At 67.7% G+C, this 42,978-nt stretch carries 48 protein-coding genes and 4 tRNA genes; 29 read left to right on the top strand and 23 right to left on the bottom strand.

Annotation, left to right across the window (positions count from 1 at the left end; all coding sequences use genetic code 11):
• Positions 1–162: 162 nt before the first annotated feature.
• Genes C468_RS07800 through C468_RS07775 form a run of 6 tightly spaced genes read right to left on the bottom strand, consistent with a single transcriptional unit; the run spans position 163 to position 6,611 of the window.
• A complete protein-coding gene (locus C468_RS07800) occupies positions 163–1,017 on the bottom strand; it encodes an SDR family NAD(P)-dependent oxidoreductase (protein WP_008848341.1) in 855 nt (284 codons plus the stop codon).
• Between the two features lie 40 nt (positions 1,018–1,057).
• Positions 1,058–2,206 carry a galactonate dehydratase gene (dgoD, locus tag C468_RS07795; protein ID WP_008848340.1) on the bottom strand — a complete coding sequence of 383 codons (1,149 nt, stop codon included), beginning with the start codon at positions 2,204–2,206 and terminating at the stop codon, positions 1,058–1,060.
• 5 nt (positions 2,207–2,211) lie between these two features.
• The gene (locus C468_RS07790; RefSeq protein WP_008848339.1) at positions 2,212–3,333 is read right to left on the bottom strand and encodes an ABC transporter ATP-binding protein; all 1,122 of its coding nucleotides are present in this window, start codon (positions 3,331–3,333) and stop codon (positions 2,212–2,214) included.
• 3 nt (positions 3,334–3,336) lie between these two features.
• Entirely contained in the window at positions 3,337–4,173 is an 837-nt protein-coding gene (locus tag C468_RS07785) for a carbohydrate ABC transporter permease (protein ID WP_008848338.1), read from the bottom strand.
• Positions 4,173–5,243, bottom strand: a complete 1,071-nt coding sequence (locus C468_RS07780; protein WP_008848337.1) for a carbohydrate ABC transporter permease — start codon at positions 5,241–5,243, stop codon at positions 4,173–4,175. The genes C468_RS07785 and C468_RS07780 overlap by 1 nt, the downstream gene beginning before the upstream one ends.
• 18 nt (positions 5,244–5,261) lie before the next feature.
• Positions 5,262–6,611, bottom strand: coding sequence for an extracellular solute-binding protein (locus C468_RS07775; protein WP_008848336.1), 1,350 nt, complete (start codon positions 6,609–6,611; stop codon positions 5,262–5,264).
• Positions 6,612–6,935: 324 nt separating this feature from the next.
• Here C468_RS07775 and C468_RS07770 point away from each other — a divergent pair, with 324 nt between their 5' ends.
• On the top strand, positions 6,936–7,682 hold the full coding sequence (locus C468_RS07770) for an IclR family transcriptional regulator (RefSeq protein ID WP_008848335.1): 747 nt from the start codon (positions 6,936–6,938) through the stop codon (positions 7,680–7,682).
• A gap of 33 nt (positions 7,683–7,715) precedes the next feature.
• Here C468_RS07770 and C468_RS07765 read toward each other — a convergent pair whose 3' ends face one another.
• Together C468_RS07765 and C468_RS07760 are read right to left on the bottom strand one after the other, a co-directional pair.
• Positions 7,716–8,435: an SDR family NAD(P)-dependent oxidoreductase gene (locus C468_RS07765; RefSeq protein WP_008848334.1), complete on the bottom strand. Its 720-nt coding sequence runs from the start codon at positions 8,433–8,435 to the stop codon at positions 7,716–7,718.
• A gap of 249 nt (positions 8,436–8,684) precedes the next feature.
• Positions 8,685–8,757, bottom strand: a tRNA-His gene (locus C468_RS07760).
• 172 nt (positions 8,758–8,929) lie between these two features.
• On the opposite strand from C468_RS07760, the gene C468_RS07755 reads away from it, so the two are divergent.
• The 6 genes from C468_RS07755 (at position 8,930) to C468_RS07730 (ending at position 14,001) form a co-directional block, all read left to right on the top strand.
• Complete coding sequence (locus tag C468_RS07755) at positions 8,930–9,385, top strand: DUF5814 domain-containing protein (RefSeq protein ID WP_008848333.1); 456 nt, start codon at positions 8,930–8,932, stop codon at positions 9,383–9,385.
• Between the two features lie 251 nt (positions 9,386–9,636).
• Positions 9,637–10,530: a cytochrome oxidase assembly gene (locus C468_RS07750; RefSeq protein ID WP_080510621.1), complete on the top strand. Its 894-nt coding sequence runs from the start codon at positions 9,637–9,639 to the stop codon at positions 10,528–10,530.
• 199 nt (positions 10,531–10,729) lie between these two features.
• Positions 10,730–11,533, top strand: coding sequence for a basic amino acid ABC transporter substrate-binding protein (locus C468_RS07745; protein ID WP_008848331.1), 804 nt, complete (start codon positions 10,730–10,732; stop codon positions 11,531–11,533).
• Between the two features lies 1 nt (position 11,534).
• Positions 11,535–12,332 (top strand): amino acid ABC transporter permease, encoded by a 798-nt coding sequence (locus C468_RS07740; RefSeq protein ID WP_008848330.1) that lies wholly within the window; start codon positions 11,535–11,537, stop codon positions 12,330–12,332.
• A complete protein-coding gene (locus C468_RS07735; protein WP_008848329.1) occupies positions 12,329–13,075 on the top strand; it encodes an amino acid ABC transporter ATP-binding protein in 747 nt (248 codons plus the stop codon). The genes C468_RS07740 and C468_RS07735 overlap by 4 nt, the downstream gene beginning before the upstream one ends.
• The gene (locus C468_RS07730) at positions 13,075–14,001 is read left to right on the top strand and encodes an amino acid ABC transporter permease (protein ID WP_008848328.1); all 927 of its coding nucleotides are present in this window, start codon (positions 13,075–13,077) and stop codon (positions 13,999–14,001) included. Before C468_RS07735 ends, C468_RS07730 begins: the two co-directional genes overlap by 1 nt.
• A 21-nt stretch (positions 14,002–14,022) precedes the next feature.
• Here the strand turns inward: C468_RS07730 and C468_RS07725 are convergent, their stop codons facing one another.
• Positions 14,023–15,102: a zinc-dependent alcohol dehydrogenase family protein gene (locus tag C468_RS07725; protein WP_008848327.1), complete on the bottom strand. Its 1,080-nt coding sequence runs from the start codon at positions 15,100–15,102 to the stop codon at positions 14,023–14,025.
• 247 nt (positions 15,103–15,349) lie between these two features.
• On the opposite strand from C468_RS07725, the gene C468_RS07720 reads away from it, so the two are divergent.
• Positions 15,350–16,507, top strand: coding sequence for a sensor histidine kinase (locus tag C468_RS07720; protein ID WP_008848326.1), 1,158 nt, complete (start codon positions 15,350–15,352; stop codon positions 16,505–16,507).
• Between the two features lie 39 nt (positions 16,508–16,546).
• Here the strand turns inward: C468_RS07720 and C468_RS07715 are convergent, their stop codons facing one another.
• The 4 genes from C468_RS07715 to C468_RS07700 all read right to left on the bottom strand — a co-directional run bounded on the left by C468_RS07715 (position 16,547) and on the right by C468_RS07700 (position 21,407).
• Positions 16,547–18,043 carry a replication factor C large subunit gene (locus C468_RS07715; RefSeq protein ID WP_008848325.1) on the bottom strand — a complete coding sequence of 499 codons (1,497 nt, stop codon included), beginning with the start codon at positions 18,041–18,043 and terminating at the stop codon, positions 16,547–16,549.
• An 82-nt stretch (positions 18,044–18,125) separates the two neighbouring features.
• Positions 18,126–19,226, bottom strand: a complete 1,101-nt coding sequence (locus C468_RS07710; RefSeq protein ID WP_008848324.1) for a DoxX family protein — start codon at positions 19,224–19,226, stop codon at positions 18,126–18,128.
• A gap of 173 nt (positions 19,227–19,399) precedes the next feature.
• Positions 19,400–20,038, bottom strand: a complete 639-nt coding sequence (locus C468_RS07705; protein WP_008848323.1) for a DUF7344 domain-containing protein — start codon at positions 20,036–20,038, stop codon at positions 19,400–19,402.
• A gap of 487 nt (positions 20,039–20,525) precedes the next feature.
• A complete protein-coding gene (locus tag C468_RS07700; RefSeq protein WP_008848322.1) occupies positions 20,526–21,407 on the bottom strand; it encodes a mechanosensitive ion channel family protein in 882 nt (293 codons plus the stop codon).
• Positions 21,408–21,783: 376 nt separating this feature from the next.
• Here C468_RS07700 and C468_RS07695 point away from each other — a divergent pair, with 376 nt between their 5' ends.
• The 3 genes from C468_RS07695 to C468_RS07685 are packed head-to-tail and all read left to right on the top strand — an operon-like array spanning position 21,784 to position 23,649.
• Entirely contained in the window at positions 21,784–22,326 is a 543-nt protein-coding gene (locus C468_RS07695) for an HdeD family acid-resistance protein (RefSeq protein ID WP_008848321.1), read from the top strand.
• Positions 22,327–22,378: 52 nt separating this feature from the next.
• Entirely contained in the window at positions 22,379–22,984 is a 606-nt protein-coding gene (locus tag C468_RS07690) for a hypothetical protein (RefSeq protein ID WP_008848320.1), read from the top strand.
• The gene (locus tag C468_RS07685) at positions 22,981–23,649 is read left to right on the top strand and encodes a hypothetical protein (protein ID WP_008848319.1); all 669 of its coding nucleotides are present in this window, start codon (positions 22,981–22,983) and stop codon (positions 23,647–23,649) included. Before C468_RS07690 ends, C468_RS07685 begins: the two co-directional genes overlap by 4 nt.
• A gap of 131 nt (positions 23,650–23,780) precedes the next feature.
• Here C468_RS07685 and C468_RS07680 read toward each other — a convergent pair whose 3' ends face one another.
• The 3 genes from C468_RS07680 to C468_RS07670 all read right to left on the bottom strand — a co-directional run bounded on the left by C468_RS07680 (position 23,781) and on the right by C468_RS07670 (position 27,328).
• Entirely contained in the window at positions 23,781–25,439 is a 1,659-nt protein-coding gene (locus C468_RS07680; protein WP_008848318.1) for an MFS transporter, read from the bottom strand.
• Positions 25,436–26,776 (bottom strand): TIGR00341 family protein, encoded by a 1,341-nt coding sequence (locus C468_RS07675; protein ID WP_008848317.1) that lies wholly within the window; start codon positions 26,774–26,776, stop codon positions 25,436–25,438. The genes C468_RS07680 and C468_RS07675 overlap by 4 nt, the downstream gene beginning before the upstream one ends.
• Before the next feature lie 99 nt (positions 26,777–26,875).
• Positions 26,876–27,328 carry a DUF1269 domain-containing protein gene (locus C468_RS07670; protein WP_008848316.1) on the bottom strand — a complete coding sequence of 151 codons (453 nt, stop codon included), beginning with the start codon at positions 27,326–27,328 and terminating at the stop codon, positions 26,876–26,878.
• A 511-nt stretch (positions 27,329–27,839) separates the two neighbouring features.
• Here C468_RS07670 and C468_RS07665 point away from each other — a divergent pair.
• Together C468_RS07665 and C468_RS07660 are read left to right on the top strand one after the other, a co-directional pair.
• Positions 27,840–28,589 (top strand): mechanosensitive ion channel family protein, encoded by a 750-nt coding sequence (locus C468_RS07665; RefSeq protein WP_008848315.1) that lies wholly within the window; start codon positions 27,840–27,842, stop codon positions 28,587–28,589.
• 155 nt (positions 28,590–28,744) lie between these two features.
• Complete coding sequence (locus C468_RS07660; protein ID WP_008848314.1) at positions 28,745–29,665, top strand: metal-dependent hydrolase; 921 nt, start codon at positions 28,745–28,747, stop codon at positions 29,663–29,665.
• Positions 29,666–29,747: 82 nt separating this feature from the next.
• Here C468_RS07660 and C468_RS07655 read toward each other — a convergent pair.
• The 5 genes from C468_RS07655 to C468_RS07635 all read right to left on the bottom strand — a co-directional run bounded on the left by C468_RS07655 (position 29,748) and on the right by C468_RS07635 (position 32,969).
• Positions 29,748–29,818, bottom strand: a tRNA-Pro gene (locus C468_RS07655).
• Positions 29,819–29,893: 75 nt separating this feature from the next.
• Entirely contained in the window at positions 29,894–30,886 is a 993-nt protein-coding gene (locus tag C468_RS07650; protein WP_008848313.1) for an RNA-guided pseudouridylation complex pseudouridine synthase subunit Cbf5, read from the bottom strand.
• Between the two features lie 29 nt (positions 30,887–30,915).
• Positions 30,916–31,494 carry a (d)CMP kinase gene (gene cmk / locus C468_RS07645; RefSeq protein WP_008848312.1) on the bottom strand — a complete coding sequence of 193 codons (579 nt, stop codon included), beginning with the start codon at positions 31,492–31,494 and terminating at the stop codon, positions 30,916–30,918.
• Between the two features lie 112 nt (positions 31,495–31,606).
• The gene (locus C468_RS07640) at positions 31,607–31,939 is read right to left on the bottom strand and encodes a hypothetical protein (RefSeq protein ID WP_008848311.1); all 333 of its coding nucleotides are present in this window, start codon (positions 31,937–31,939) and stop codon (positions 31,607–31,609) included.
• The gene (locus C468_RS07635) at positions 31,929–32,969 is read right to left on the bottom strand and encodes a zinc-binding dehydrogenase (RefSeq protein WP_008848310.1); all 1,041 of its coding nucleotides are present in this window, start codon (positions 32,967–32,969) and stop codon (positions 31,929–31,931) included. The genes C468_RS07640 and C468_RS07635 overlap by 11 nt, the downstream gene beginning before the upstream one ends.
• Positions 32,970–33,213: 244 nt before the next feature.
• Here C468_RS07635 and C468_RS07630 point away from each other — a divergent pair.
• The 13 genes from C468_RS07630 to rpsB all read left to right on the top strand — a co-directional run bounded on the left by C468_RS07630 (position 33,214) and on the right by rpsB (position 39,468).
• A tRNA-Ser gene (locus C468_RS07630) sits at positions 33,214–33,299 on the top strand.
• A gap of 57 nt (positions 33,300–33,356) precedes the next feature.
• On the top strand, positions 33,357–33,881 hold the full coding sequence (locus tag C468_RS07625) for a 30S ribosomal protein S13 (protein WP_008848309.1): 525 nt from the start codon (positions 33,357–33,359) through the stop codon (positions 33,879–33,881).
• The gene (locus C468_RS07620; protein WP_008848308.1) at positions 33,878–34,405 is read left to right on the top strand and encodes a 30S ribosomal protein S4; all 528 of its coding nucleotides are present in this window, start codon (positions 33,878–33,880) and stop codon (positions 34,403–34,405) included. The genes C468_RS07625 and C468_RS07620 overlap by 4 nt, the downstream gene beginning before the upstream one ends.
• Before the next feature lie 6 nt (positions 34,406–34,411).
• Complete coding sequence (locus C468_RS07615; RefSeq protein WP_004046448.1) at positions 34,412–34,801, top strand: 30S ribosomal protein S11; 390 nt, start codon at positions 34,412–34,414, stop codon at positions 34,799–34,801.
• Between the two features lies 1 nt (position 34,802).
• A complete protein-coding gene (locus C468_RS07610) occupies positions 34,803–35,555 on the top strand; it encodes a DNA-directed RNA polymerase subunit D (protein WP_008848307.1) in 753 nt (250 codons plus the stop codon).
• Between the two features lie 167 nt (positions 35,556–35,722).
• Positions 35,723–35,807: transfer RNA gene (locus C468_RS07605), tRNA-Leu, on the top strand.
• A gap of 39 nt (positions 35,808–35,846) precedes the next feature.
• Positions 35,847–36,200: a 50S ribosomal protein L18e gene (locus C468_RS07600; protein WP_008848306.1), complete on the top strand. Its 354-nt coding sequence runs from the start codon at positions 35,847–35,849 to the stop codon at positions 36,198–36,200.
• Complete coding sequence (locus C468_RS07595) at positions 36,197–36,646, top strand: 50S ribosomal protein L13 (RefSeq protein ID WP_008008423.1); 450 nt, start codon at positions 36,197–36,199, stop codon at positions 36,644–36,646. Before C468_RS07600 ends, C468_RS07595 begins: the two co-directional genes overlap by 4 nt.
• Positions 36,640–37,038, top strand: coding sequence for a 30S ribosomal protein S9 (locus tag C468_RS07590; RefSeq protein ID WP_008848305.1), 399 nt, complete (start codon positions 36,640–36,642; stop codon positions 37,036–37,038). Before C468_RS07595 ends, C468_RS07590 begins: the two co-directional genes overlap by 7 nt.
• Positions 37,039–37,050: 12 nt before the next feature.
• Positions 37,051–37,245, top strand: coding sequence for a DNA-directed RNA polymerase subunit N (locus C468_RS07585; RefSeq protein WP_006628058.1), 195 nt, complete (start codon positions 37,051–37,053; stop codon positions 37,243–37,245).
• Between the two features lie 3 nt (positions 37,246–37,248).
• Positions 37,249–37,428 carry a DNA-directed RNA polymerase subunit K gene (locus tag C468_RS07580; RefSeq protein ID WP_008848304.1) on the top strand — a complete coding sequence of 60 codons (180 nt, stop codon included), beginning with the start codon at positions 37,249–37,251 and terminating at the stop codon, positions 37,426–37,428.
• Complete coding sequence (gene eno, locus C468_RS07575) at positions 37,428–38,630, top strand: phosphopyruvate hydratase (RefSeq protein ID WP_008848303.1); 1,203 nt, start codon at positions 37,428–37,430, stop codon at positions 38,628–38,630. Before C468_RS07580 ends, eno begins: the two co-directional genes overlap by 1 nt.
• A 16-nt stretch (positions 38,631–38,646) precedes the next feature.
• The gene (gene rpsB / locus C468_RS07570; RefSeq protein WP_008848302.1) at positions 38,647–39,468 is read left to right on the top strand and encodes a 30S ribosomal protein S2; all 822 of its coding nucleotides are present in this window, start codon (positions 38,647–38,649) and stop codon (positions 39,466–39,468) included.
• Between the two features lie 135 nt (positions 39,469–39,603).
• On the opposite strand, the gene C468_RS07565 is transcribed toward rpsB, so the two are convergent.
• Together C468_RS07565 and C468_RS07560 are read right to left on the bottom strand one after the other, a co-directional pair.
• A complete protein-coding gene (locus C468_RS07565) occupies positions 39,604–39,951 on the bottom strand; it encodes a DUF4870 domain-containing protein (protein WP_008848301.1) in 348 nt (115 codons plus the stop codon).
• A gap of 66 nt (positions 39,952–40,017) precedes the next feature.
• Positions 40,018–40,569 carry a mechanosensitive ion channel domain-containing protein gene (locus C468_RS07560; RefSeq protein WP_008848300.1) on the bottom strand — a complete coding sequence of 184 codons (552 nt, stop codon included), beginning with the start codon at positions 40,567–40,569 and terminating at the stop codon, positions 40,018–40,020.
• A 104-nt stretch (positions 40,570–40,673) separates the two neighbouring features.
• Here C468_RS07560 and mvk point away from each other — a divergent pair, with 104 nt between their 5' ends.
• The 3 genes from mvk to C468_RS07545 form a co-directional block, all read left to right on the top strand.
• Positions 40,674–41,690, top strand: a complete 1,017-nt coding sequence (mvk, locus tag C468_RS07555) for a mevalonate kinase (protein WP_008848299.1) — start codon at positions 40,674–40,676, stop codon at positions 41,688–41,690.
• Entirely contained in the window at positions 41,687–42,493 is an 807-nt protein-coding gene (locus C468_RS07550) for an isopentenyl phosphate kinase (protein WP_008848298.1), read from the top strand. Before mvk ends, C468_RS07550 begins: the two co-directional genes overlap by 4 nt.
• Before the next feature lie 46 nt (positions 42,494–42,539).
• Positions 42,540–42,978 (top strand): P-loop NTPase (locus tag C468_RS07545; protein WP_008848297.1); only part of this gene is annotated, 439 nt, incomplete at its 3' end.

Raw genomic sequence — 42,978 nt, 5'->3', positions numbered from 1 at the left:
TCAGAGATGTGTATAAGAGACAGTACTGTATCTCAACCCCCGATCTGCGATACTTACTCCCGCTCTCGCTCATTGCCGTCGCTGTATCGATCACAGCGATTCACAGTATAGGATCTTCGGAGAATTTCAACAGACCCAAAAATCTGGAAGTTTCCCGATCGACTACTCCGAGCGGTCTCGCGCCCGGTAGTCCGGAAGCGTGTCGTCCTGCATCACCGCGCCGCGACCGCCATCGACGAGCAGCGCGGCCCCCGTGACGAACGCGGCGTCCTCGCTCGCGAGGAAGGAGACGGCCCCGGCGACGTCGGCCGGCGTGCCGATCCGGCCGGTCGGGTGGATCGACTCGACCTCCTCGAACCGTCCCTCGGGGAGCTCCTCGCGCGTCCGCTCGATCTCGACCCAGCCGGGGACGACCGTGTTCACCCGGACGCGGGGACCGAAGTCGACGGCGAGCGACCGCGTCATGCCGTTGATCCCCGCCTTCACCGCGTTGTACGGGAAGTGCGCGGGCATCGTCGCGTACGCGTGGTTCGACGAGACGTTCACGATCGCCCCGCGGTCCATGTGCTCGAGGGCCGCCCGCGCGGCGAGCCAGTACGCCCTGAAGTCCGTCTCGACGACGAACTCCCAGTCGTCGAGCGTCGCCTCGTCGGCGGCCGTCTCCGTCTGCACGCCGGCGTTGTTCACGAGCACGTCGACGGAGCCGTAGCGCTCGGCGGCCGCCTCGGCCAGCGCCGCCACGTCATCTGGATCGCGCATGTCCGCGCGGACGAACGTCGCGTCCCCGGCGGGCGCGCCGTCGGCCGACTCGTCCGGGGTCAGGTCCGCGATCCGCCCGGCGACGGCCTCGCCGGCCTCGGCGGTGCGGCCGCTGACGACCACGTTCGCGCCCTCGGCGGCCAGCCGCTCCGCGATTCCGGCGCCGATCCCGCGCGTCGACCCGGTGACGATCGCGGTCTCGCCGGCGAACCGGCCGGGCACCGCGCGCTCGGTCGGCGACTCGTGCCGGCGGGTCATCGATCCCCTCCGCGTCGGGGCGCGTCCAGTGACACGCGGATCACCACTCCGCGACGGAGCCGTCGTCGTGTCGCCAAACGGGGTTGTGCCAGTCGACGTTGCCGCGCTGTTCCCGGACGTGCTCCTCGTCGATCTCGATCCCGAGCCCGTCGCCGCCGGGGATGTCGACGAAGCCGTCGCGGTACTCGAACAACGCCGGGTCGGCGAGGTAGTCTAACACGTCGCTCGTCTCGTTGTAGTGGATGTCGAGCGACTGCTCCTGGATCAGCGCGTTCGGCGTGCAGGCGTCGACCTGAATGCAGGACGCGAGCGCGATGGGCCCGAGCGGGCAGTGCGGCGCGACCGACACGTCGTACGCCTCGGCCATGGACGCGATCTTCTTCATCTCGGTGATCCCGCCCGCGTGCGAGACGTCGGGCTGGATCAGGTCCACGGCGTCCGTCTCGAGCACCTCCTTGAAATCCCACCGCGAGTACATCCGCTCGCCGGTCGCGATCGGGATCGTCGTCGACTGCCGGATCCCCGCGAGCGAGTCGTTGTGCTCGGGCAACACCGGCTCCTCGATGAACATCGGGTCGTACGGCTCCAGCGCGGCCGCGAGCCGCCGAACCATCGGCTTCGACACGCGCCCGTGGAAGTCGACCCCGATGTCGACCTCGTCGCCGACGGACTCCCGAACGGCCGCGATCCGGTCGACCGCGTCGTTCACCGTGGCTGGGGTGTCGATCGGCCGCAGCTCCGCGGTCGCGTTCATCTTCAGCGCCGAGAACCCCGCGTCGACCTTCTCGAGGGCGGCGTCGCCGACGTCCGCCGGTCGGTCGCCGCCGATCCACTGGTACACGCGGATCCGGTTGCGCGCGCGACCGCCGAGCAGCTCGTGAACGGGCGCGCCGAACTGCTTCCCTTTGATGTCCCACAGCGCCTGGTCGACGCCGGCGATGGCGCTCATCAGCACCGGGCCGCCGCGGTAGAACCCGCCGCGGTACATCGACTGCCAGTGGTCCTCGATTCGCGTCGGGTCCTCGCCGAGCAGGTAGTTGTCGAGCAGCTCCTCGACCGCGGCGACGACCGTGTGGGAGCGGCCCTCCACGATCGGCTCTCCCCACCCGACGGTGCCGTCGCTCGTCGTCAGCTTCAGGAACAGCCAGCGAGGCGGTACTTCGAACAGCTCGTAGTCGGTGATGTACATAGTAGTCAGTCTTCAGTCGTCCCGACGACCGCGGAGTCGACGGTGTCCGTCTTGGTCTTGAGCGCGTCGCCGGTCTCGCCGTCGAACAGGTAGAGCGCCGCCTCGTCGAAGTCGAACGGGACGTGCGTGCCCTCCGTCGGCCGGACCGCCGGAGCGACGCGGGCGGTGAGCTCGTGGCCGGCCATCTCCATGTAGAGGAAGTTCTCGTTCCCCATCGGCTCGACGACCGTCACGTCGGCCGTGTTCTGGCCCGCGTCGACGACGGTGATGTCCTCGGGTCGGACGCCGACGCTGACGCGGTCGTGACCCGCGACCGGTTCGGGGTCGGCGAGCTCGTACGTGAACCCGCCGGGGCCCCGGAGCGTCGCGCCGTCGACGTCGGCCGCGAAGAGGTTGATGCTCGGCGAGCCGATGAAGTCCGCGACGAACTGGTTCACGGGCGAGCGGTACACGTCCTCCGGCGCGCCGACCTGCTGGAGCACGCCGCCGTCCATCACGGCGATCCGGTCGCCCATCGCCATCGCCTCCGTCTGGTCGTGCGTGACGTACACCGTCGTGACGTCGAGGTCGGCCTGGAGCTCCTGCAGCTCGGTCCGCATGTCCGACCGGAGCTTCGCGTCGAGGTTGCTGAGCGGCTCGTCCATCAGGAACACGGACGGCTCCCGGACGATCGCCCGTCCGAGCGCCACGCGCTGCTGTTGGCCGCCGGAGAGCGCCTTCGGCTTCTCGTCGAGCAGTTCGCTGATGCCGAGCATCTCGGCGACGCTCTCCACCTTCCGCTCGATCTCGTCGCCGGTCAGCTTCGTCGAGAGCTTCAGTCCGAAGCCGATGTTGCCCCGAACGGTCATGTGCGGGTACAGCGCGTAGTTCTGGAACACCATGGCCACGTCGCGCTCGCTGGCCCGGCGGTCCGTGACGTCGTCGTCGCCGAACCGTATCGAGCCGTCCGTCACGTCCTCGAGGCCGGCGAGACAGCGGAGCGTCGTCGATTTCCCGCAACCGGACGGCCCGACGAGGACGAGGAACTCGCCGTGGTGGATCTCGACGGAGAGGTCCTCCACCGCGACCACGTTCTCGGTTCCGGAGTCGTACACCTTGTCGAGTTCAGAGATGTTGATTCCTGACATTGGTTACTCCTTGAGCGACCCCGCGAGGATGCCGCTGACGAACTGTTTCTGCAGCACTAAGAACAACACGACCATCGGGACGATGGCGAGCGTCGCCGCCACCATGATCTGGTCGTAGTAGATCCGCTGGAAGCCGGTCAACTGCGCCAGCCCGATGGGGATCGTGTACATGTCCGCGGTCTCGAGGATCACGAGCGGGTACAGGAACAGGTCCCACTGGAACAGGAACAAGATGATCGCCAGCGCGGCCAGCGACGACCGCATCGTCGGGAGCGCGATCCGGTAGAAGATCTGGAACTCCGTCGCCCCGTCCATCCGGGCGGACTCCAGCAGCGCGTCCGGGATCGATTTCATGTTCTGCCGCATGAGGAAGATCCCGATGGGGTTCGCCGCCCACGGGAGGATGATCGCTCGGAACGTGTTCGTCCAGTCCAGCTGTGCCATCAGCAGGAACAGCGGGATGACGAGGAGCTGGATCGGCAACACGAGCGTCGCTAAGATCGCGTAGAAGATCGGCTCCTTGAACTTGAACTCGTACTTGGCGAACGCGAAGCCGGCCATCGAACACAGCACTAAGGACAGCAGCGTGTAGACGACGGCGATGAGGACGCTGTTCCGGATCGTCCGGACGAAGTCCAGCCGCTCCTGCAGCGCCGCGAAGTTGTCGAGGAACGCCGTTCCGGGTATCAGCCGCGGCGGGAACTGCAGGAACTGCTCCTGCGGGAGCGTCGCCGCCACCAGCATCCAGTACAGGGGGACCATCATCACCACGACCATCGTGATGACGAAGGCGTAGGTGAGGAACCGCCAGACCGCGTCCTTCCGCCGCTGTTCGCGCATCAGTCCTCACCCCCGATCTTGATCTGGGCGACGGAGAACGCGCTGACGACCGCGACGAACACGACCGTGAGCGCGCTCGCGTAGCCCAGGTTGAAGTTGACGAACGCCTGCCGGTAGATGTACTGCACGATGGTGATCGTCGAGTTGGTCGGACCGCCGCCGGTGATGACGTACGGCTCGGCGAACAGCTTGAACGTCCCGATCGTCGAGAGGACGACGACGAACAGGAACACCGGCTTGAGCTGCGGGAGCGTGACGTAGCGGAACTTCTCCCACCGGTTCGCGCCGTCGATCTCGGCCGCCTCGTACAGCTGCTGCGGGATCGTCTGGAGCCCGGCGAGCAGGATGATCATGTTGTACCCCGTCCAGCGCCACGTCACCGCGGCGATGATCGTGTTCCGCGCCCAGAACCCGTCGGTCAGCCACGGGACCGGCCCGAGCCCGACGCCGGCGAGCACGTAGTTGAGGAACCCCAGCTGCTCGTTGAACAGCAGCAGGAACACCGTCGAGTACGCCACGAGGTTCGCCGAGACGGGCAACGCGATCGCGGTGCGGAACACCCCTTTGAGCCGCAGGAACGACGCGTTCAGCGCGAGCGCGAGCGCGAGCGCCAGCCCGATCATCAGCGGGACCTGTATGACGAGGATGTACGACGTGTTGAACATCGACTGCCAGAACAGGTCGTTGCCGAGCAGGCGGGCGTAGTTCCCGAGCCCGACGAAATCGAGCCGGGCGATCTTCGGGATCTCGAGGTACACCGGGCCGAGGTCGACCCAGAACAGCGACCCCTGGCCGACGCCCTGATACTCGAAGAACGAGAGGTACAGCGTGTAAAACACCGGGAAGGCGAGGAACACGCTGAACAGCAGGAAGAACGGCGCGATGAAGATGTACGCGACTCGCGGCAGCGTCGGCGTCGCCGCCGTCAGGTCCTGTCTGGCGAAGCGGAACCGGTCCCAGAGCGGTCGCGCCGCTCGCCTGAACTTCCTCGCGGCCGTTCGGACCGTCGTGCGGACGCGGCGGCGGTACGCCTGTCCGATCCGATCGTCTGTTTCGTCGGAAGTGGCCATGCGATCGATGCTCCCCGGTTACGCGAGGTCCCGATCGGTGTTCTCGGCGACCGTCTCCGCGGCCGCCTGCACGGCCTCCTCCGGGGACTGTTCGCCGTTGATCATCCGCTGGAGCTCGGTCTCGATGGCCTGCGACACCTCGGGCGTGTCCTCGGTGAACCGGTAGCCGGGGGCCTCCTGTGCGACCTCGGCGAAGAGCGCCCGCGCGGGCTGTCCGTCGTAGAAGTCAAGCTCCTCGTCGAACACCGGGTCCTCGTAGGTGGTCTCCAGCGCCGGGAAGAGTCCGTACTCGTCGTACATCGCCAGCTGCATCTCCTCGGTCGCCAGCGAGTACTCCATGTAGTCCCAGCCCCGCTCCTTCTTGTCGTCGGAGACCTGGTCCGCGATCATGAGGTTGGAGCCGCCCCAGTTCGACGCCCGCGGGCCGCCCGACTCCAGCGCGGGGATCTTGAAGACGCCCCAGTCGCCAGAGGTGTCGGGAAGCTCGGCGCGCAGGGTCCCCTCCATCCACGCGGCCGAAGGGAGCGAGGCGACGGTGCCGTCGCCGTAGGCGCTGAACCACGCCGAGGTCCAGCCCTCGATGTTCGCCGCGATGTCGGCGTCGTATATCTCCTTGATATTCTGAGCCACGCGGAGCGACTTCTCGTTGTGGATGTTCACCTCGCCGCTCTCGAGGAAGGGCTCGCCGGACAGCTGGCGGAACTGGTACCGCCAGACGCCGGAGAGGTCACCCTCGGGGAGGTTGAGCATGTCCACGTCGTCGGGCAGCTTCTGGCCCTCCTCGATGAAGTCCGCCCACGTCTCGATGCCTTCGGGGTCAAGGCCGTGTTCCTCGTAGATGGACCGCCGGTAGTACACCGCCGTCGGACCGGTGTCCCACGGGAGCGCGTAGATGTCGCCGTCGACGGTGAGCGCCTCCCACTTCCCGGAGACGAAGTCGTCCTGGACCCCCGCCTCCTCGATCTCGTCGGTGAGCGGCGCGACGGAGCCCGTGTCGATGAACGAGGGGCCGTCGACCGACTCCAACATGGAGACCGCCGGCGCGCCGGAGCCCGAGAGCAGGTTCGTCTGGAGCCGGTCCTTCATCGCGGACCGACCGAACTCCTCGACGGCGACCGTCGCGTCGTTCTCGGACTCGTACTCCTCGGCGGTGATCATCAGCGCCCGCGCGGCGACGTCCCACCCCCACACGTTGATCTCCGACGCCATGCCGCTACCGCCGTCGCTGCCGTCGTCGCCGTCGCTGCCGTCGCTGCCATCGCTCCCGTCGTCGCCGTCGCTTCCGTCACTCCCGTCGCTCCCGCCGGGATCGCCGGTTCCGATACAGCCGGCCAGCCCCGCGATCCCCGCGAGTCCCGCGCCCTTCATGAGTCGACGTCGCCCGTATTCTGCGTAGTTTGGCTTGTTGGTCATGATCGTACCTGACTATCCGTCCCTCATGCTACAGCTATATAAAATCACTGGACAGTTGTTCTAAAAACGGTGTAGAACCGCGCTATTTGTGTTTTCTTGGGCTGAACAGAGGGATATTATATACATATTTTCAGATTTAAGCCGCCCCACAACAATAATACGGGTTATACCCGATAAATTTATAAAATTTATACACAGTATAATCTCTCGATCGGCGGTCCTGTTCTCTCATGCTAAACAAACGTTATACCGCTGTCTCCCATACCACTCTCAGAAACGATGGGAGACACGGACACCATCACTGTTCAGGCGACGGCGACGTCCCTGCGGATCGTCGAGGAGCTGTACGAGCGTGACGGCGCCGGAGTCACCGAATTAGCCGACGCGATGGACGTCTCGAAAAGCGCGGTCCACAACCACCTCTCGACGCTCTGTGCGCTCGGGTACGTGACGAACGTCGACGGGACCTACGAGCTCACCCACCGGTTCCTGCGGATCGGGTTCGGGACGAGAGAACGCAATCCCGTCTACCGGGCGGCGCAGAGCGAGATCCGCAAACTGGCGCGGAACACGAACGCGGTCGCGAACCTCGTGGTTCCGGAGGACGCGGACGCCGTCTATCTACACCGAATCGGCGCCCGAAACCACCCGATCCCGGTCGGCGGGAGCGTCCGGCTCCACGCCGCCGCGGCCGGCAAGGCGATCCTCGCGTTCCGGTCGACGGACGCGGTCGACGAGTACGTCGAGCGCCACGGCCTCGACCGGAAGACCGATCGGACCGTGACGGACCCGGAGACGCTCCGCTCCGAACTCAGGTCGATCAGGGACCGGAACATCGCGTTCGACCGCGGCGAGCTCGACGCGAACTGGCAGTGCGTCGCCTCCCCGATCGTCGTCGACGGCGACCCCGTGGGCGCGGTCAGCGTCTCCGGGGCGGCCGACGAGATGCAGGGCAAGCGCCTGGAGGAGGACACGGCCGGGCTCGTCTCGAGCACCGCGAAAACGATCGAACTCGAACTGCTGTGACGACCGCCGAGTCGCGGACCGCGTCCGCCCGGGTCAGATGAACTCGGAGTTCCGCGGACCGTTCGTGACGTGGACCTCGAACGGCTGGGTGCCGACGTCGTCCCGCTCGACGAGGTGCCAGTACGTCTCGGCCAGCTCGTCGGGGTCGAGGAACGTCTCCGCCTCGCGGTCGGGAGCCCGCTCGCGGGCGTCCGCCGAGTCGATCTGGCCGTCGATGACGACGTGCGCGACGTGGATCCCCTCCGGACCGAACTCCTGTGCGATGTCCATCGCCATCCCGCGGGCGGCGAACTTCGCGGCCGTGAACCCGATCGCGCCGCCGAGGCTCCGCACCGCGGAGGTCGCGCCGGTGAAGACGACCGTCCCGCCGCCCGTCTCGCGCATGTCCGCGACCGCCTCCTGCGAACAGACGAACGCGCCGCGCCCGTTGACGGCCCACGCCCGTTCGAACTCCTCGACGCTCGCGTCCATGAGCCCCTTCCACGAGGCGGCGCTGGCGTGGTTCACGAGCACGTCGACCGGACCGAACACGTCGCGGACCGCCTCGAACCCCTCCCTGACCTGATCGACGTCGGTGAGGTCGGTCCGGACGGCGAGGCCCTCGCCCGGCTCCGGGAGGTCTGCCGCGAGCTCCTCGATGTGGTCCGTCGACCGGGCGAACAGCGCGACCTCGCAGCCCTCGGCCGCGAATTTGCGCGCGAGCGATTCGCCCAGTCCCGGACCGACGCCCGCGATGACCGCTGTGCGTGCCATGCGGTGGCGTACGACTCGGACCGGCAAAGCCGTGGCGGCCGTCGGTCGCGCCGCTCTCGATCGCGGGGAAGGGACTTCCAACGCCCTGCGGAGCCCCGAGGCTCGCGGAGCGTTCGTCGCCGCGTTCCGCAGAAGGTCCGGGTGCGAGAATCGAACCACGCCCGAGAACCTGCGCTCCGCGCAGAACCTCGGTCTGATTCGATTCCCGTCTTCGGCTTTTCCACTCCTCCCTTCGGTCGTCGCGGAAAAGTCCGGGTGCGAGAATCGAACCCGCGTCTCAGCCTCCACAAGGCTGAAGGATAGTCCACTACCCTAACCCGGACACGCGTCGATATCTATCCCGCTTTGATAAATAACCGTTACGACTCCCGGACGGCCGTGCGGTGCGGTGACGTTCCGTCCCCGACGCCAGTTCGGGGGACGCGGCGGCCGCGCTGGTTCCGCTCGGCCGACCACGCCGCTTTTACTGCCAGCCGGCGTATCCGCGGGTAACCGTGGCGTTCACCGACAAGATCTACGTGAAGAACCACCGGCAGCTCGCCTCCCAGCTGGAGACGAACATCCCGAAGGGGGCCTTCGCCGGCGCGACCCTCGACATGCTGTTCACCGGGGACGGGCTCTCGAAGCTCGACTCGACGACGCGGGACCGGATCTTGGACTTCGCGGAGGACTTCCTCGACTGCGACTGCCAGGCGAACCCCTACTGCGGCTGCCCGGAGGAGAAGTTCATGCGGTACGTCTTGGAGCTCCGGGCCGAGGGGCTCGGCCCCCAGGCGATCGTGGACGTGATGACCGACGACTACATGGTGTACGCCTACACCGGCGACGTGCTCTCGTTCCTCGACGACTCCGTGCGACAGCTCGAGGCGCTGGAGACCCTCGCCGACGTCGAGGGCAACGAGGAGATGTCGGAGCGGGCGCGGCGAGCGAAGCGAGAGCTGTCGGGGTAAGCGGCGGAGAACGGCGCTATCGGCGGCGAAACGGGCGTTTTCGACGGGCCGGACGATCGTTTATAAGCGGTTGGGTGCGGATCGACGGCGAACACCTCAGAAGCCTCGGCCGCGAGGCGGCGCGCGCCACCGCATCGCCGTTTCGGTATCCGTGACGACCCGCCCGTGGGCGTCCTCGCTCCGGTCGCTGTCGTTCCCAGCCGCGCAGAGCGGCCGAACGGTCTAAGTGCGCTCGCGCCCGAACTCGGACAATGAGTCTTCGGCCCGCGTGGTTGACATTCAGGCGGTACGCGGCTGCGACGACCGGGATGACGCTGACGCTGTTCGCGATCGGCGTCTACACCGCGGCGACCGGGTCCGGACTGGCGTGTCAGGCCCAGTGGCCGCTCTGTTCGGACCAGCTCATCCCCGCACTGACTATTAACCCGGACTTCATCGAGTGGTTCCACCGCGTGTGGGCGATGGTCACCGGGTTCCTCATCATCGGCGTCGCCGGCTGGACGTGGCTCGGCGGCCGAGATCGGCGAACTCGGCTCGCGGCGACGCTCGCGGTCGCGATCCTCCCGCTGCAGATCACCGTCGGCGCGGTCACCGTGACCGTCGGCGGGCTCGTCCCGGGCGGTTACACCGTCTCGACGCACGCGGCTCACCTGATCGTCGCGCTGGCGATCTTCACGCTGCTCGGACTGACGACGATCTGGGGCGGTAGCCGCGGCTCCCCGCGACTGCTCCGAGCCGCGGTGGGCGTCGCCGCGGTCGGGATACTCGCCAGCGCCGTGTTCTCGCGGGCGGTGCCCTTCGTCACCTACTCGCCGGGCGCGCAGGCCGGCTTCTACGCGACCGGACTCGCGGGCCACCTCGGGCTGGTGGCGACCGTGGCGTACGCCACGGAGGCCGTCAGAACCGGCTACGCGGGATTCGACCGGTCGACCGCGAACACCGTCCGCCTCCTCGCCGCCGGCGCGATGGTCGCGCTCGTCGGCACCCTCCTGTTGGGCCGCGACCTGGTGTTGTACACGGCGTTCTGGCAGCGGCTCAACCTCGTCGCGCTCGGCGTCGCCGCCGCGCTCGCGCTCGGCGCCGCGTGGGTGGTGAAAGGGCTCGGCTCCGAGGGGACGACGACTGGGCCCGTCCGGAGCGACTGAGCTCGCTCTGGGGTCGTCTGAACCCCGCCACCGCGACCGAACTGCGCCGCCCGACCGCCTTCTCGACCGTCGGATCGCGGTCGGTTCCCCGCCGATCACCAGTGAGGTGCCGATCCGATCGATCAAGAACCCGCCGAATCGGGCGCGAAGACCCGTCCGGGGAGGAAAGGTTAAAATCGGTTCCCGTTCTCCCACCGGTATGTCACGCCGCACGCAGACCGACATGAGCCGTCGGACGTACCTGAAGCTCACCGGAGCGTCGAGCGCAGTCGGACTGACCGGAGTCGCCGGCTGTCTCGGCGGGGGCGGGAGCGACACCACCATCACCCCGGGGACCGCGCCCGGTTTCCCGCCGTTCGAGATGCAGGAAGACGGCGAGCTGATCGGCTTCGACATCGACCTGCTGGAGGCCGTCGTCGGCGAGACCGAGTACGAGATCGCCGAGTGGGAGACCTTCGAGTTCGACTCGCTCATCCCCGCGCTCACCCAGAACGAGGAGATCGACGTGATCGCGGCCGCGATGACGATCAACGAGGACCGCCTGGAGACGATCGCCTTCTCCGACCCCTACTGGGAGTCCGATCAGGCGATCCTCGTGCGCGAGGGCGGCAGCTTCCAGCCCGGGGCGTGGGAGGACTTCGAAGGCGTCAACGTGGGCGCGCAGTCCGGGACCACCGGGGCCGGGCAGGTCGAGTCGAACCTCGTCGAGCCCGGCCTCGTCTCCGAGGACGACTACCGCACGTACGGGAGCTACGTTCTCGCGGTCGAGGACCTCGAAAACGAGAACATCGACGCCGTCGTGATCGACACGCCCGTCGCGGAGACGTTCGCCGCCAACCGGGACGTCGAGATCGCGTTCGTCGAGGAGACCGGCGAAGAGTTCGGCTTCGGCCTCCGGCAGGGCGAGTCGGAGCTCCAGACGGCGCTCAACGACGGCCTCGCGACGGTTCGCGACGACGGCACGTATGAGGAGATAACCACCACCTGGTTCGGGCAGGAGTAGGATGTCGGTCGCGGGGACGCTCGCGCTCGCGGCGGTCGAGAGCCTCGGCGCCGCGGCCCGGGCGACGGCCGGAGCCCCACCGACCGGGCTCTCGACCGCGTTCGTCGGCGACGCCGTCGACTGGGAGTTCGTCTTCAGGAACGCCGACTACCTCGGCGTCGGCGCCCTGTTGACCATCGGGCTCACCGTCGCGTCGATCCTCCTCGGCTTCGTCGTCGGGTTCCCGGCGGGCGCGGTCGAGGTGTACGGCGACGGGTATCTCAAACGGGCGGTGACCGTCGCGGGCATCGTGCTGCGCGGCACGCCCATCGTCGTGATCCTCATCGTGATGTACTTCGTCGTCGGGGTGCCGCAGATCAACCTCGGCGTCGCCTCGATCTCCTCGGCGATGACGGCCGGAATCTTAGGGCTCGGCCTGCGCAGCGCCGCCTACCAGTCGCAGATCTTCCGGGCGACCCTCGCCAGCGTCGACGACGGTCAGCTGGAGGCGGGTCGCTCGATCGGGCTCTCGCGGTTCGAGGCGGTCCGATACGTCGTCGTCCCGCAGGCCCTGCGCCGGTCGATCCCGGGCTTTCAAAACGAGTTCACCATCGTGTTGAAGGACACGAGCATCGTGTTCGCGATCGGGCTCGCGGAGCTGCTCACTCGGGGATACGACCTGTTCTCGGAGCAGACGACCGCGGTGCTCGAAGTCATCCTCTTCATCAGTGCAATCTACTTCGTCCTCACGTTCACGACGAACCGCGCGCTCGACCGCCTCGGCAGCTACTACGCGATTCCGGAGGGGGAGTCGACGTGAGTGACGACGACTTCCTCCGCGTGACGGACGTCTCGAAGTGGTACGGCGAGGAGCAGGTGCTCCACGACGTCTCCTTCGAGATGGACCGCGGCGACGTGACCGTCCTCATCGGGCCGTCCGGCTCCGGAAAATCGACCATGCTGCGGTGCGTCAACCGCCTCGCGGAGGCACAGGAGGGGTCGATCCTGCTGGACGGCGAGGAGGTGCTCTCGCCGGACCTCGACGTCGACGAGCTCCGGCGCGAGGTCGGGATGGTGTTCCAGGGGTTCAACCTCTTCGCGCACCTCACCGCGGTCGGCAACGTCGCGCTCGGCCCGCGGCGCGTGCTCGGCCTCTCGGAGACGGAGGCCCGCGAGCGCGCCGAGGACCAGCTGGAGCGCGTCGGGCTCGCCGACCAGCTCGACTCCTACCCCGCCGAGCTGTCCGGCGGCCAACAGCAGCGCGTCGGCATCGCCCGCGCGCTGGCGATGGAGCCGAAGCTGATGCTGTTCGACGAGCCGACGAGCGCGCTCGACCCCGAGCTCATCGGCGAGGTGCTGGAGGTGATGCACGGGCTCGTCGACGAGGGGATGACGATGCTCGTCGTCACCCACGAGATGAGCTTCGCCCGCGCGGTCGCCGACGAGATCGTCTTCTTGGACGACGGCCGCGTGGTCGAGCGCGGGCCGCCCGAACAGCTGTTCGAACGCCCCGAGGAGGAGCGGACCGGCCGGTTCCTCGAACGGATCGCGAGTCACGACTGATGGCGAGCGCGACGAGACCCGCGACGGTCCGGGAGCGCGTGGCCGAGTCCGACCGCTCCGTCGGCCGGCTCCTCCTCGTCGCCGCCGGCGCGCTGTTCTGGGGCTGGCTCGCCGTGAGCTGGGTCAACCGGTGGCTGGGCGGCGTTCTCGTGCCGGTCGGACAGCCGCTCGTGCCGCCGGCGGCCGTCGAGGCGACGCTCGCCGGGATTCCGGTCCTCGCCGCCTACGCGGCCGACGCCGGTTTCGTGGTCGAGATGACGCCGGATCTCGCCCGGGGGACGTGGCTCACGGTCGTGATCACCGGCGTGAGCCTCGCGCTCGGGTTCGTGATAGCGGTCCCGCTGGCTGTGACCCGCGTGTACGGTCGGTTCTCGGCGTGGGTCTCGCTGGCGTACACGGAGCTGCTGCGAGGGACGCCCCTCCTGGCGCAGCTGTTCGTGCTCTACTACGGGCTCAACCTCGCGAGCTACGTCCCCGACGCGGTCTCCGGGGTGTTCGCGCGGGAGGTGGTGTGGGTGGCGATCCTCGGGTTCACGCTCAACGGGGCCGCGTATCAGGCCGAGTACATCCGCGGCGCCTTAGAGAGCGTCGAGGAGGGACAGATCACCGCGGGCCGGGCGATCGGCCTCTCGAAGCTGGAGACGATCTACCACGTCGTGCTTCCGCAGGGGCTCCGATACGCGATCCCGTCGTGGACCAACGAGTTCGTCTACCTGATCAAGTACTCGTCGCTGGCGGGGTTCATCACAGTCCCCGAGCTGTACTACCGGGCCGACCAGATCGCCGCCGAGACGTTCCGGTACACGCTGATCTTCCTCGTGACGGGGGTCATGTACCTCGCCTTGGTCCTCACGGCGTCGAAGCTGATGGTCCGCGTCGAGGAGCGCGTCGCGATCCCCGGGCTCGGCGCCGAGCGCGAGGAGTGAGGCCTCGGGTTCCGACGGGACTCAACGCCGGAAATCGGTGACGACCTCGACGCCCCGAGCGTCGTACTCGCCCATGGCGGCGAGCCGCTCCGAGACCTCGGAGAGCGCCAGCTCGTCGCTCACCAGTGCGGCTGGGTCCACGTCGGTCGCCTCGATCAGGTCGAACAGGTCGTCGTAGCTGGTCGGGGGCATCCCGCGGGAGCCGACGAACGACACCTCCCAGCGGGTCATCCAGTCGGTCGGCAGCGACACCTCGCCGCGCTCCGCGTCCGTGGTCAGCCCCACCTGCACGTGGGTCCCGCGGGGGCGCACGGACCGGACCGAGTTGCGGCACGTCTCGGCGATCCCAAGCGCGTCGACCGAGACGTCGGCCCCGCCGCCGGTGAGGGTCCGGATCCGGTCCGGAACCGCCGTTTCACCGCCACCGAGGTCGGTCGGATTCACGGCCTCGTCGGCCCCCAAGTCCCGAGCGAGCGAGAGCGCGTCGTCGTCGACGTCGACCGCCACGGTCCGGGCGCCGAGCGCGTCGCCCAGCTGGACCGCCGAGAGCCCGACGCCGCCGCAGCCGTGGACGGCCAGCCACTCGCCGCCGCCGAGTCCGGCCCGCTCCGTGAGGGCGTGGTAGGCCGTCATGTACCGGCAGCCGAGCGCGGCCGCGGCGGTCGCGTCGAGCCACGGCGGCCGCTCGACAAGGTTGTAGTCGGCGTCGGGGACGGCGACGCGCTCGGCGAACGCGCCGGGGGCGTCGGGCTCGAAGCCGAGCGCCCGCCCGTCGTCGCAGACGTTCCCGTGTCCCCGGCGACAGCGCGGGCAGGTGCCGTCGCCGAGCGAGAAGGGGACGACGACCCGGTCGCCCGGGGCGAAGCGATCGACGGCGTCGCCGACGGCGACCACCTCCCCGGCGGGCTCGTGGCCGAGCACCTGTCCGCGGGGGACGCGGTCGCCGGCCCACTCGCCGTGTCCGGCCCACGCGTGCCAGTCGCTGCGGCAGACGCCGCAGGCCGCCACGCGGACCGCTGCGCCGTCGGGACCGGGCTCCGGCTCTGGGACCTCCCGGACGTCGAGCGGTTCGCCGTACTCGCGGAGGATCGCCGCGCGCATACCGGGCCCACGACCCGGCGGGGATTAAAACCGCGTTCGGCCTCTCGCGGCGTCAGACACGTGATCCGAACATGACACGATGTCAGAGCAGATCGACCGGGGGTTTTGTTTTCAGGCAGAAAGCCCTCGTTTAACGCGTTTCTACGCCGTACAATGTAAATTGACTAACCGTAGGACCAGTAACGAACATGAAAGGCGAGAAAGGTTTATAATCCTACAGAAAGGTGTGTCTGACGTGACGCATCCGATGGAGCGTCGACCGGGAGTCGCGTACCGGCGACCGGACGGCGATCCGACGCGACTCGTCGTCGAGGCCGCCGGCGAGTCGCAACTGGACGCTGAGTCGCTGCCGCGGTCCGACTGGCTCCGGGTCGTCGAGCCGGACGACAGAGACCGCCTCCGCAAGGCGCTCGACGAGGGCGCGGTCGACGTGACGTACCGGCTCACGGTCGACGGCGAGTCCGAGTGGGTCCACGAGCGCGGCGCGCGCGACGAGAGCGGCGACGTGGTCGGCTACCTCTTCTCCGACGACGACCGCGTGCAGCGCCGCAAACAGCTCGAACAGCAGCGGGAGCGGCTCGAGGAGTTCGCGAGCGTCGTCTCCCACGACCTGCGGAACCCGCTCTCCGTCGCCGTGGGGAACATCGAACTGGCCCGGGATTTCGAGGGCGAGGAGGCCGCCGAGCGGTTGGACCGCGCCAACGACGCGCTCGGCTACATGGACGACCTCATCTCTGACCTCCTCGCGCTCGCTCGCGAGGGCCGAACGGTCGAGGAGACGTCGACGACCGACCTCCGGAGCGTGGTCGACCGCGCCTGGCGGACGGTGGGCGCCCCCGAAGGCGTCGCCCTCGTCGTCGACGACCCCCTCCCGGCGGTCGAGTGCGACCGGAGCCGACTCCGACAGGCGTTGGAGAACCTCTTCCGCAACGCGGTCGAACACGGGGCGCCGGACGCGGTCTCCGTCGCGCCCGCCGAACGGAACGCCGGCGGACCGGCCGACGGCATCGAACCCGAGACGTTCGGCGGAGCCGACGCGCGTTCCGAGACCGACCCGTCGCTCCGGGTGTTCGTCGGACGGCTGCCCGACGGGTTCTACGTCGCCGACGACGGTGCGGGGATCGACCCGTCGGAACGCGACGCCGTCTTCGATCCGGGTCACTCGACCGACAGGGACGGGACGGGGTTCGGGCTCGCGATCGTCGACCGCATCGCGGAGGCCCACGGCTGGGAGGCGTCGGTCACCGAGAGCCGGGCCGGCGGCGCCCGGTTCGAGTTCACCGGCGTCGCCCTCTCCGACGCCGAGGGGACCGGCGTCGTCGACGCCGCGCCGACCGGTGGCGTCGCCCGCCGATCCGACGGCTTCGACTCTCCCGGCGGGTCGGAATCGCCGCCGAGCGAGTGACCGCCGCGCCGCCCGCACGGGCGGATCCGGGGTCGCCGGTTAAAAGAAGTCGCTCAGTCCCGCCTGTCCGTCGTCGTCGGTGTCGTCTTCCTCGCCTCCGTTGTCGTCGTCTCCGCCGTCCTGCTCGGCGCCGGCCGTCGCTTCGCCGGTGTCGGCATCGCCGCCGGTGTCGTCGTCAGCCGCCGACGCACCGGGCTCGTCCGCCGCGCGGCGGCCGCCGGCGAACGCGCCCTCGGCGTGGTCCTCCATCCGCTCCTCGCGGAGCGCCTGCGCGTCCTCGACGACCGACGCCACCTTGTTCGTCGACTCGCCGGAGCCGGTGACGAACGCGACGCCCGCCGCGTCGAGGTCGTAGGCGGCCGCCATCGCGACCGTCAGCTCGCGGGGCTTGCAGTGGTGCGTGACCGCCTCCAGGAACGGGAGCACCTCGCGGCGCGCCGTCGCGACGCTACACCCGCTCTCGGCGGCGATCCGTCCGACGACCTCGTCGGCGGTCGCGTCGGAGGAGCTCCAGAACTGCGGGCGGCCGTAGCGCGTCCACCCGCCCTTCTCCCCGTCGCGCGCGGCGGCGACCCCGGCCGCGGCGTTGTCGGTGGCGTAGCGCCAGTAGGAGTAGTTCTGCGTGGCTCGAACGCGTCCGAGCCACACGTCGGCGTTCGCGAGGAAGTCGTACGCGCGGACCGCCTCCATCGGCTCGTACACGTCGAGGACGTTGTTCTCGATCCACTTCGTCAGGTCGTCCGGCGTCTCGTCGACCGCGTACGCCGACTGCAGCGCCTCCTCAGCGGACTCCTCTTTGAGGACCGCGTCGAGGAACGGGAACAGCCCGAGCGCCTTGTCACGGTCACCGGTGACCACGTCCTCGACCGCGACCGAGTCACGGCCCTCCGTGGCGGCCTGCAGGTCGTTGATCGCGCCGCGTAAGTCGCCACGGTTGCGCTCCGCGATCCGCTCCAGCGCGTCCGACTCGAACTCGATCCCCTCCTTGCGGCAGACGTCGCGGAGGACCGGGACGATGGAGCGCGCCGAGACGTCGCGGAACTCGATCTCCTGGGTGGCGTTGCGGAGCCCCCGCGCCATGTCGTAGTAGTCGTTGGCGATGAGGACGATGGGCTGGCCCGACTCCTTGACCAGCTTCGTGATGGCGGAGGCGCCGCCGCGGTCGTAGTTGCCGTGGATGTTGTCGGCCTCGTCTAAGATCACGAGCTGGCGAGAGGCCGTGTCGCCGCCGGTCGCGCCGCCGCCCGCCGCGCTCCCCCCGAGGGTGGCGTTGCGCGCGGCCCGCCCCGCGAACCGCTCGATGACGTCGGCGGTGCGCTGGTCGGAGGCGTTCAGCTCGACCGTCTCCCACCCCATGTCGTTCGCGAGCGCGTGGGCCGCGCTCGTCTTCCCGACGCCCGGGCTCCCGTGGAGGACGACGGCCTCGTGATGGTCGTCCCACGAGCGCGCCCACTCCGCGAACGCGTCGCGGGCCTTGTCGTTGCCGCGGACCTCCGAGAGCGTGCTCGGGCGGTACTTTTCCGTCCAGTCGGCCATTACCGGAGCAAGGAACGAGCCGCGTTTAGTGGTTGCGGAGCCTCACTCGGCGAACCGACCGAGGTGTCACCGGCTGCAGCCCTCAGTCGGCCGCGATGACCGACTCGTCGTCGTCGAGCGCGGGACGGCCGACCAGGCGGTCGAACGAAAGCGGGCCGGACCCGAGCGTGAAGACGGCCGACGCCATGCCGAACAGCGCGACGTGAGCGAGGACGGGGTCGTCAGGGAGGCCGAACAGCGTCGTGGTGAACAGCACGAACGAGAGCGCGGCCGCGCCGCGGGTGAAGAACCCGGCGATGAGCGCCAGCCCGACCGCGATCTCCGTCACGCCGGCGCCGACGACCCACAGCCCCGGGTCGACGGGGACGACCGACGTGAGGTCGTACTTCTCGACGACGAGCAACGCCCTGCCGGGGTCAGCGAGCTTCTCGATGAGCCCGAGGTAGACGAACGTGACGCCCATCCCAACGCGGAGGACCGTCGGGACGTATCGGCGCAGCGGGGCCGTGGTCGCGTCGAGGAACGACTTCAGGTGGTGGACGGGGTCGATCCGACCGTAGTACGACCCCGGCGTGCTCGCGACCGCGAGCAGCATGTCGTCGGCGCTCGGACGCCCGCCGCCGAGGATCAGCAGGGCGATCAGCACCGGGACGTACTCCATCGCGATGACGGCGGTCGCGTCGACCGCGAGGAGGACCCAGGCGTACGTCAACAGGCCGATCGCCGAGGCGATCCGCGTCGCGAGCCCGAAGAGGACGAAGAAGCCGAGCCCGATGAACAACACCCGCAGGAACGGGCTCGCACCAGGGTCGAACGCGAGCGTCGGCGCGAAGAGGTACCCCTGAAACCCGGCGCCGACGAGGGGCAGCCCGATGGCGAGCCGCAGCATCCACGGGACGAGGTCGCCGTACCCGACGAGCTTCTCGCGGAGGACGACCACGTCGGTGATCGTCGGCCGCACCCAGAGGTACACGGCGAGCCCGGCGACCGTCGCGAGTCCGCCGCCCGTGAACACCGCGGCGTTCACCGGGTCCGACAGCACTTCGACGGTGAACGCCACCGCGTCGAGCGGGTCTCCCGTGTCTTCGGTGACGTAGTCGACGTGGGCCGCGACCGGCCGCGCGACGAGCGTCGCGAACAGGGCGAGCGCGGCAACCGCGACCGATCGAGAGCGGACGGACATATTTCCCCTATGGGCCGAACGCACCTAACGCTGTTTCCTCATAGACGTTCGGGAGAAACTCTGAAGCGCTCGATCTGCCGTCTCTTCGACGAGCGCGACCGGCGTGTGGACCGGACGCGACTCCGTCGCGCTCGGCCGGCGTGACGGCAACGGGGCTAGGGGGTTCGAACCGGTCAGGTCACGTACTGGCAGCCGATGATCGCGACGACTCCGACGAGGCCGAGAAGCGTCCATGTCGTCGCCGACGCCGCGGCGAGGGGGCCGATACCGAGCGCTCCGACACTGACCGTGAGAAAAACGAAAGCCGCAATCGCGGGAGCAACCCACGCACGGTCGGGGGTGCCGTTCCCTCCTCGCGTCCTGTTCCCTTCTCGCCCGTCCTCGTCGGTATTTATATATTGCAGCAGTCGCGAGGCGGACGCACGTAGCTCGACCGTCCCGCGGTTCTTGTCGTAGTCAATCACTCCGAGCGACGCCATCTTCGGAAGGTGACACTGGTACAGCGCGATGTAGACGCGCTTCCGCTCTGTCGAGGAGAGCTGTTGGACGGTGATATCGTTCTCCTCTGCCGCAATGTGCTCAGCGAGATCGCTCAACACCGCGTTCCCGTCGTTTTCATACAGGAATCTGGTGACCGAGCGACGACGACGGTTCTTCAGCAGATCGAACAGCTGGCTGGTGTTCAGTTCCGTCCCGTCCGCCGGGACTGCCCTGCCAACGGCGCCGAGATCGGAGAGATGTCCGTGTTCGAACTCGGTAACAGGCCGATCTGCCGTTCGACTGTTAGATGAGTCATTACTATTCAGTGACATGAGTTACCTTTCGTTTAAGATTATTTAAATCTTGGTTCGAAATCGACCCATGAGAGAATCGGCACGAGATATTTAATACTCGGTCACAGATCTGTCACTCTTTGTGTTTATGATCAACCAAAATCAATTGTTAAGCCGATAGAGGCGACTAACATACAATTTTGTGAGCGGGCGGCGACCACCTCGATGAACGCTGTCGTCCGAGTTCACAGAGGAAGTGGGAGGAAGCCCACGACGTCAGTCGTGAGTCACTGACGCGTCCGGGTGTACGGTCGGCGAAACGCGAAATTCAAAGTTTAGGGGCGTTCCAACGACGTCGAACCGATCCGGCGGCTGCGTTCCTCGCTGGCCTCCGTGAGAGGCGCGACCGCACCGGACCGAACACCCCGCGCACCAAATGTGCTGAGCGTACTCTCGAAGAGCGACCCGCGGACCCCGATGGTCACAGGCGATGCGACCGGGAGCCCCGACCGGGGGCGGCGCTCTGTCAGTCCCCGGGACTCCCCTCTACGGCAGCGACGCTTGTGACCTCGAGCCCACCCGAGAGCTCCGTGTTGTGGTACGGGAAGTCGATGCCCTCGGCGTCGAAGCGGCGCTTGACAGCTTCGACGAACTGCGACCGGACCGCCGCGTAGCTGCTTTCCGAGGGGTCGATCCAGACGCGTCCCGAGAGGCTGACCGCCGAGTCCCCCAGTTCCACGAGAGGGGCCGTCGGTTCGGGAACGGCGAGGACGCCGTCAATACGCGCGCCCTCCTCCACGATGGCGTTCCGTGCTCGGGCGATGTCTTCGTCGTATTCGACGCCGAACCCGACCGACACCCGGCGTCGGTCGTTCGCCACGTTGTTGATCACTGTCGCGTTCGCGAGATCGCTGTTCGGCACCGTCATTAGTTGATTATCGAGCGTGTCGAGTTTCGTTACCCGCAGGTGGATCTCGCGGACCACGCCGTCGTTCCCGTCCCACTCGATCCAATCGCCGACCGTGAACGTCTTGTCCTTGATGACGAACACGCCGGCGACGAAGTTCGCGATGAGGTCCTGTGCGGCGAAGCCGACCGCGAGCGTGAGTGCACCGCCCAACGTGGCGAACGCGGCCAGAACGCTCCCGAATCCGGCAATCGCTGCAGCCAACGCGAGGGCGAAGACGGTCATCACCCCGACGGTCATACTCGCTGCGAATCCGACGAGCGTCTCGTCGAAGTTCCGGCGTTTGAGACTAGTCTCGACCGCTCGGGTGACGACCGATCGCCCGAGTCGGTACACGACGAGAAACACGATGACGAATAGCAGCGTCGTCGCGATGAGGTTCGTGAGCGCTGGAACGTACTGCTGGAAATCGATTGAGACCACTTGTTGTATCAGGACCATCACTCTGTTCTGGTGGTGTCGATTACACTCTGTAATTTGCCCGTTGACCGGCCACATTGGAGGTCTTGTGCGGGGAACGGCGCGACTCAAAGCGGCTCGCGACCGGCGTGGGGTATCTCCGTGTTATTCCAGTCAGAGAGGAGTCAGTTACCAGAAATTAATAGCGCGTGATTCGATCGAAAATTGACCTCCCCTGCCGCATCCTGCGGACTGGTGCAACGTTCGATCAAAAATGTTCGATTCAGATCACTTACCGAAATAAAGATCACTCTAGTGAGGAACGGGCCGGAGTGAACGATGTTTAGTGTTTTTTATGTTAGATGGTGTAATCTATCACGTGAGTTCAACTAATACGGTTAGAACCGAACCGGATCCCATGGGGAGCCGCACCGCTGCGGTAGCCGGAGCGATCCTCGCAGTACTCGGAGCCCTCGCGATGGTATTCCCGTTTGTCACGGGACGTTCGCTGTCAGTTTTACTCGGCGTAGTCCTCGTCGCCGGCGCGACCGTACACGGGTTCCACGCCTTCTCAGCGGGAGGGTTCAAGCACAAACTCGGACAGGTGATACTGGCCGTCCTCTACGGAGGCGCCGGCATCGTATTCATACTGAACCCGGTCTTTGGACTGTTGACGTTGACCCTGCTCGCCGTCGGCTTCTTCCTCGCCGACGGCATCGCCGAGATCGCGTGGGGGATACGAAGCCGCGGACAACCCGGAGCGGGGTGGCTGCTCGTCAGCGGAAGCATCTCCTTCCTCCTCGGCGGTCTCCTCTGGCTCGGGTTCCCGAGCGACGCGGTCTGGGCCATCGGCGTGCTCTTCGGGATCAATCTGGTCGTGACCGGTGTCTCGGTGATCCTCCTCGGACGGGGGAGCCGTGGCTCATTCGCACAACGCACCGCCCGGGGGAGTCAGGGATGAAGTCGTCGATCAGTACGGTCCACATCGAACGCTTCGAGGAGCAACCCCAAGCATGAGTCAGCAACTACCCGAGGAGTGGTTTCTCAAGGACACGCGGATCAACGCGGCCATCACGTGGGTGCTCGTCGGCGCGCTCGTCATCGTCGCGATAAGCGCGTTTCTCGAGCTCCTGCTCGCCCGGATGGCGCTCGCTGTCGTGGCGGCGTTCGTCGCCGTCACCCCGGCGCTCGTCGAGAGAACGTGGACGCGAACGGTTCCGTGGCCGCTCTTACTGATCTGTGCAATCCCCCTCTCGATAGGAGCGCTTGGGGTCAGCTTCTTCACCGATGTCGTCGCCGGTCTCAGTATCGCCGCGTTGGGGATGCTCGTGGTCGTCGCGTTCCAATCGGTGGGGTCGGTGCGGATGACGCCGAACTTCGCCGTGTTCTTCGTCGTGTTCGCCACGCTGGCGACCGCCGGCCTCTGGGCGATCCTGGCGGCGGGTTCGGCGTACTACTTCGACACGCCCTTCGTCGAAACCAACGAGGAGCTGATGATGGTTTTCAACGCCGCGGCACTGGCGGCGTTCGTCGCCGGCGGCGTCTTCCGGCTGTACTTCCAGCGGCAGCTCAAAGCGAACATCGACCGCGTCGGCGGAGAAGGGGTGAGTGCGCAATGAGCATTCGGACCCGGATGCACGTCCCGCACGGCGCACAGGTGGGAATCGTCAGAGTCCTCCAGGTCCTGTTAGTCGCCATTCTCGGTATCGGGTTGTACTCCGGCAACGTGGTGATCGCGTTCGACGCCGCGGTCGGGCTCTTCATCACGCAGTTACCCGCACTCCTGGAGCGTCGATACCAGATCGTCATGGACGTGTGGCTCGTCATCTGGATCACGATGGCGGTGTTCCTGCACGCGCTCGGAACGGTGCCGCTCCCCGGACTCGACTTCGAGACGCTGTACGGTGCGACGTGGTGGTGGGACCATCTGACCCACGCGCTGTCGTCGTCGATCGTCGTCGCGTCGGGCTACGCGGCGACGCGAGCCCTGCAAGAACACACCGAGTACATCCAGCTGGGCCCGAAGTTCATGTTCGCGTACCTGCTGATCTTCGTGTTGGCCTTCGGCGTGCTCTGGGAGCTCCTCGAGTTCTACATCGCCGTGGGCGCGGACCTGTTCGGCATCCCCCAGGTGCTCACACAGTACGGGCTCGACGACACCGTTCTGGACCTCATGTACAACAGCATCGGTGGCCTGCTCGTCGCGGTCTTCGGGACGACGTACCTGACCGGCATCTCCGATCAGTTGGGAGACCGGCTCGAGTCGAGGTCGGCGAACCGCTGACGCTCGTGGTCGGGCAGGGTCCCAAATGTGGTTTCGGCCTCTCTGTATTTTCGGCAGGTCAGCCAGCCGCTCCTGACGCGATCGCGCGTCGACCGTCCTGCCGTTTTTAATGAGCAGGATGGCCGAACCGGTCAGGGCCGACCTGAGTCACGCGGAATGAACGCCGAAGCCGCGAGCGTGAGCAGCGTGAGGATGACGAGGAGCAGCAACGTCCCCCGGTGTGCACCGATCATGGCGGCCTCGAAGATGCCTTCGAGCAGTTCCCGCTCGGCGGGGGGGAGCCCGGCCACGAACGCCTGTTGGGTCGACGCGGTCGCCGTCTCGGCGGCCTGTTGCAGTGCGCGTGCGAGGTCGTCGCGCTGCGCCACCGACACCGTGACGTCGCCCGCCCGGAGCACGCCGTCTATCACTCCCCGGTAGAACTGTCCGAGCAGGAAGGCCCCCACGACGGCCGTCCCCAGCGCGTAGCCGAGCATTCCGACCGCGTTCATCACGCCGGACGCCTCCGAGGAATCCGTCTGGGGGACGGCCGACAACGTCGTGTTGACGAGCTGCGGCATGAGCAGTCCGACGCCGACGCCGATGACGGCCATCGGTACCGCCATGCTCGCGGCGGTCTGACCAGGCGCTGTTCGCTCGAACAGCAGCAGGAGCCCGAGACCCATGAGCACGACGCCGGCTTGGATGAGCGTCTTCGGCGAGACGTAGTTGCGCCAGCCGGTCGTGAACGTCGACACGAGCAGCGTCCCGATCGAGAACGGGAGCATGGCGACCCCGGCCCCGAACGCGGTGTACCCGAGCCCGGATTGGAGGTACACCGGGACGACGAAAATGAACCCGGCCATGACGAGCGACCGGGCGCCGAACGTGAGCGAGCCCGCGGTGAACGCGCGGTTCGTCAGAATTCGAATCGGGACGAGCGGTGAGCCGCCGAGCCGTTCCAACCGGAGTTCGTACTGGGCGAACGCGGCGAACGCGAGCAACCCCAGCCCGATCAGCCAGACCGCCGGCGACGTGCCGAAGGGGGTGAACGGGACGCCGAAGGCGACGAACGGCCGCGTCGCGACCAGCCACCCGAACTTGCCGGCCAGGAGGAAGCCGACGACGAGCGACGTCGCGCCGACCACCGAGAGGGCGGTCCCGCCGAGATCGAGGGAGCCACGCTCCTGCGTCAGCGGAGCCGCGGTCACGTAGCGAACGAAGACGAGCGCCACCACGACGACGACAGCCTCGAGCGCGAAACCCCACCGCCAGCTGGCGAAGGTCGTGAGGGCTCCGCCGAGTATCGGCCCGATCGCAGCGCCCGTCGCGTTCACGCCCGCGAGCAGCCCGAGGGCCTTCGCCCGGTCCGTTCCCTCGTAGGTGACCACGAGCACGGTGAAGGTGAGGGGCATGAGGACGGCCGACGCGGCGCCCTCGATGACGGACCAGCCGACGTACAGCACTGTGGGGCTCCAACTGACGGCCGCCAGCAGCGTCCCGGCGGCGTACACGACGAGCGTGACTTGCATCAGCCGCCGGACGCCGTAGATCGACGGGAGCTTACTGCCGGGGAGCATCAGCGCCGCCATCACGAGCGAATAGACCGCGATCGCGCCCTGGACGACGGGGACGGTGGTGTCGAGGTCCGAGACGATCGCGGGGACGGCGACGTTCATCAGCGTCGAGTCGATGACGGCGATGAACATCGAGAGACTCACCGCGATGGCCGGTCCCCAGTACGATACGGCGCTCTGATGCCGTCTCGGCGAGTCGTCTTCGTCCCGTGGGTCGCTCGCTTCAGAGCTCATGGGGACGGTGTCGGAGCAGTTAGCCGCACGGGCTGTCGTTCCCACGTTTTTCCGTCGGAGACCTGTGCCTCGATAAATCCGACGCGAACGATGACATCGCGGTCGAACTCCGCAGTCAACTGGTCGTCCCAGCGCTGAGCGAGGTCGGGCGGCACCTCGCGATCGCGCGGAACACCGACGAGGACGTTCACCCGCGGTTCGCTTCCGAGGAGCAGATCGATCGGCTCGTAGTCGACGGTCACCGAAACGAGCTCGACCCCCTCGATGTCAGCCTCCTCGAACTGTTGCTGGAGTTCACTCCGGGCCTCCTCCTCGAAGCTCTGCGTCTGAAACGTCGTCCAAGTGACCGCACCGAGGACGATGGAAAGCACTGCGATGGCCGCCACAAACACGACGATACGCGAGACGAGCGAGGCGCGAACCCCTTCAAGCGCGCCTGCGTCGAGTGGTTTGAACCCCGCCCCCCAGAACAGGACCAGCGCGGAGACGTTGATCGCGAGCAAGTTTACGACGACGAGCACGGCGCCCGCGATAGCGACACCCGGCAAGCCGAACGCGATTCCGAGGCCGGAGGTCGCGGCGGGGGGAACGAGCGCGACGGCGATGGCCACGCCGACGAGGGTCGATCCGGAGCCGCGCATTATGCTGAGCGCCCCGGCGATCCCCGACCCGAGGGCGAGGAAGAGCGACAGGAAGTTCGGACTCGTCCGCTCGGCGATCTGGGGGATGCTCCGGATGTCGAGCCCCGGCGGAATGAGAACGGTCTGCTGGAGGAGCCAGCCCATGACCGCCGCTGTCACGATGGCGCCGACGAGTCCGACGACCTGCAGTCTGATCCCGCGTCGGGTCATCCTACGGTCGTCGAGAATCGTTCCGACCGAGGCGGAGACGGCGGGTCCCATCAGCGGCGCGACGACCATTGCGCCGATGATCGTCGCCGCGGAGTCGAGGAGCAGTCCCGTCGTCGCGATAACGGTGCTTAAGAGGAGAAATGCGAAGAAGGTCGAGTTCGCCGGCGCGAGTTCCGCTGCCCGTGTGTACAGCTCTTCGCGCGAGATGCGGAGACCGGGAAACCGTTCGACGAGCGCGGACAGCCGCTGTGAGACGACGGTCTCTGTCGAGAGGACGATGGTGTACGCGTCTTCCCGGACGCCGGCCTCGATCAGGTCGTCCAATACCGGTTCCACTCCGCTCGGTGGGACGGGAAACTGGACCATCGCCTCGAAGCCGCCGCGACCGACCTCGTCGAACACGGCGTAGTCGACACCGTGACCGTCGAGCGTGTCGAGGACGGCCGAACGGGTTCCCCGAGGGATCAGGACCTGAACGAGTCGCATGTGGTACTGGGTGGCTGGTCGTCTGAGCGTTCGAGACAGTCCGTGCGTGCGGTCCCCGCTCGTGCCACCCGGCGTTCCCCGGCGGCGGCAGTCACGCGCCTACCCGGTGACTTCCTCGGCGGCGAACGTCGCGCGCAGATTGTCCTCGTCGTCGGGGCTGAGGTTGGTCTCGATGATCTCGAACGCGTGCTCGAAGTCCGACAGCTCCTGTTTGATTCGCTCGGTGTTGCCTTCGCGGGCCAGCAGGAACAGCGCGGAGTTCCCGGGCTCGATCGCGTCCCGCGTCTCCTTGATGAAGTCGTCGTCAATGCCGATATCGCCCAGCTTTCCGGTCACCGCGCCCATGGTGGTGCCGGCCAACAGGCCGAGCCACGGAGCGAAGAACAACAGCCCGATCAACATGCCCCAGAAGGCGCCGCCGAGCGCTCCCGCGCCGACGAGACTGTGGGCCTGTTTGACCTTCGCGCGTCCGCTCTCGTTACGGACGACCACCGCGGCGTCCTCGAGTTTGACCAGTTCCCGTTTTTGCAGCTCGTACATTCTGTCGCGCATCGCCTCTGCACCGCCTATGTCGCTGAATCTGAGCACAACAAGTGAACTCATACTCGTAATGGCCCGCTAGCGGTATTAGTTAATTACTGTGAAATGAACGCTGCGAGCGGTATTAGTTAATTACTGTGAAATGAACGGCGAGAGAGCGCGGATTCGCCGCGCGTCCCGCGGGGTCGCGTTCGGTCTCGAATCCCGGCTCGTTCGGCTCGCTGTCGGGCCGATACTGCCGGCCGGCACAGCGCCGGGGCCGCAGACTCGTCTCCCGTTCGGCTTATGTCAGAACGGCGACTGACTGCAGGGCGTCCGCGCCGCGCGCTGCTGGGTCGGCCGTCGACGTGTCCGCGCTCGCCGTGGTCGACGCGCTTCGGAGACCGCTTGCCCCGTACCGCTCGCCGCGTCCACGTCGTCGCCACGTGCGCCCGCATCTCACGCCATCTTAACCGACCGCTGCCGAAGCGTGTGGTAAGTATCGTTATAAATAACAATATTGATATGCGCTCTCTTCTGAACCATGGGATTCATAGACAGCGCCGTCCTGCAGGTCAGTGCACCGGGCGTTCCCGACTACCTCCAAGAGGCCGTCGCGGGAGTGATCAGCTTCCTGCCGCAGCTCGCCGGCGCAGTAGTCATCCTGCTCATCGGCTGGGTCGTCGGCCGTCTCGCCGGCGGCGGCGTTCGGCGCGTCGCCGATCGGACGCAGATCGATCGGCTCGTTATGAAAACGCCGCTCGGCGGTGTGCTAGGCGGGACTGAAAAGGCGATATCCCGGAGCATCGGTCGCTCGGCGGCCTACTTCGTGTACGCGCTAGCGATACTCGCGGCGGCCGATGCCCTCGCGGTCGAACTCCTGTCCGAGTGGATGGCGACCGCGGTCTCGTATCTGCCGGCGTTCGTCGCGGGGACGCTCATCGTCGTCATCGGGTTCGTTCTCGCCGACTTCCTCGCCGAGATCGTCGCGAACACGAAGACGGTCACAGAGACCGACTACACCGGTGTATTCGCCGATGGGATGCGCGTGTTCTTGTACTTCATCGCGCTCGTTATCGGACTGGGCACGATGGGTGTCGACGTCCAGATCCTCAACACGTTTGCACAGGCGGCGGCTTACGGGCTGGCCGCGGGCATCGCCCTCGCGATCGGTATCGCGTTCGGTCTCGGTGGCCGCGACTACGTCGCCACCAACATCGGTGACTGGCTTCCGGGGCGTTCGCCGGACACCGACCCGGCTCCGATCGGCCAACCCGACGGCGGCGAGGAGTGAGTCGCAACTGCGGGACGGGCACCGACGGTGACGACGAACCGCATCCGTCTGGTCTGTCCCGCACGCGACGCTCGAAACCGCGAACGGACCGGTCGTGCCGTTCGGGGGCTCGCACGACGCGAGATGCTTATTACTTTTAAAGGGAAACTACCGGTATGTTCGTCGGGCACAGTCTCGCGGCGTTCGCCGTCGGAACGCTGGCCGCGAGACGTCTCGGTGTCGGCCGAGACAGAGCGCTCCAACTCGGCGCGTTCGCCGCCTTGTTCGCGCTCGTGCCCGACGTTGATATCGTGTACGCGCCGGTCGGGTTGGCCCTCCAGTCCGCTCAACCGATCGACCCGGAGGTGTTCTGGACCACGGCGAACGTCATTCATCGAGGCCCGACGCACTCGCTCCTCTTCGGCGGCGTCCTCGCGACCGGCGGCGCGTTGTTGGCCGCGAATCGACGAATCGGACGCGTTACCGGTGCGGGTGTCGTCGCCGGGCTGATCGCCGTTGCTGGTGTGAGCGGTGGCAGTGCCGTCGCGGGGGTCACAGCAGTGTACGCTATCGCTGGCGTGGCGGTCGCGGTGTTCGCCCGCCGACACGGGGTCTCCGCGCCAGCGGTGCTGGCTGTCGCGGCGCTCGGGTTGCTCTCGCATCCGTTCGGGGACTTGGTCACCGGCACCCCGCCGCTGTTTTTCTATCCGTTCGACGCGACGCTGGTGAGTGGGCGGCTCACGCTACACCCCGACCCGACGCTGCACCTGCTCGCGGCGTTCCTCATCGAGATCGGAACCGTGTGGCTGGGGATATGGACGTACGCTCGCTCACGCGACGTCTCAATCCGTCGATTAGTTCACCCGCGGGCGGGGATCGGGACGGGATACTCCGGCGCGGTCTTCGTTATCCCATCGCCGACTATTCACGACGCGTCGGTGTTCGTGTTCAGCCTCCTCGCGCTGAGCCTGGTCTGTGTCGGGAGCACGCCCCATCGGTTCACGAAACCGGTCGACGCGTTGGGGGCCGTTGTTACCGGAACGGCGACAGTGACCCTCGCGGCGATCGCATACGGCGTCGCGTACGTGCTGTTTTGAGAACGCGGCCGCGACGTGTCGGCGGGTTCGGCGGGCGATCGACGATCCGCCCGTCACTGATGAGAACCAGTCAGAATATTTATGGGACCGCTGAGAGTCGAACTCAGGTCATACGGACCCCATCCGCATAGGATACCACTACCCCACGGTCCCTGTCTGCACTCGAAAAAACGATAGTCCGGTAATTAAGGACTTCGTTTCACTCCTCGCCCGCGGACCGCGGCGGCCTCAGACGAGGACGCGCTCCAGCGAGACGACGACCCCGGACTCGGCGTCGGGATCGCCGACCAGTCGCCCGAGACAGACCGCGGCGTCGTCGGGGGTGTGACAGGCGACGAGCGGGGGGTCGTCGCTCCCGTCGTCTCCTACCCCGGTTTCCGCCGCCGAGTCCGCGTCGATGACGCCAGGCGCGTAGACGGGTGCGCCGGTGGCCACGTTGCGCGCGGCGGAGGGCGCGATCGTCACCGACGGAAGGTGGACGAACGCGTCCTCGGCGGGGCGAACGACCTCGCGGAGGAGCGACTCGTCGCCCTCTTCGGCCCACGCGAGCGCGTCGACGAGGTCCTGTAACGGGTGCAGGTCGCGGTCGTCGAACGGGTCGGTTGCGGTGCGGCGGAGGTGGCCCATGTGCGCGCCGACGCCGGTCGCGAGACCGATGTCGTGACACAGCTTTCGGACGTACGTCCCGGACTCGCATCGGATCCGGAGGAGCGCCTGCCGGTCGTCGACCTCCAGCACGTCGAGGGCGTGGATGGTGCGGGTCCTGAGCCGGCGGGTCACCGCGCTCTTTCGCGGCGGCTTCTGGTAGATCTCCGCCTCGAACTCGGCAACCACGTCGCGGAAGTCCGCGGGCGGCGACCCGTGCAGCTCCAGCACCGAGACGTACTCCTTGCCGCCCTCGAGGAAGACCTGTGCGGCCCGCGTCGCGTCGCCGGTCAGTGTCGGGAGACAGCCCGTGACCTTGGGATCGAGCGTTCCAGCGTGGGCGACTCCGGCGATCTGCGGACCGTCGGGATCCAGCGTCGCCAGCGTCTCGTTGACCGCGTCGCGGACCCACGCGGAGAGCTGGTGAGAGGAGGGGCCCGCGGGCTTGTCGACGTTGACGACGCCGAACCGGAGCAGCTCCGGGACTGAGCGCTCGCCCGGGGGTGATCGAAGGGGGTCCTCGTCGCTGCGGTCGGCGGCGTCGCCGGAGTCGGCGTCGTCGAAGTGTCGGGTCATGCGGGGAGTGAAGCGCGTCGGGTCGGCGGTCAGAAGTCGTAGCTCACGCCCTCGATCGGCGCCTTCCCCTCGTCGGTCGCAGGGTCGTACGCGTCGATAGTCGCGACGAGGACGTCGATGAACCGATCGGGCCCCCAGCGGGCGGTGTTGTACGCGGCGTCGTAGATCGAGAGGTCGTCGATGTCGATGTCGTAGTACTCGCGGTAGCGCTTCTTCTCGGAGGCCTCGCGGCGCTCGGTCTCTGCCTTCGCGCGGTCGACGTGCTTCGCCTCGCGGTCGGCGATACGCTCGGCGCGGATCGACACGGGGGCGTCGAACCAGAACCGAAAGTCGGCGTGGTCCGCCGAGAGCCAGCCGGCGAGCCGCGACTCCAACACGAGATCGTCGCGGGTCGTGGCGATATCGTGCAGCCGGCGGTCGAGGTCCCGGTCGATCTGGGGGTCCTCCTCCGCGAACTCGTTGAACTCGACGGGCGTCATGTCGCGTTCGGCCGCCATCTCGCGGAAGATGTCGCCGCCGGAGACGTGATCGAGGCCGAGCCGATCGGCGAGCCCCGCGGCGTTCGTGCTCTTCCCGCTTCCCGGCGGGCCGGAGACGGTGATCAACATATCGCTACTGCGCGGGTGCCGTTCAAAACGGTTGTCGTTCGGCGCGCGGGCGGGGAGCGCGAGTCAAGGAGGGGCCGCCGAACGCGGTGCAGTCGTCGAACGCGGTGCAGTCTTATTGATCCCGCACGGCTCCGGTCATCGACCAGACCGCCACCGCACCGAGCAGGACGGCCGGGATGAGCGGTAAGGCGAGGTACGTCGCGAAAAACGAGAACCCGAGCGCCCCCGCCGCATACGGGTACACGTAGATGATCCCGGGGATGACGAGGATGCAGGTGAACAACACCGCTGTCAGGGCCCACCCCTTCCGGCCGAAGCCGTCGGCTTCGGGCTCGCGCTCCGAGGCGGCCGGGTCGGTACCGTCGCTCCCGCCGTCTTCGCCCGGCACGTGGACGTAGCCGCCGTCCGTGCTCTCGCGCGCGTTGCCGTCGGTTTCAGAGCTCACTGTCGGGTTTTACGACCACTTTGCCAAAGCCCTCACGGTTCTCGATCATCTCGTGGGCGCGCGCGGCCTCGCTCATCGGCAGCGTGTCCCGAATGTGCGGCTCGAAGGTGCCGTCCCAGACGAGCTCCAGCACGTCGTCGACCTCGCCGGGCGTCGCCATCGTCGAGCCGATGACGGACAGCTGGTTCCAGAAGATCCGGTTGAGCCCGGCGTCGGGGTTCGGACCGGTGGTCGCGCCGCAGGTGACGAGGCGACCGCCCTTCGCCATCGACTTCAGCGAGTCGGGGTAGGTGGCCTCGCCAATGTGGTCGACAACGACGTCGACGCCGCGTCGCCCGGTCAGTTCGGAGATCTCCTCGGCGAAGTCGTTCGCCTCGTAGTCGATGACGTGGTCCGCGCCGCACGCCTCGGCGTGCGAGAGCTTCTCCTCGGTGGAGGCGGTCGCGAACACCTCACAGCCCGCGTGGTCGGCGATCTGCACCGCGGCGTGGCCGACGCCGCCGGAAGCGCCTAAGACGAGCACCTTCTCGCCGGCCTCGATGTCGGCGCGGGTCTGGAGCATCCGCCAGGCGGTCTGGAAGACGAGCGAGGCGGAGCCGGCGACCTCCCAGTCGACGCCCGCAGGGACCGGAACGAGGTTCTCGGCCGGCACGGCCGCGCGCTCGGCGTGGACGCCGCGGACGTGCTCGCCGATGATGTGGAAGGAGGGGCAGAGCGACTCCTCGCCGTGTCGGCAGAACTCGCACTCGCCGCAGGAGACGCCGGCGCTCACCGCGACGCGGTCGCCGGGCTCGAAGCGCGTGACGCCCTCGCCGACCGCCTCGACGACGCCGGCCGCGTCGCTGCCGGGGATGTGCGGCATCTCGAGGTCGATCCCGGGCATTCCGCGCCGCGTCCAGATGTCGAGGTGATTCAGCGCGCCCGCCTTGACGTCGACGAGGACCTCCCCGCGGTCGGGGTCCGGGTCCGGGAACTCGCCGTACTCGATCACGTCGCGGTCGCCGTGGGCGTCGAACTGAACAGCCTTCATACGCGGACCCATCCGCGGCACCCACTAAACGGTATGGCAAACGGAAGCTCGGGCCGCGGGGATCCCTCGCTCCCGCTCCCGGCGGAGACGCGTTCTCCCGTGCCAAGGCCTCTCACCCGTGCGAATCGGACGCAACAGTCCGGGGGGCTTTCGTGATGTTTAAGTACTGAAAGGGGGACCATACGGATGCACGAACTGCAGGGGCACCGGGTCCCGAGTCCGACAGGGCGATGATACGACGCGAGTTGCGGTAGCCAAGCCTGGCCCAAGGCGCAGGGTTGCTAACTCTGTGGCGTCACTGCCTCCGGGGTTCGAATCCCCGCCGCAACGCTCGAACGGACCGAGTACCGCCGGATTCGCGCCGGTAGGACTCACCACAACCAACACATGAGCACGGAAGAATCACAGGACGACTCGCCGGAGGAGGAGGAAGACCTCCAGTACTTCGTCCGGATCGGGGGCGCTGACCTCGACGGGACGAAGACGGTCGAGCGAAGCCTGTCCGAACTCGACGGCATCGGCACGCGCACGGCGCGGCTGGTCGCCGAGAAGGCCGACGTGGACAAGAACGCCACGTTCGGGCTCCTCGACGAGGGTGACATCGACGCGGTGGTCGACATCGCAGAGAACCTCGAAGACCACGTCCCGTCGTGGATGACGAACAGACAGAACGACTTCTACTCCGGAGAGACGACGCACCTCGTCGGCACCGACGTCAGCGAGAAGCGTCGCCACGACATCAACCGGATGAAGATCATCGAATCGTACAAGGGCGTTCGCCACAAGCGCGGCCAGAAGGTACGCGGCCAGCGCACGAAGTCCACGGGTCGCTCGGAGGGGACCATCGGGGTCAACGTCGAGGAGATCCGCGAGGAGATGGCGGAAGACGAAGCGGCGGGTGACGAAGAATGAGCACCGGCAAGAACACCAAGGGCTACGAGACGCCGAACCACCCGTACCAGGGCGAGCGCATCGCCGAGGAGTCCGATCTCCTCTCGCGGTACGGTCTGAAGAACAAAGAGGAGTTCTGGCGCGCGCAGTCCGAGCTGCGTAGCATGCGACGCGAGGCCCGTCGCCTGCTCGGCGAGGCCCAGGGCGACGTCGACGCCGCACAGGAGGCCGGCGCGGAGTTCGTTACGCGGCTCCGCCGCATCGGCATCCTCGGCGACAACGACGACATCTCTGCGGTCCTCTCGCTGGACGTGACCGACCTGCTCGAGCGCCGTCTCCAGACGGTCGCCTACCGGCAGGGGTTCGCGTCCTCGACCCAGCAGGCCCGACAGTTCATCGTTCACGGCCACATCACCGTCGACGGCGCACGCGTCACGCGCCCGTCGGTGAAGGTCGACGTGGACGACGAGGGCGCCATCGCCTTCGATGAGAACAGCCCGCTCGCGGACGATCTCCACCCCGAGCGCGCGGAGTCACAGGAGTAACCAACCATGAGTGAATCCGAGGACGGAAAGTGGGGCATCGCCCACGTGTACGCGTCGTTCAACAACACGCTCATCACGGTCACCGACGAGACGGGCGCCGAGACGATCGCCAAGTCGTCCGGCGGCACCGTGGTGAAGCAGAACCGCGACGAGGCGTCGCCGTACGCCGCCATGCAGATGGCGGAGGTCGTCGCCGAGCGCGTCAAGGACGCCGGCCTGGAGGGCGTGCACGTTCGCGTGCGCGGCCCGGGCGGCAACCTCAACAAGTCCACCGGTCCCGGTGCGCAGGCGACGATCCGCGCGCTTTCGCGTGCGGGCGTCGAGATCGGCCGGATCGAGGACGTCACGCCGATCCCGCACGACGGGACGAAGGCGCCCAAGAACAAGCGAGTCTGACATGACGGAAGACGACTTCGACGTCCAGTACGTCGAACGGGACGAACGCAGCGCGCGGGTGCTGATCCGCGGGCTCACGCCGGCGTTCGCCAACGGCATCCGCCGCGCGATGATCGCCGACGTCCCGACGTTCTCGATCGACACCGTCCGGTTCGTCGAGAACTCCTCCGTCATGTTCGACGAGATGATCGGGCTTCGGCTGGGGCTCATTCCCCTGAAGACGCCGCTCGACGACTTCGAGGTCGGCGACGAGGTCACCCTCGCGCTCGACGTGGAAGGACCGGCGACGGCGTACTCCGGCGACATCGAGAGCAGCGATCCGCTCGTCGAAGTCGCGGACGACAACGTGCCGATCATCGAACTGAAGGAGGGACAGCGGCTGGAGTTCGAGGCCGACGCGGTGCTCGACACCGGTAAGGAGCACGCCAAACACCAGGGCGGCGTCTCCGTCGGGTATCGCCACCTCCAGCGCGTCTCGGTCGAGGGCGACCTCGGCGAGTTCGACGACGACGAGCCGCGGATCCTCCGCGGGGTCATCGAGACCCCCGACGGGGAGATCGAACTCACCGACGAGTTCGACAACGACCTCTCGAAACGGTTCCCCGGGAAGGAGGTCAGCATCGAGGACGTCCCCGGCGCGTTCGTGTTCCACATCGAAACAGACGGCTCGTTCAGCGTCGAGGAACTGCTGCTCCGCGCGATCGACTCCATCGAGGAGCGCGCGGACGAACTACAGACGAAAGTCGCAGTCTAACGTAATGACGGACCTTCAAACCGCAGATACGGCGCTCGCCCCTGCACGAAGCCGCGGCGCCGCGATTCGCTCCGACGCCGCGTCGGAGCGCGGCGGACCCGAGTCGGACCGGTCCGACGACGGGACCGAAAGTGGTTTGAAGGGAGCCGGATTACGCAGGAGTGCACGCAGGGATAGCCAAGTCAGGCCAACGGCGCAGCGTTCAGGGCGCTGTCCTGTAGAGGTCCGCAGGTTCAAATCCTGCTCCCTGCACTCCGTTTTCACTAACTCTCCATTTCAGGAGGGACAGCTATGAGTAGCAAGACGAATCCGAAACTACAGAACCTCATCGCCGATCTGAAGTCGGTCTCGCGCGACTCCGGTGCCAACGTGTGGCAGGACGTCGCCGACCGACTGGAGAAGCCACGGCGCACGCACGCTGAGGTCAACCTGGGCCGCATCGAACGGTACGCTCAGGAAGACGAGACGGTCGTCGTCCCCGGCAAGGTGCTGGGCAGCGGTGTGCTCGAAAAGAACGTCACCGTCGCCGCCGTCGACTTCTCGGGCACCGCCCGTACGAAGATCGATCAGGCCGGCGAAGCGGTGTCGCTCGAACAGTTCATCGAACAGAATCCCGAAGGGAGCAACGTCCGGGTGATCCGATGAGTCTCGCGAAGATCGACGCGGACGTCGTCGTCGACGCCCGAGACTGCATCCTCGGTCGCGTCTCGTCGAAGGTCGCCCAGCGCGTCCTCGACGGCGAAACGGTCGCTGTCGTCAACGCCGAGCGCGCGGTCATCACCGGTAACGAGGAGGCGACGATGGAGACGTACCACACCCGCGCGGAGCTCGGCTCCGACAGCGGGCCGTACTACCCCAAGCGCCCCGACCGGATCTTCAAGCGTGCCATCCGCGGCATGCTTCCGTACAAGACGGAGGACGGCCGCGAGGCGTTCTCGAACGTGCGCGTGTACGTCGGGAACCCCTACGAGCGCGACGAGGACGTCGAGAGCGTCGTCCTCGACGGCACCTCGCTCGACCGCCTCTCGAACATCAAATTCACGACGCTCGGGGACATCTCCGAGTCTCTGGGAGCCAACGTCACATGGTAACTAACACCTCAGGCAAGAAGAAGACGGCCGTCGCCCGCGCCACCGTGCGCGACGGCGAGGGTCGCGTTCGCATCAACTCCCAGCCAGTCGAGCTGGTCGAACCGGAGCAGGCACGGCTCAAGATGCTGGAGCCGTTCCGCATCGCCGGCGAGGAGCTCCGCGCCGACGTCGACATCGAGGTCAACGTCGAGGGCGGCGGTTTCAGCGGCCAGGCCGACGCGACGCGGACCGCCATCGCGCGCGGCCTCGTCCAGCACCTCGGCGACGCCGAGCTGCGCGACGCGTACATGAGCTTCGACCGCACGCTGCTGGTCAACGACGTGCGCCAGTCCGAACCCAAGAAGTGGGGCGGACCCGGCGCGCGTGCCCGCTACCAGAAGTCCTACCGCTGAGGTGATCCAATCATGATGATCCCCGTCCGGTGTTTCACGTGCGGCAACGTCGTGGGTGAACACTGGGAAGAGTTCAAGGAGCGCGCCCGCGAGGGCGACGAGGACCCGGGCGAAGTGCTCGACGACCTCGGCGTCGACCGGCACTGCTGCCGCCGAATGCTGGTCAGCCACCGCGACCTCGTCGACGTCGTCTCGCCGTACCAGTAAACCATGCCAGAACAGCGATACAATCGATACGAGAAGGCACGAATTCTCGGCGCGCGAGCGCTGCAGGTGTCCTACGGGGCACCCGTGCTGATCGAGACGGACCAGACGGAGCCCATCCTCGTCGCCGCCGAGGAGTACGACGCGGGTGCGCTTCCGTTCACCGTCCGGAGGGAATCCAACTAATGACACGAATCACCAGCATTTCGCTGCGGCGCGTGCTCGACTCGCGCGGAAACCCCACCGTCGAGGCCGACGTGCTCACCGAGTCCGGCGGCTTCGGCCGCGGGGCGGCGCCCAGCGGGGCGTCCACGGGCGAGTACGAGGCGATCGAACTCCCCGCGAACGAGTCCATCGCGGCGGCCCGCGAACACGCGGTCCCCCGCCTCGAAGGCGTGTACGCGGGCGACCAGCGTGCCGTCGACAGCGCGCTTCGCGCCGCCGACGGGACGGACGACTTCTCCGCGATCGGCGCCAACAGCGCGGTCGCGATCTCGATGGCGGCCGCGAAGGCCGCCGCCGACGTGCTCGGTGCGCCGCTGTACCAGCACCTCGGTGGCGCGTTCCGCGGCGAGAACTTCCCGATTCCGCTCGGCAACGTCGTCGGCGGCGGGGAGCACGCCAAGGAGGCGACCCACATTCAGGAGTTCCTGGCAGCGCCGGTCGGCGCGCCGAGCGTCTCCGAGGCCGTCTTCGCGAACGCCGCGGTCCACGCGGCGGTCGCTGACGTGCTCGACGAGCGCGGCGTCCCCGCGGCGAAGGGCGACGAGGGCGCGTGGGCGCCCCCGATCTCGGACGCCGACGCGTTCGAGGTCGTCGACGAGGCGGTCGACCGCGTCGAGGACGACGTGGGCTTCGAGATCCGCTTCGGCCTCGACATGGCCGCCGCGGAGCTGTACGACGACGACGAGGGCGCGTACGTGTACGGCGACGAGACGAAGTCGACGGGCGAGCAGGTCGACTACGTCGCCGACCTCGTCGAGGAGTACGACCTCGCGTACGTCGAGGACCCGCTCGACGAGAACGATTACGAGGCGTTCGCGGAGCTGACCGACCGGGTCGGTGACCGGACGCTGATCTGCGGCGACGACCTGTTCGTCACCAACGTCGAGCGGCTCCAGGAGGGCATCGAGAAGGGAGCGGCCAACAGCATCCTGATCAAGCCGAACCAGATCGGGACGCTGTCGGACACGTTCGACGCGGTCGAACTCGCCGCCCGTAACGGTTACGAGACGATCATCTCCCACCGTTCGGGCGAGACCGAGGACACCACCATCGCACACCTCGCCGTGGCGACCGACGCCGGGTTCATCAAGACCGGGACAGTCGGCGGCGAGCGAACCGCCAAGCTGAACGAACTGGTCCGCATCGCGGACGACGCGGTATGACGGGCCGACACCACGCATGAGCGAAGACAACGACGCGGTCGAACTCGACGACGACGCGGAGACCGAGGCGGTCGACGCGGCGGTCGAGGAGGAGGCCGACACGACCGAGGAACCGACCGCCGACGCGGCTGCCGAGGGGGCGTCCACTGACGCCGAACCCGAAGCACCCGCCGACGCCGAATCCGCCGAAAGCGACGACGCCGCGGACGAGGAGGAAGACGCCTCCCCGTTCGACGACGACGTCATGCCCGACGACGACGTCGACCTACTGATCCCCGTCGAGGACTACCTCTCCGCCGGGGTCCACATCGGGACGCAGCAGAAGACGGCCGACATGGAGCGGTTCATCCACCGCGTTCGCGACGACGGCCTGTACGTCCTCGACGTGAGCCTGACCGACCAGCGGATCCGCACCGCCGCGGACTTCCTCGCGAACTACAACCCCGAGCAGATCCTCGTCACGTCCTCGCGGCAGTACGGCCGGTTCCCGGCCGAGAAGTTCGCGGACGCCATCGGCGCCCGCGCACGCACGGGCCGCTTCATTCCCGGCACGCTGACGAACCCCGACTACGCCGGCTACATCGAGCCGGACGTCGTCGTGGTCACTGACCCCATCGGCGACGCGCAGGCCGTCAAGGAGGCCATCACCGTCGGTATCCCGGTGATCGCGATGTGCGACTCCAACAACCAGCTGTCGAACGTCGACCTCGTCATCCCGACGAACAACAAGGGTCGACGCGCGCTGTCGGTCGTCTACTGGCTCCTCGCCAACGAGACGCTCGACCGCCGCGGCGCCGACACGGTCTTCGCCCTCGACGACTTCGAGGACGAGCTGTAGGCCGTTTCGACGTCGAGTTCGACTTTTCAGTACTCGGCACGGGATGACGGTTCGAGCGGCAGCGACCGCGCGTTGCAAAAAGCTCCGAGAGCGGCGGGGCCGGTCTCGCCGGGTCCGACCGCTGATGCCGACCGATCAGATGATGTCGGGCGTGTACGGGTACGCGTACACCTCGCCGTCATTGGCCCTCACCGTCGCTATCAGGACCAGCACGAGGTCTATCACGCCGACGATGGGAAGCAGGAGGAACCCGACGAGCACGACAGTCAACAGCCCGGAGACCACCAGCGCCACGAACACGACGATCTGGAAGTTGAGCGCGTTCTTGGCGTTCTGTTTAACGAGCTCGTCGTCGTCGTCCGCGAGTATCAGGAAGAGGATGGGTCCGAAGAAGGACGCGACGAGCGCGGAGGCGTGCGCCAACGCCGCGAGGGTCGTGTCTCCCGGGACCGTCGCCTCACCGGTCTCAGTGCTGTCAGACATGTTCGTTCGCTTTCATCCCGACTAAATAAGTGTTTGGTAGGCTCCGAGGCGCACCTCCCGAGCCGTTCACGCCGTTCCGCCGTCGGGGCCTTCGTACGTCCACTTCCCTTCGATCTCTCGGTTCGCCAAGACGACCCGATCGCCGTCGTCCGTATCGATACGGGTCTTCCGGAGTTCGATCGCGGCGACCGTTCCGGACACGCCCTTCGCCTCGACGCGGTACCCCACGTTGAAGTCGGGGTCACGGAGGAGGTAGACGCCGGCCACCGTGTCCTCGATCATCTCGGAGAGCGCGTAGGAGACGCCCAGCGCGATGAAGCCGACCGCGGTGCCCAGGCTCGCCGCCACGTCGCCCATGCCGAGGATCTTCAGGAACGTCAACGCGACGCCGAACCACAGGAAGATCGCCGCGAGCGTGACGAGGAGGTCGCCAACGAGCTCTCGGTCGCCGACGTACACCCGACGGACCGAGGCCCGCACCAGCGAGAGGGCGATCCGAACCGTCCCGTACGCCAGCGCGAGGAAGACCGCCCCGGAGAGGAGCCGCGGTATCGCGACGGCGACGCCCTCGACGAAGTCCGCGATAGACCGCGCGAGCAGCGACGGGAGCTGAGTCATGGCACACGCGACGGCGGCCGGCGCCGAAAAGGTGAGGGTCGGCCGACGAGTCGCCCGACCCGGCAAGCGCAACGCCTGTAAGCGCGCGGGGAGAGGGAGTTCGTATGACCGTCTGTGAAGCGCCGGGGAAGGTGTACCTCTTCGGCGAACACGCCGTCGTCTACGGCGAGCCCGCCGTGCCGGCGGCGATCGAGCGACGCGCCGCGGTGACCGCCGAGCCCCGGTCGGACGACCACGTCCGCGTCGAGGCCGAGGACCTCTCTCTCGACGGGTTCACGGTGGAGTACTCCGGGGAGACGGACGACCGCCCCGACGTGGACGTGCCGACCCCGCTGGTCGAGGCCGCGATGGGCTACGTCGACGCCGCGGTCAGGCAGGCCCGGGACGCGGCGGACGCCCCCGACGCCGGCTTCGACATCACCGTCGAGAGCGACATCCCGCTCGGGGCCGGGCTCGGCTCCTCCGCGGCCGTCGTCGTCGCGGGGATCGACGCCGCGACGCGCGCGCTCGGCGAGCCGCTCGACCGCCGGGAGCTGGCCGACCGCGCGTACCGCGCGGAACACGAGGTCCAGGACGGGCAGGCCTCGCGCGCCGACACGTTCTGCTCCACGATGGGGGGCGCGGTCCGCGTCGAGGGCGACGACTGCGAGCCGATCGAGACGCCGAACCTCCCGTTCGTCGTCGGGTTCGACGGCGGCGCGGGCGACACCGGCGAGCTCGTCGCCGGGGTCGGGGAGCTTCGCGAGGAGTACCGCTTCGCCGCGGACACCATCGAGTCGGTCGGCGACGTGGTCCGGACCGGCGAGGCGCTGCTCGCCGACGCCGACCCGGGGACCGACCCCTCGCCGGCGCTGCTCGCGGAGCTGGGTGAGCTGATGGACTTCAACCACGGGCTCCTCTCGGCGCTCGGGGTCTCCGCGCGCTCGCTCGACGCGATGGTGTGGGCCGCCCGCGACGCCGGCGCGCACGGCGCGAAGCTCACCGGCGCGGGCGGCGGCGGCTGTATCGTCGCGCTCGACGCGAGCGACGCGACCGAGACGGCGCTCTCCTTCACGCAGGGGTGCGAGGAGTCGTTCCGCGCTGAGCTCGCGACGGAGGGCGTCCGGGTGGTGGAGCCGTGACGGGTGACGGCGGCGCTTCCGGCGACGACGTCGGGTCGGGCTCCGGGGCCCCTCCCGTCGTGCTCAAGCTCGGCGGGAGCCTGATCACCGAGAAAGACCGTCCGGAGACGCTCGACGAGGACGCCCTCGCCGCGGCCTGCGACGCAGTCGCGGGCGCGCTCGCCGACGGCGCGGTCGAGCGGCTCGTCGTCGTTCACGGCGGCGGGAGCTTCGGCCACCACCACGCCAGCGAGCACGGCGTCTCGACGACCGCGGGGACCGGTGACGCGGACGCGGTGATGGACATCCACGGCGCGATGACGGAGCTGAACCGAGCGGTGCTCGACCGACTCCACGAGCGGGACGTGCCCGCCGTGCCGGTCCACCCGCTCTCGCTGTCGGCGCGCCCCGAAGGACCCGACGGCGCCCTCGACCTGCCGCTCTCCTCGACGGCGACGCTGCTCGGTGAGGGGTTCGTTCCCGTGCTCCACGGCGACGGCGTCGCGACCACCGGCTCCGGGATCACCGTCGTCTCGGGGGACGAGCTTGTCGTCGAGCTCGCGGTCGGGCTCGGCGCGCGGCGGGTCGGGGTCTGCTCGACGGTGCCGGGCGTCCTCGACGGCGACGGCGACGTGATCCCGTCGATCGACTCGTTCGAGGCGGTCGCCGACGCGCTGGGCGCGAGCGACGCGACCGACGTGTCGGGCGGGATGGCGGCGAAGGTCCGGGAGCTGCTGGCGCTCGACGCGCCCGCGTACGTGTTCGGCGCCGCGGGGCTGGCGCCGTTCTTGCGCGGCGAGGACGCCGGGACGCGGATCGACTAGGCCGGGTGACAGAACCCTTATTCGACCCACGACCGTCCCTTCGGGCATGAACGAAGCGGACGTGCGGGAGCGGCTCGCCGACGTGCAGGACCCCGACCTCGGTGGCGACATCGTCTCGCTCGGGCTGGTGAACGATGTCGAAGTGGACGAGGGCTCCGACGAGGTCCGCGTCTCCCTCGCGCTCGGCGCCCCCTTCTCGCCGCACGAGTCGGCGATCGCCGACGACGTGCGGGCGGCGCTCGCGGACACCGGGCACGACGTGGCGCTGTCGGCGTCGATCCCGGACGAGCTGGCGCCGGACGAGCAGGTGCTCCCGGGCGTGAAGAACGTGATCGCGGTCGCCTCCGGGAAGGGCGGCGTCGGCAAGTCGACGATGGCCGTCAACGTCGCGGCGGGACTCTCGGAGCTGGGAGCTCGCGTCGGGCTGTTCGACGCCGACGTGTACGGGCCGAACGTCCCGCGGATGGTCTCGGCCGAAGAGCGCC

Source organism: Halorubrum kocurii JCM 14978 (genome assembly GCF_000337355.1).
Lineage (GTDB): Archaea > Halobacteriota > Halobacteria > Halobacteriales > Haloferacaceae > Halorubrum > Halorubrum kocurii.
The sequence above is the reverse complement of the archived record's forward strand: the minus strand, read 5'-3'. Positions and strand labels throughout refer to the sequence as shown.

What these genes read in the sequence shown, in the direction of transcription:
- C468_RS07800 (WP_008848341.1), bottom strand. Translation starts at nt 1,017, where the DNA reads ATGACCCGCCGGCACGAGTCGCCGACCGAGCGCGCGGTGCCCGGCCGG.
- dgoD (WP_008848340.1), bottom strand. Translation starts at nt 2,206, where the DNA reads ATGTACATCACCGACTACGAGCTGTTCGAAGTACCGCCTCGCTGGCTG.
- C468_RS07790 (WP_008848339.1), bottom strand. Translation starts at nt 3,333, where the DNA reads ATGTCAGGAATCAACATCTCTGAACTCGACAAGGTGTACGACTCCGGA.
- C468_RS07785 (WP_008848338.1), bottom strand. Translation starts at nt 4,173, where the DNA reads ATGCGCGAACAGCGGCGGAAGGACGCGGTCTGGCGGTTCCTCACCTAC.
- C468_RS07780 (WP_008848337.1), bottom strand. Translation starts at nt 5,243, where the DNA reads ATGGCCACTTCCGACGAAACAGACGATCGGATCGGACAGGCGTACCGC.
- C468_RS07775 (WP_008848336.1), bottom strand. Translation starts at nt 6,611, where the DNA reads ATGAAGGGCGCGGGACTCGCGGGGATCGCGGGGCTGGCCGGCTGTATC.
- C468_RS07770 (WP_008848335.1), top strand. Translation starts at nt 6,936, where the DNA reads ATGGGAGACACGGACACCATCACTGTTCAGGCGACGGCGACGTCCCTG.
- C468_RS07765 (WP_008848334.1), bottom strand. Translation starts at nt 8,435, where the DNA reads ATGGCACGCACAGCGGTCATCGCGGGCGTCGGTCCGGGACTGGGCGAA.
- C468_RS07750 (WP_080510621.1), top strand. Translation starts at nt 9,637, where the DNA reads ATGAGTCTTCGGCCCGCGTGGTTGACATTCAGGCGGTACGCGGCTGCG.
- C468_RS07745 (WP_008848331.1), top strand. Translation starts at nt 10,730, where the DNA reads ATGTCACGCCGCACGCAGACCGACATGAGCCGTCGGACGTACCTGAAG.
- C468_RS07740 (WP_008848330.1), top strand. Translation starts at nt 11,535, where the DNA reads ATGTCGGTCGCGGGGACGCTCGCGCTCGCGGCGGTCGAGAGCCTCGGC.
- C468_RS07730 (WP_008848328.1), top strand. Translation starts at nt 13,075, where the DNA reads ATGGCGAGCGCGACGAGACCCGCGACGGTCCGGGAGCGCGTGGCCGAG.
- C468_RS07725 (WP_008848327.1), bottom strand. Translation starts at nt 15,102, where the DNA reads ATGCGCGCGGCGATCCTCCGCGAGTACGGCGAACCGCTCGACGTCCGG.
- C468_RS07720 (WP_008848326.1), top strand. Translation starts at nt 15,350, where the DNA reads ATGGAGCGTCGACCGGGAGTCGCGTACCGGCGACCGGACGGCGATCCG.
- C468_RS07715 (WP_008848325.1), bottom strand. Translation starts at nt 18,043, where the DNA reads ATGGCCGACTGGACGGAAAAGTACCGCCCGAGCACGCTCTCGGAGGTC.
- C468_RS07710 (WP_008848324.1), bottom strand. Translation starts at nt 19,226, where the DNA reads ATGTCCGTCCGCTCTCGATCGGTCGCGGTTGCCGCGCTCGCCCTGTTC.
- C468_RS07705 (WP_008848323.1), bottom strand. Translation starts at nt 20,038, where the DNA reads ATGTCACTGAATAGTAATGACTCATCTAACAGTCGAACGGCAGATCGG.
- C468_RS07700 (WP_008848322.1), bottom strand. Translation starts at nt 21,407, where the DNA reads ATGGTCCTGATACAACAAGTGGTCTCAATCGATTTCCAGCAGTACGTT.
- C468_RS07695 (WP_008848321.1), top strand. Translation starts at nt 21,784, where the DNA reads ATGGGGAGCCGCACCGCTGCGGTAGCCGGAGCGATCCTCGCAGTACTC.
- C468_RS07690 (WP_008848320.1), top strand. Translation starts at nt 22,379, where the DNA reads ATGAGTCAGCAACTACCCGAGGAGTGGTTTCTCAAGGACACGCGGATC.
- C468_RS07685 (WP_008848319.1), top strand. Translation starts at nt 22,981, where the DNA reads ATGAGCATTCGGACCCGGATGCACGTCCCGCACGGCGCACAGGTGGGA.
- C468_RS07680 (WP_008848318.1), bottom strand. Translation starts at nt 25,439, where the DNA reads ATGAGCTCTGAAGCGAGCGACCCACGGGACGAAGACGACTCGCCGAGA.
- C468_RS07675 (WP_008848317.1), bottom strand. Translation starts at nt 26,776, where the DNA reads ATGCGACTCGTTCAGGTCCTGATCCCTCGGGGAACCCGTTCGGCCGTC.
- C468_RS07670 (WP_008848316.1), bottom strand. Translation starts at nt 27,328, where the DNA reads ATGCGCGACAGAATGTACGAGCTGCAAAAACGGGAACTGGTCAAACTC.
- C468_RS07665 (WP_008848315.1), top strand. Translation starts at nt 27,840, where the DNA reads ATGGGATTCATAGACAGCGCCGTCCTGCAGGTCAGTGCACCGGGCGTT.
- C468_RS07660 (WP_008848314.1), top strand. Translation starts at nt 28,745, where the DNA reads ATGTTCGTCGGGCACAGTCTCGCGGCGTTCGCCGTCGGAACGCTGGCC.
- C468_RS07650 (WP_008848313.1), bottom strand. Translation starts at nt 30,886, where the DNA reads ATGACCCGACACTTCGACGACGCCGACTCCGGCGACGCCGCCGACCGC.
- cmk (WP_008848312.1), bottom strand. Translation starts at nt 31,494, where the DNA reads ATGTTGATCACCGTCTCCGGCCCGCCGGGAAGCGGGAAGAGCACGAAC.
- C468_RS07635 (WP_008848310.1), bottom strand. Translation starts at nt 32,969, where the DNA reads ATGAAGGCTGTTCAGTTCGACGCCCACGGCGACCGCGACGTGATCGAG.
- C468_RS07625 (WP_008848309.1), top strand. Translation starts at nt 33,357, where the DNA reads ATGAGCACGGAAGAATCACAGGACGACTCGCCGGAGGAGGAGGAAGAC.
- C468_RS07620 (WP_008848308.1), top strand. Translation starts at nt 33,878, where the DNA reads ATGAGCACCGGCAAGAACACCAAGGGCTACGAGACGCCGAACCACCCG.
- C468_RS07615 (WP_004046448.1), top strand. Translation starts at nt 34,412, where the DNA reads ATGAGTGAATCCGAGGACGGAAAGTGGGGCATCGCCCACGTGTACGCG.
- C468_RS07610 (WP_008848307.1), top strand. Translation starts at nt 34,803, where the DNA reads ATGACGGAAGACGACTTCGACGTCCAGTACGTCGAACGGGACGAACGC.
- C468_RS07600 (WP_008848306.1), top strand. Translation starts at nt 35,847, where the DNA reads ATGAGTAGCAAGACGAATCCGAAACTACAGAACCTCATCGCCGATCTG.
- C468_RS07595 (WP_008008423.1), top strand. Translation starts at nt 36,197, where the DNA reads ATGAGTCTCGCGAAGATCGACGCGGACGTCGTCGTCGACGCCCGAGAC.
- C468_RS07590 (WP_008848305.1), top strand. Translation starts at nt 36,640, where the DNA reads ATGGTAACTAACACCTCAGGCAAGAAGAAGACGGCCGTCGCCCGCGCC.
- C468_RS07585 (WP_006628058.1), top strand. Translation starts at nt 37,051, where the DNA reads ATGATGATCCCCGTCCGGTGTTTCACGTGCGGCAACGTCGTGGGTGAA.
- C468_RS07580 (WP_008848304.1), top strand. Translation starts at nt 37,249, where the DNA reads ATGCCAGAACAGCGATACAATCGATACGAGAAGGCACGAATTCTCGGC.
- eno (WP_008848303.1), top strand. Translation starts at nt 37,428, where the DNA reads ATGACACGAATCACCAGCATTTCGCTGCGGCGCGTGCTCGACTCGCGC.
- rpsB (WP_008848302.1), top strand. Translation starts at nt 38,647, where the DNA reads ATGAGCGAAGACAACGACGCGGTCGAACTCGACGACGACGCGGAGACC.
- C468_RS07565 (WP_008848301.1), bottom strand. Translation starts at nt 39,951, where the DNA reads ATGTCTGACAGCACTGAGACCGGTGAGGCGACGGTCCCGGGAGACACG.
- C468_RS07560 (WP_008848300.1), bottom strand. Translation starts at nt 40,569, where the DNA reads ATGACTCAGCTCCCGTCGCTGCTCGCGCGGTCTATCGCGGACTTCGTC.
- mvk (WP_008848299.1), top strand. Translation starts at nt 40,674, where the DNA reads ATGACCGTCTGTGAAGCGCCGGGGAAGGTGTACCTCTTCGGCGAACAC.